The organism is Gulosibacter hominis, from assembly GCF_904842695.1.
Lineage (GTDB): Bacteria > Actinomycetota > Actinomycetes > Actinomycetales > Microbacteriaceae > Gulosibacter > Gulosibacter hominis.
Genome location: NZ_CAJGWQ010000011.1, coordinates 1 through 56,786, shown reverse-complemented (window position 1 = coordinate 56,786; position 56,786 = coordinate 1). Strand labels below are relative to the sequence as shown.

The window sequence follows — 56,786 nt, the reverse complement described above, 5'->3', positions numbered from 1 at the left end:
GGCCGGTGATAGCATCGGGAAGCCAGAAGCCAATAAATCCGTTGTCGAAGGTGGTTGTCGCCTCGTCCACCAGCACCTCACTGGTCGCCTCATCGGTGATCGTGACCTGGATATCCTCATTGCTGAGTTCCCCCAGGCAGGTCGTGAGGCTGTGGTAGAAGCAGTCGTGGGTGGAGGTGAGATAGGGTGCGATCGAGACATACGTCTGATTGTCGGGAAGATCGACCACGACTTCCTGGTCACCGCTCGAGAGCAGCAGTTCATCGGCACGCACTGAGGCGATCAGATCCGTGGGACGCTCAGTGACCTTCTGCCGGTCGAGGTGATCAATGATCTCCACCGCGTCCATGTCGGCCAGGCCATGGGCAGTCAGGAATGTATCCTGGGACACCGTCCCGTCGGCCGTGGGTTCCGGGTCGGCGGCCGAACACCCCGTGAGGGCGAGGGCAAGGGCGGCGGCTGCGATCGCTGCTCGTTTCACGTCAATCTCCTTGGATCGTGGCAACACTGTGAGAAGACACCGCCTCAAGGTCGATGCCATACCTTTATCTAGCACGGGTGCCGGACGGACTAGAAATCAAAAACCCTGCTCACAGCCTTATAACAGGGCGAAAAGGGGGTGAATTCGGTGGGCTGGGTCACCACCGGAACACCACCCCACAGCCGTGGGCGATGTCCTTCCACCCGCCCCGGGTATGCGGTGTAGGCAGTGAAATCCCTGGTGGCGCCTGCTGAACCGACCAGGGAAGGCGATGCCGCCGGCCCGGGGTGGGGCACAGGGGTGACGGCGGTCGAAGGGCGATATTTGAAGATTTGATGAAGACTTCCCCGCCGGGCACTGAGCGAGGGTGGTATTCCCCCTGCCCGGAGCGATACTGGGGTCTATGGCTGACCACACACCGACCACCGCCACGCCCCCGGGGCGGGTGCTGGTCGTCGATGATGAACAACCCCTGGCTCAGATGGTGGCCTCCTACCTCATCCGGGCAGGCTTCGACACCCGCCAGGCGCACACCGGCACCCAGGCCGTGGACGAGGCCCGTCGCTTTTCCCCCGATGTTGTGGTGCTGGATCTGGGGCTGCCCGAACTCGACGGTCTGGAGGTCTGCCGACGGATCCGCACCTTCTCGGACTGCTACATCCTCATTCTCACCGCGCGTGGCAGCGAGGACGACAAGATCAGCGGTTTGACCCTGGGGGCGGATGACTACATCACCAAACCTTTTAGCATCCGGGAACTGGTGACCCGGGTGCATGCAGTGCTGCGCCGCCCGCGCACCAGCACCACCCCACCGCAGGTGACCACCCCCTTGATCGTTGGTGACCTCATCCTTGACCCCGTCGCCCATCAGGTGCGGGTGGGGGAGACGACCGTGGAGCTCACCCGCACGGAGTTCGAGCTGCTGGTTGCCCTGGCCCTGCGCCCCGGTCAGGCGCTGACCCGCCACGACCTGGTCACCGAGGTCTGGGACACCACCTGGGTCGGTGATGAACGCATCGTCGATGTCCACATAGGCAACTTGCGTCGCAAGCTCGGCACCGACACCCGAGGCCGGGGGTTTATCGACACCGTGCGTGGCGTGGGCTACCGGGTGGGGCAGCCATGAATCACGGACCCGGCCTGACCTTCCGCTTCCTGGCCGCCCAGGTGTTGGTCGTGGTGATTAGCCTGCTGGTGGCCGCGGCCGTGGCCACGACGGTGGGCCCGACCCTGTTCCATGATCATATGTTGATGGCCGGCCGGAAGGACCCCTCGCTAGAGCTGTTCCATGCCGAGCAGGCCTACCGGGACGCCAACCTGATCACCCTGGCCGTCGCCCTGCCCACTGCCTTGATCAGCGCCCTACTGGCCAGCCTGTGGTTATCGCGTCGCCTGCGCACCCCCCTGCAGGATCTCACCCGCGCCGCTACCAGCCTGGCGGCCGGTAACTCCCGTATCCGCGTGCCCGCCGGAGAAGCAGGCCCCGAGGTCGCCACCCTGGCGCATGCCTTCAACACCATGGCCGACCGGCTGGAACACACCGAACAGGTACGCCGCCAGATGCTCTCTGATCTGGCCCACGAAATGGGCACCCCCTTATCGGTGCTCACGGTCTACCTCGATGGTCTCCAGGACGGGGTCGTGGACTGGAATAATGCCAACCACACGATCATGGCTGACCAACTCACCCGCCTGACCCGGTTGATGGGAGACATTGACGATGTCTCCCGGGCCCAGGAACACCGGATCGATTTGGACCTGGCAGAGGAAGGGCTCGGGGATCTGCTCCATACCGCCGCTGCTGCCACGGGGGAAGCTTATGCTGACAAAGGCGTCGATTTACAGGTCGAGACCATTACGGACACCGCCCGGGTGGTCGTGGACCGGCAACGCTTCGGCCAGGTGATGAGCAATCTCCTGTCGAACGCGCTACGGCACACCCCGGCCGGCGGGCAGGTCCGGATCAGCGTCCACCGACAGGGGGCGTCCACCGCGCTCATCCACGTCGCCGATGACGGCGAGGGCATCCCACCTGGCCAGCTCGGACACATCTTCGAACGCTTCTACCGGGGGGATGCCGCCCGCAGCCGGGACAACGGCGGGTCCGGTATCGGTCTGACCATCTCCAAGGCATTGATCGAGGCCCACGGCGGCACTCTCACCGCCACCTCCCCCGGACCCGGTCGCGGAGCGGTGTTTGTCCTCCGCCTCCCGCTGTCCCCTCCCGACAGTGAGGAGGCTGCTCAGTGACCACACCCTGCCCCGCGTGAGAGCCGTGCCGTCCACTCCTTGAAAGGGGTATATGCCAAAGAGCGGCATCGCCGCACCCCACCGAACCGAAGGAGCTTTCCCATGATCACCTCCCCGCCCCGCCTCTTGCCGATGGCCTCCCACGGCTGCAGCTGTTGCGGACCTGCCTCACGTGCCGACACCGCCTCCATCCCTGCCGCCAGCGACTCGTCAGCAGGAGGGGCCTCCCCTAGCTACCAGGTCACCGGCCTGACCTGCGGCCACTGCGCGAAAAGCGTGACCCAGGCCCTTCAGGCCCTCCCCCAGGTCGACGACGTCCAGGTTGATCTCGCTGCTGGTGGTGTTTCCACCGTCACGGTCACCGGTGTCGTACCTCCGGAGATGGTTCGCCGGGCCATCGAGGAGGCCGGCTACACCGTCTTATCCTGATCAGTTTTACCCATCATCTCGACCCCGACCGGGTTGAGCGAAAGGAACGTCATGAGCACTCCCCACCATTCCAGCAAGCACCATGGTGATCACCCCGCTCCGGAAACAGGCCACACCCACCACCCGGATCATGCCAGCCACGAACACCACGCAGATGCCGACACCCACGGCCAGGCGATGCCCCACGATCACCCGCACTCCGCCATGGACGAAGACCACCAAGTTCATAGTCACGGCGAACACGCCGGACACAGCACCGCAATGTTTCGGGACCGCTTCTGGTGGTCGCTGATTCTGTCCATTCCCGTCATTATTTTCAGCCCCATGGTCGCCCAGCTGCTCGGCTACCACCTCCCGGCATTCCCCGGATCCACCTGGATCCCCCCGGTGCTGGGCACGATCATCTTCGTCTACGGCGGAACGCCTTTCCTCAAGGGCGGATGGAAAGAATTGAAATCCCGCCAACCCGGGATGATGCTCCTGATCGCCATGGCCATCACCGTGGCGTTTGTCGCCTCCTGGGTCACCACTCTGGGGCTGGGCGGTTTTGAGCTGGACTTCTGGTGGGAGCTGGCTCTGCTGGTGACCATCATGCTGCTGGGCCACTGGCTGGAGATGCGCGCTCTCGGGGCCGCGTCCTCCGCGCTTGACGCGCTGGCTGCCCTGCTGCCGGATGAGGCCGAGAAAGTCATCGACGGGACCACCCGCACCGTGGCCATCTCCGAGCTGGTCGTCGACGACGTCGTGCTGGTGAGGGCCGGTGCCCGGGTGCCGGCCGACGGTACCATCCTCGACGGAGCCGCCGAATTCGATGAGGCGATGATCACCGGCGAATCCCGTCCCGTCTTCCGCGACACTGGTGACAAGGTGGTCGCCGGTACCGTGGCCACCGACAACACCGTCCGCATCCGGGTGGAGGCTACCGGCAGGGACACCGCCCTGGCCGGGATCCAACGCATGGTTGCCGACGCTCAGGAGTCCTCCTCCCGGGCCCAGGCCCTGGCGGATCGGGCGGCGGCGTTGTTGTTCTGGTTCGCGCTGATCTCCGCTCTGATCACCGCGGTGGTGTGGACCATCATCGGCAGCCCGGACGATGCCGTGGTGCGCACGGTCACGGTGCTGGTCATCGCCTGCCCGCACGCCCTGGGCCTGGCGATTCCGCTGGTCATTGCGATCTCCACCGAGCGGGCCGCGAAATCCGGGGTGCTCATCAAGGACCGGATGGCGCTCGAGCGGATGCGCACCATCGACGTGGTGCTCTTCGACAAAACCGGCACCCTGACCGCGGGTGCGCACGCGGTCACCGATGTCGCGGCAGCTGTCGGCGTCACCGAGGGCGAGCTGCTGGCCCTGGCTGCCGCTGCGGAGGCCGACAGCGAGCACCCCGTGGCCCGCGCCATCGTGGCGGCCGCGGCCGCCCATCCCGAGGCCTCCCGTCGGCAAATCCGTGCAACTGGTTTCAGCGCCGCCTCCGGCAGGGGAGTCCGGGCCACTGTCGATGGCGCTGAGATCCTCGTGGGCGGGCCGAACATGCTGCGCGAGTTCAACCTCACCACCCCGGCCGAGCTCACCGACACCACCAGCGCCTGGACCGGGCGTGGGGCCGGTGTGCTCCATATTGTCCGCGACGGTCAGATCATCGGTGCGGTGGCCGTCGAGGACAAGATCCGCCCCGAATCCCGCGCCGCCGTGAAAGCCCTGCAGGACCGCGGGGTGAAGGTCGCGATGATCACCGGTGACGCGCAGCAGGTGGCCCAGGCAGTTGGCCAGGACCTGGGGATCGATGAGGTCTTCGCCGAGGTCCTGCCCCAGGACAAGGACACCAAGGTCACCCAGTTACAGGAGCGTGGCCTGAGCGTGGCCATGGTCGGCGACGGTGTCAACGACGCCCCTGCTCTGACCCGCGCGGAGGTCGGTATCGCCATCGGGGCCGGCACGGATGTGGCCATGGAATCCGCCGGAGTGGTCCTGGCCAGTGATGACCCGCGGGCGGTGCTGTCGATGATTGAGCTCTCGCAGGCCAGCTACCGCAAGATGATCCAGAACCTCATCTGGGCCTCTGGCTACAACATCCTCGCCGTGCCGCTGGCCGCCGGCGTGCTCGCCTCGATCGGGTTCGTGCTGTCCCCGGCCGTGGGCGCGATCTTGATGTCTGTTTCGACCATCGTGGTGGCCCTGAACGCCCAGCTGTTGCGCCGCATTGATCTGGATCCGGCTCACCTGGCTCCGGCCGAGTCGAAGGCTGAACACACCACGCCTACTCCGGCATCCACCGCTGTCCACTGATCCACCACTTCTCTCCACTGCCCCCATATGACCCTGAACGGCTCGACCATGAAGCGCACCCTTGTTCTTTCCGCTATCGCCGTGGCCTCCACCCTGGCGCTGGCCGCCTGCGGTGAGGCCACCGAGTCAGGCAACACCGACGCCACCACCTCGACCACCAGCACTGCGACGACTAACGCTGAGACGACCGAGACCACCACGGCGAAGACTGAGGCGGACGGGGAGATCTCCGACGATCACAACGACGCGGACATCATGTTTGCCCAGATGATGATCCCTCATCACCAGCAGGCCGTGGAGATGAGTGAGATGCTCCTGGCCAAGGAAGGTATCCCCGCCCAGGCCGTGGAGTTTGCCCAGGGGGTTACTGACGCCCAGGGACCGGAGATTGACCGGATGAACGCCATGCTCGAGGCCTGGGGCCAGCAGCCGGTCACCGACTCTGGGGCATGGGCACCATGGACGAGATGGGTGGAATGGATCACAGCGAGATTGGTGGCATGAGCGGGATGATGAGCCAGGAGGATATGACAGCCCTTGAGGAGGCCCAGGGCACCGAGGCTGCCCGTCTATACCTGGAGCAGATGACCGCCCACCACGAAGGTGCGGTCGACATGGCCCGTGACGAGGTTGCTGACGGCCAGAATCCCCATGCGATCACCCTGGCCGAACAAATTATCAACGACCAGGAGGCCGAGATCGCCCAGATGCAGCAGATGCTCACCGCCCTATGACAGGTCCCCGTCTTCTTCTGATCCCGAGGACAGGCATCTGAAAAAGAGGGATAAGCGTGACGATTGCCACCTGCTGTGGGCGATGGGTCGTTGTCACCGCAGCGGGTGCACCGGGGTGGATGTTTTTTCTCCCTCTGGTCGCACCACTGAGGAAGGGAAAGCTCCTGTGTCCAGACCCTTGGAGGACTACGCATTATTGTCCGATACTCACACGGCCGCCCTGGTCTGCCGGCAGGGCAGCATTGATTGTTGGGGGTGTCCCCCGAGTAGTGGACACGGCGTTGGTGTGGAGTTCCGCTTCAACGTGTAGCGCGTCATGTCGACGTACTGTCAGGTCCGGTACCCTGGAAGCATGTTTGAGACCGTCATGACGCCCGAGTCGCTCGCGCTGCGCGAGCTCCTCGCCGCGCGTCGTGACGAGTTCCAGATGCTCCTCGACCGCTACGGCGCGACTAACCCGAAGCTGTTGGGGTCCGTCGCCCGCGGCACCGCGACTGCAGGATCGGACATCGACATCCTCGTCGAGATGGACCCTGCCGACGGGAACGTTCTGATGCGTGCATCCGGTCTGCTCGAGGAGACGCGCGCGTTGTTCGGGCGCGATGACATCGACGTGTTTCCTGCCCAACTGCTCAAACGTCCGGTCTCTGCCTCGGCGCTCGCCGAGGCAGTGCCACTGTGAGTCGCAGTCCGGAGCAGCCTATCGCTGATGCGCTAGAGGCAGTCGAGCGGTGCCAGAGGTACGTCGCTGCGCTGGACCGTGAGAGTGACATCGCGGAGATGGCAGAGGATGCGATCGAGCGGAATCTGCAGATCATCGGCGAAGCGGTGAACCACCTTCCCGATGAGATCACCGGGTCACACCCTGAGATCGCCTGGCCTCAGATTCGGGGTTTTCGCAACATCCTGGTGCACCAGTACTTCGGAGTCGACATCGACGTGGTCCGCGATGTCGTCGAGACTCATCTGCCGCCTCTGGCCGAGGCGTTGCGTGGGCACATTGCCACCGATTGAAAGCGCGGACCCAAAGGTTTTTCGGCTACCGAACGTGGTCGAGTTCCGGTTCAACGTGTAGCCGAGTGCGTCGTTCAGCCTCTGGCTGATCGGCTGAATGGCCGCTTGAGGGCGGCCCCGGAGTTCTCCGGCACCGCCCTTGTTATACTGCCGGGCGACGATGCCATCCATCTTTGGAACCACTAACTCACTGGGGCTCAGCCCGTCGAACTGGTTTTCGACGACCAGTCTCCGGTCACGGATGAGTAGGGGAAAAATCATGAGGTTGATTGATCCGAACGAGCTTTTCAGTTCTCTTGAGCAGCTTGATCCCGCCATCAAAAACAAAGCCAAGATCCCTGACATCGATGCAACGTACACCGAGTTCATTCATCGTTATGACGGGGTAAGTATCACGCCGGACATTGTTCTGTATGGCTATCAGAAGGTGCTCGAGTGGAATCGGCGAGCATGTGGCGACGGTTTGCCCGAAAATCTGTGGCTTATCGGGCAGTCGGGGCAGGGCGATGAGTGGTTCTTGAGTGCACTGCACAAGACAGTGTTCTTTTTCGACCACGACCAGGGGGAGTACGGAGGGCCAGAGAGCTTCCTCGATCTGAAAATCGACTTCACTGGTTTTCTCAGGATGGGGTTCTTGTTGTCGGAGCTGGAAGAGAAGCTTGATGAGGGGCAGGAGATCAATGAATACGAGCAGGAAGTTTCGGACCTTCTGAACAGCATCCATTCGCAACTGAGTGAGAGGTATCCCTTCAACTATTTTGAATGATTGCACCTTGGTCTCAGTTCACGGTCGTTAGCGGAGACACGATGTCGACGCCTGTGGCAAGTGCGCGGGTGTGGGCGTCCTTGACGGCATCGACCAAAACAGAAGTATCGCGGTGCTCGGGATCTGTGGCGCCGAAAAGACGTTAATCAGCTTGGGAACGTCGTCGAGCTCCGGTTTAACGTTTAGCGATCTTGGAGCGTCTCGTCGGCGACCGGCGCGGGCAGTGCAACATCCGCGTGCACGCACAATGGTGTATGTGCTTCGCCGGGAGGGATGGAGGTGCAGACGATGCCGAACTCGTCGAAGGCCGACCTGATCGAGCCGGTCCACCCGGGAGAGATCCTGATGGAGGACTTCATCGAGGGGCTCGGCATCACCCAGCACAAGCTCGCCGTTTCGATCGGGGTGCCGCCCCGTCGGGTCAACGAGATCGTGCATGGCAAGCGCGCCATCACTGCTGGCGGCGTCACCAACCGCGCAGTTCTTTGCCCCGACGGTGTATTGATCTCGGTCGATGCGAGACATCGGTCGGACTTGACAGTAAACCTGTCGTGACCGAGCCTGGCTCACCGTTCTGCTGGTAGGTGACGTTCGTATACTGGCCCCATGACTGTCACTGCAGGCATGGATCTCGACGCCATCCGTCGCGCCGCTGAGCGCCACGGCGTGGCAGAATTAGCACTGTTTGGATCCGTCGTCACCGGAGACTTTGGCACCGACAGCGACATCGACTTCCTCGTCGACTTCCTTCCCGGACGGCCGGATCCGTTTGAAGACTTCTGCGCGCTGCATGACGATCTTCGTGCCATCGTTAAGCGCGATGTCGATCTGGTTGTGAAGCGAGCAATCCGCAATCCCTACTTTCGTGAGTCGGCCCTCGGCCAGGCAGAGACTGTCTATGTTGCCGACGTCTAAGGCCCACTTATGGGATGCCCATCCGGCATGCTTGGCTGCGCTATCCTTCGTCGAGGGGATCGTCATTATGTAGCGCAAGCTCGCTGTATGCATTGTGTCGAGTCGCTAATGGGCAACTTTTAATTATTCTTCAACTGTTGCTCTGCCGCTTGCAAAGCTTGTTTCAGAATGGTTATGTCACTTTCCGGAACTTTCCAAGTGTTCGTCATCTTTGGATGATCTAAGCAGCGATTCAAGGACTCGATGATCAGTTCAAGTCGTTGATTGTAATCACCATCGAGGAAAGACTGATAATCGATTTTCAGTCGAAACTCAAGATCCTGTTGTTTATTGTTGCGTCGTGCAATCTCGGGGAGTTTCATCGTCTTCATAACTGGCCCCTCAAGCATTGCGATGTATGACCAGTACCAATCTTTATATGCATCAGAAAATTGTTTGCCCTCAATATATGAGTTAACTATTCTCTCAATCTCATTTGCGATCTTGCTATATACGTGCCCTGCGGTATGCTCTGCTTCAGCGGAATTCCACAATCTCATTTAGCGTTGCCTCTGGTGTCTTTGTGTCATGCTGACGTGAATTGTTTAATATTGGTCGAAAACGATGGGTATTCGTTTTGATTAGGTGTTGCGTTATGTTGCCATTGATATGTTCGTTACACTTGAAAACTTCACAAGCATCCCTGGCGTGCGTCATATGGTTGTCACGCGTAGCAGCGTAGGGGTATTTACTCCACGTGCGTAGTAGTGTCCTATAAGTGTTCCAAGCAGCGTTGCCGTCAGTTGATTGGTGGCAATGTAGCAAATGAATTTGCGGTGAAACTTTGTGGAGTCTTGCTGTAGTATGCAGCTGGTGCTCACCGCTCGTCCTTGAAGATGAGCCTGCTAAGTGAAGGAATCGCCATGCTCGACATCGAACGCCTCATCGCCGTCGACGATCCGGCCTGGCCCCATCTTCAGCAGGCGTTAGCCGAATCCGACGTCATCGCGCTTCCCGTCGACCCGGAGCGAGGGCAGCGTTCGCTGTGGGGGTTGCAGGTCAGTGCCGCGTCGACGATGGGGGCCGTCGCGCTGCACACCGGGGGCATCGTCGCCGACCACGGTTGGGTTCGTTTGTACGGCGGCGGCAGCGAGCATCTGCTGAGCATCGCTGAAGCGAACGGGCTGAGCGGCCCCGTTCCAGAACCGCCCGGTGCGCTCGTTGTCGGGCATGACGTCTTGGGTGGCCTGTTCGCCATCGACGGCGGTGCGCTGGGTGTTGCGCCCGGTGAAGTGTGTTACTTCGGTCCGGACACCCTCGCATGGGATGGACTCGGTGGCGGTTACTCGGCATTCCTACAGGCTGCGCTGAGCGGTGCGCTCGACGTGGTGTTCGAGGGGCTGCGCTGGCCCGGTTGGCAAGGCGAGGTGGCGCCGTTGGCGTTGTCACAGGGCATTGCCCTCTATCCTCCGCCCTCCACCGTTGAGGGCAGTGACGTGAGCAAGGCGTCAAGGTCGGTTGTCAGCATCCAGGAGTTGCTGGGTACTGCGTGACACGAGGGGCGGCGCTTCGTGTTCGAACTTAAGTACGTCACCCCGCGTGCTGGAACAGGGCACGATCGACCGGGCAAACCGGGTGGCATAACCGCGTGCCATGATTAGGTGACGGCCCTGATCTGAGGAACACACATGAGGCCCATTGACCGCTCGGTACAGATTTTTAAAGACCTCGGCTGGGACACAGCCGCTCGCGAAGATGCCCCCATCCTTTCGCTGGGGACAAATGACCAACAGCGTGCCGCGCTCGCGGGCCTGCAAAAGGGAGCTCCAAGCGTGGACGTTGACCCTGGGATGCTCGGCATGTTCGCCATTCGGTTGGGAGTGAACGGGCGGCGGGCAGCAGAACTGGCTAAGGGGTCAGACCAAGCGCTCTTGGACTGCCTTCTACAACGTGATGAGGACTTTGCGCTCGCATTTGCTGAACGCGCGTGCTGGCTGTGGGCGAATGCGGATGCAATGAGCGAAAACGTGGCCGTGGGTCTGATCCTCAAACACGGCTTGGAGATGCCCTACACACTTCCGTGCCTCGAAGCCTGGACCGTGACGGCTCACCAAGGACTCACAGGTCAAACACCTGGGCGCGGCTCATGGATTCCGTCCCTCGACGACCTGCGCCCATCATTTGCCACTCACCTGCGCGCCGCACTGGAGCTGGGCGGCTCCGTGGATGGCCCGTTGGGCGCAGTGCTCCTCATGGGGGTTCAACAGGGCCTCATCAGCCGTGATGACGCCCTGCAACTCGCCATCACCGGACTGGACACCGCCCCCAAGCCCGGGGACCGCAAGGAACTGGTGCGGATTATCAAGGAGGAGTTGAGCGTCCGCGATTCCGAGCTGTTGGACCGGGTGGCGGTGTTGGTTCCCGCGATCAGCGTGGGTGAGGGGCCGGTGGTGGAGGCGCTCGCACCTCGGCTCATTTCATTCGCCCCTCCCGAGGTGGTTGCTGAAGTGGCTCTACCTGCTCTGTACGCCAAAACAGTGAAGGCAAAGCGCGCGGTAGTTGAGGCGCTGGCAGGCAGGAAAGACTTGGAGTCTGAACAGATTCACCTGCTGGCAGACCGGGTGGGCGAGCTAGCCGTGGAGAAGAATGCGGCGCTAGCGAAGCAGGCACAACGGGTACTAGACGCCTGGGGAGTAGCGGCCCCCGAACCCGCTGCTGAAGAACTCCCCACGCGCAAGGCTTCGGATTCTAAATCCGAAGAGTTCAACGCCGAAGAACTTGACGCAGAGGAATTTCACCGCGTGTGGCCACCTGATGCGGGAACCGCTTCCCGCATCGATGACGGCGCCCAGATCAGTGCACACTGGGACGATCCTCATGCGAGTCACCGCAGGTTGATGTGCCACCTCACACTCCCCACGGGCCAGACAGTGAAACTCAGCACCTTCACGGGTGCATTCCTGAGTGAAGGATGGGTGCTGTCTACCGAGAATGAGCGAGTGTTCTTTGACGGCAAACAGATGGTTGCTGAACCGTTCGGCAATAAGGAACGCAATGCGTGGCAACGCCGGAAGAACAAGCGAATTACCGAGCAAAAAACGCGTTCAGACTCATTGTTTGGTGTGTGCTTGACCGATCTTGCGACCGACGGTGACGTGACTATCCCGCGCAACGACGTAGAGCAGTTGGTCGTCTCGGGAAAGCTCGGATGGGCCACCGTCCGAGCCGTGGTACCCCAACTGATACCGGGTGGGGCGTGGAGCCCCGCACGCGCCATTCACGATCTTGAGACGAAACCGGAACTCCTGCCCGCGTTGTGGCCGATGGTCACCGAACCGCTGGTTTTTGCTGCCGAGCACACGCCTGTGCCCAGGTGGGTTAACCGGGTGCTCGACGTGGTAACTGTGCACCACCAAATCCTTGCTGAAGCTACCCGCCGTGGTTACATTCCCGCGGACGCGTGGGATGGTCTGCACGCCTTTGCCTCGCAGAAAGGTTCGAGTGCTGCACTCAAAAAAGCGAGAACTCTCAGCGATGCACTCCACTCGCACTTGTGACGTTCTTATAGGTCACCCACTGGAAATTAGCCGCAATCCCAGTAAAAAACAGCACCATCCGTCGTGCCAGTATTTTCGGAGCGGTACACCACGGCCTCGCCCTCGTGCATTTTCTGCAATGCGTCCGGGTGCAGAAATACGTGGGCCACACCTAGATCGCCCCACATCGCTTCGAAGGGAAGCTCTTCTTCTTCCAGATATGTGGAATCAATCTCCAGGAAGTGAACGTACCCATCAGGCTGCGTAGGGTCTTGTGCGAAGGCTGGGAAACCGCCAAGCATAATGTTGCTTTGGTTACTGGCTGCGGCTCGCAACTCAACTAGCTCGTCAAAGTAGTCATCGTTATCAAAAAAGTCATCGTCCTTTTCGGACTCCCAAGCCTCGTACACTGCTTGGTCAGTGGGAGGGATCATTGCCACTGCGCTCGACAAAGAAATCGGCGAGTTCATAACCTCCCCAAGATCCTTGCTAAACGGGGAGCAATAATCCTCGTCCTGTTCATCGAATGCGGCAGGCTCCGCGGTATGAGGTCCAGGAAAGCTGTGGTTGCCAAACCCTTCCGCAGGCTCAGGGATGTAGCGAATTTCCATGCCGTCGCCAGACGAATTCGAATCAAATCCGCCATAGAGCGGATCAGCACCGACAAAGAGTTGAAAAATTCCTGACCCCGGAATCAATCCGCCGAGAGTTGCTTCGCTTTCCGATGCTCCCTCCGCACGCACATGACGGACAATATCGGCAAAATTTAGCTGAATGACATGGAGCAATGGCTGACCGCTCTTTGCGACGGGCCAGGCCGAACCTTCCGGAAGATACGGCCTGCCACCGAAGTACGAACCATGCTCGGTAGGAGTGCTGTTGGAGTAGGGAAGGGTTACGGCTGGTTTAGCAAGTTGGATTAGGCCATCAGCGTCTTCGGAGATGAGCTCTCCCGACTCGATCAGTGACCGTAGCGCTTGAACCTGTGCTGAGAACTCTGGCATGGTGGCTGGTTCTTCCTCTAGGGAAACAAGGTGGTTGATCAGGGATTGTACTTAAAAGAAAGAACGCTGCAGTAGATAGCCAGGGTTGTAAGTGGGATGCGGTGGATGAGCTACTGGAATGTCCCTATCCACCCCGTCGTGGTGCCTGTCCTGAGTCTGTTAGAGGCGGCGTTCTTTGCTCTGGGCGGGCTGTGTCTGGGGTGGTCGGATGGTTATAATCCGCACCGTTCGGGCCGGGGCACTCGTGGCAGTGCCGCATCCAGGTCGGGCAATTGCTTGACGACGGCCTTGGCCGCGACATCCGCGGGCTACGTGACTATTTTGCTACCGGTGGAAGCTACCTCGGAATCTGCATGGGCGCATATCTCGCGGGGAGCTCGCGCGAGCTGCTGCCAACGGCGCAAGCGTTACCGGGATATCGGGTGCTACTCGTGGACCAGCGGGGGCACGGTGCGAGTACACGGCTTCCCAATGACTTGTCGCGCGATGCCTTCGTCGGAGACGTCGTCGCAGTGCTCGAGGAGCTCGTCCCTCGGCAGCGCGCGGTGCTCGTCGGGCAGTCGATGGGAGCCCATACCGCGTTCCTCGTCGCGGTGGCACGACCAGACCTGGTCAAATGGCTCGTGATGCTGGAAGGGCATGTGAAAGGCAGCGGTGATCGGGAAGCTTTGATTCGGCGCAGGTCCCAGACCGACAGGATTGATCTCGATGGCGGTAGCCATGACGCGCACCTCGACGCCTTCGACATGTGGATCGACGCGCTCAGTCGCTGGCTGGACCGCCAGCGAACCGATGCCACGCACGACCACGGGCGCTGATGGTTCCCAGCCGGAGCTCGGTCGAGTTCCGCGTTAACGTGTGAGTCCCTGCCCCTGAGGGCTTCTCGACGATGGCCGACTCAGTCCTCATCGTGTCGCGTGTACCCGTAGGTGTCGGTCTGAGTCTCGTTGATCCAGATCTCAGCCTCCTGGCGGGGATCGTCCGGATGCTCCACGTGCAGGGTCCGGCCGTAGGCCTCATCCACCAGGGCCACGCGGAACCCGGCCCCTTCCAGCGGCTCCTTCAAGGCCTCCACATCCGCGGCCTCAAAGGCTATCACCGTGGACTCCTCCCGGCCGATATGCACACCCACGATCCCGTCGCCGACCAGATCTGCCCAGTCGCCGCTGTCCGAGGTTAGCCGCCTCTGCAGCCCCTGGCCCGCGAGCATCTGCGCGGTCTTCTCGACCTGCGGTGTGCACAGCAGCGGGGCCACCTGCACGGCACCGCTTTTCACCGGTAGCTCGCCTCGGACCTCTTCGAGGCCGAACTCCACGCCGGGGGAGTCTCCGGAGGTGACCGAGAGCCGACCGCCGGCGAACTCGGCCAGGTGAGTGCCGTCGTCGTGAGTGGACACCGAGGCGCCGAGCGCCTTCAGCAGTGCGATCCACCGCTCCGGGTTCGGGGTGGTGATGACGGGGTGCACGATCATGACTGCTCCTTCTGCAGGTACTCGGTCAGTGCCTTCTCGACGAGCGCGGACAGGCTGGTGTTCTCATCTACGGCGCGGTGCTTCACCTGTGTGACGAGCTCGCGCGGCAGATAGACGTTGAACTGGGACTTCTCGGTCATGGATAGGATGCTAGCACACTAGGTTTTGGGGTGGGCGCTGCACTGAAGTGGCGCCTCGGCTGCTGGGCTAACGCTCGCCACGGGGTCGCAGGCTCTTCGGACCCGCGACGCCATCCTCGTGGTGCCCGGCCACCGAGGTCCGGTCCGAACCATGCTCGGTGGGAGTGCTGTTGGAGTGGGGAAGGGTTACGCCTGGTTTAGTAAATAGGATGTGGTGCATGAGCTACAGGAATGTCCACATCAGCTCTGCTGCGGCGCTTGTCCTGAGTCTGTTAGGGACGGCGTTCTTTGCCATGGGGCGGATTATGTTCGGGGCGGGCGGCTGGATGGTGCTCTTCTCACTTCCAGTAGGGCTAATCGTTGCAGTTTCGCTTATTGGTCTGTGGTGTATCCCCGTGCGCAGCGTAAAGGAAAGGCCGTATAAGACCTTCGGGTGGCGCGAGTCCTGGGCCTTCATCGCGATGACCGTGTTTCTCTTCCTTGCTGGATTCTTCATCGTTGATGGCGGTGACACCCAGGAGAGCGTGAAATCCGCCTTCACTGTGTTTGTGGGGCGGGAGGCGCTAGAGCTTTCCTCAATATTGTTTTTGCTGTGTGGCCTTGGGGTGATTGTGTCCTACATCGTGGGCGTTGTTGTCGCGGTGATAGGACGCAGGGATGCCGCTAAAGAACGGACGTCGCTTTCTGGGTCTGCCGATTAACGCTGCTTGGCGTGGATTCGCTACGTGCGGTCTGGTGAAGCGTACTCGCTATGCTGTTGAGCATTCAATTAGGAGGATCGTGAAGCGCTTTGGATTCCTGAGTTTTGGTCATCACGGTCCGGAAGGTGACTCGTTTGACGCTCGAGCGTCGTTGCACAGCGCCATTGAGTTGTCCGTCGCCGCCGATGAGCTGGGTGTCAACGGCGCCTACTTCCGCGTGCACCACTTCGCCAGGCAGGCGGCCTCGCCGATGCCACTGCTCTCGGCGATCGCGGCGCGCACCACGCACATCGAGGTCGGCACCGGCGTGATCGACCTGCGCTACGAGAATCCGCTCTACTTGGCCGAGGAGGCTGCCGCACTCGATCTCATCGCCGACGGCCGCGTCGCCCTGGGCGTGAGTCGCGGGTCGCCGGAGCCCGCCGATCGTGGTTGGGAGGCATTCGGCTACACCGGCTCGACCGACCCGCGCGGGGCGGACATTGCGCGCGAGAAGTTCCCGCTGTTCATGGCGGCGATCCGCGGCGAGAAGGTGGTCGATGCCGATCCGAAGCAGTTCCCCGTCGGTAGCCGGCTCGGCATCCAGCCGCATTCGCCGGGCTTGGATCGTCGCATCTGGTGGGGTGCCGGAAGCCGGGACACCGCCGTGTGGAGTGCGCAGCAGGGGGTCAACCTCATGAGCTCGACGCTGCTTACCGAGGCGACCGGCGCGAGCCTGGGCGACCTGCAGGCTGAGCAGATCCAGCAGTACCGCGACGCTTGGGCCGAGGCCGGGCACGGGTGGGAGCCGCGCGTGTCGGTCAGCCGTTCGGTGTTCCCGATCGTGAGCGACCTTGACCGTCGTTACTTCGGCAGGGGCGGCCAAGGCCGTGACCAGGTGGGTGTCATTGACGGCTACACGTCGACGTTTGGCCGTACCTACGCGGACGAGCCGGACAAGCTCGTCGAACAGTTGCGGGCGGACGCAGCGGTGATGTCGGCGGACACACTCATGTTGACGATTCCCAACCAGGTCGGCACCCAGTACAACCTGCACGTGCTCGAATCGTTCGCGAAGTACGTTGCGCCCGAACTCGGCTGGGAGCCGGCGAACGCGTCGTCGAATCCTTGACGCCGCCCGCGTTTGACCTCCTCGATGGTCGCCTCGTGGACGTCTTCAGTCAGCTCCGCGACTTGGCTGTGCCAAAGTCTGCGGCCAGCGCCCGGGCCTTCTTCAACGCCGCGGACGAACCCTTCTTAGCTGCCAGCACGCCGATTCCGTCCCACGCGTCAGCCGGGACGTAACCTCGGCGGGTGGCTTCGAGCAGGAACTCGGCGTGCAGCGTCACAACGTCGAGGACACGGTTCACCCACTTCGGTACCGCCTCCTGGTTCCCGGCGAACCGCAGGGGTTCGCTCAACGTTGGCCACAGGAACGGCAGCAGTTCAGGCTGCTTCTCCAGGATGTACACCACTCGCGCCGGGCTCCACACCTCGTGGTACGTCAGCAAACCGATCGTGGCGGCTTTTACTGCTGCGGAGCCGTAGGCCCCTTTCTCGGCCAATTCTTGCAGTCGTTCCGCCGGCCATTCCCGCTTCTGGTGTGCGTCGTCGGCGCGCACCGCCAGGTAAGCGATCAATACCGCAACCAGCGCGTCGGAAAGCTCGGGTGTAGCCCCGCTCTGTCGGTTCTTCGTGCCCACGCTCCGGTTCTTGAAATCGTTGGTCACCCAGGCTTTGCCGTCCCAGTGCAGCCAGCATTTCGTGCCTTCCGGCTCGTCCTGGCTCACGCGCTTGGCAATGGGCTGCCTCTTCTCCGCGATGTCGTGGAACAGTCTGGTCGGGCTTTCAATTTCGAATACGGACGCCGGGTAGCTGGGAACAACCATGTCGAGTTGCAGGTGGGGCTGCTTTGTGTTCGAACTCGACTCGCGCAGCGAGTACGTCGCCCCATCTGGGATGTTCGGTTTGGTCCCGGCCGTCGCCGGCCAGATCCGTTCGAACCGCGCTACGTCGAACGTAGGCGTAGCAGGCTGCGGAGGTTCCACCTGCCGGTCGGGCAATTGCTCGACGACGGCCTTGGCAGCGACAACCGCCTTCGACGACCCGCTCCGAGCCGCCAACGCACGTACCCCCGGCACCTCCAACGCTGACGCCGGTGCAACACCCGAGGTGACCGCAGCCAGCACCTCGCCAACATAGTCTTGCATCGCCTGCGCTGCCTCGGCGGTGCCTGCCAACATCCGCGGGGCTTTGAGAGAGGCGAAGAGCACGTCGTCCAACACCGGCCAGACAACCGACAACATGCCACGATCCGCTGCGTCGCGCAACGACTCAACAAATGATGCGATGTTGCTCAGCTGAGCATCCCAGTCGAGGTAGTCGATGTCAGCAACGCCGGGCACTAAAAGCCCGCGCTCCCAGGCTTCTTGTAGCGCTAACGCTGACTCGGTGGCATACTGCGGGCGTCCGTGACGTTGCACGGCCAGCAAATTCACCGCCCCGCCCGGCCCAAGCGGCTTGGCGCTGCGAGCTAACTGCCGAGCCATGACCGATGCATAGTCCGGGTAGAGTCGTCGATCAAGGTCGATATTCAGGGCATCACCCCAGTTGGGGAATACCCCGAAGCAGTTCTTGATCCGGTTATTGACGATCATATTGCAGTCCAACCCAACCAACGACTTGGGCCAGGCCAAGTTGCCATTGCGGTCTGACAAGGCAAAAGGCGCCTCCATATCGACGAATGGTCTCTTCAGGTAGGACATGATTACTTGGGCTGTGTTTCGAAGTAGCAGCCTGCCGTTTGCCAGCTTCACCGGAACCTCGGGCAGGCTGGCTTTAGCGTCCGCCTTCGTCACGTCGAGGCGAGCCAGCGCCATAACCAGGTCAGCCTGCAGCACCGGGACGTTTGCGGCGGCGTACTTTTCCAAGGACGCAACCAGATCGTCGAACTCGACACTCAGATCAACCCGCGATGGTTGCGATAACAGACAGGGGATCTGCCCGAGGTGGTCAAACGTGCTTTCAACACGCATGTACCACAAGAAACTTCCCGCTTGCCAACGGGGACGCGCCGGGTCCCCCGCCAACCAGTTACGGACGACCTGTGCCCAGAGCGCCGACGAGATCCCACTGAGCGCCCTTCGGGTGTCGTCCAGGCTGTGGTTAGCCAGTGCGACCGCCAGCGCCAGGAATCGTTCTGCGTCCAAGTCGAGCACAGCAATGTCACCGCGAGATGTCAACACTCGAAGCGCTTCGGTCAACGCCTCCGGGGTGACCTCACCCAGCTCAAACCTCGGGACGCTCCACAGCTCTGGAGTTGGCTGCCACAGCCCGGTGACCTCGGGCTCTTCGCTTGCGACCGCGGGGGTCACGTTCCAATTCGCCAGCACCGCCTCGGCCAGCTTCGCCGTGGCTTTGTCGCGGGACTGGGCAAGTTCACTCAGTCTGTCGTATAGCAGTTCTGCACTCGCCTGCCCCGGAAAGTCGCGCTGCTTCAAAGCAGTCAACACTTGTCGCACTGCCTTCTGTGTCTTCACGTACAGGCAAGCCAGAGCCACTTCTCCCACCAGGTCGTCGGCTACGTTCGCGATCAGTCGAGGGCCGAAGCTCTCGACGATCGGCCCTTCGCCGTGACTCAGGACGGGGATCAGCGCATCGACGCGGGTCACCAGTTCATCGTCGGTCACCGCGATGTCGTTCACGATCAACGACGTGAGTGCTTTACGATCACCAGGACGCACCGCCGCATCCAAAGACGCAAAGAGCTGCTCCATCCCCGCGCTGCGCTCGATTAGCCCTGCTTTGACCGCAGCGGAAAGAAGCTTGCCCAAAGGCCCCGTCATGGGTACACCTGAATGCAGTGCTGCCCGCCAGTGCTCGTCAAATGAAGGGCGCAGTTCTTCAAAGGTCGGGAGCGCATGTTTTTCAGGCCATGGGATTTCGGCGACGTCACCGGTAAGCGCCGCAAGCGCCACCACTGCCCAGTCTTTGAGGTAGTCGATTTTTTCCGGGACGGCTAGCCCGAGGTCGCACACCAACCGGACGGCCGCCTCCCCATGGGCGGACAGGGAGTGCTCAGACGCCCTCAGGAGCGGCAGGCACACTTCATCAATGAACTCGGCGGCGTAAGCCTCGCCGCGTTGGGCGACACACCTGGCCAAAACAACATCGTCGGCATGCTGCAGCAGCCACAATGCCCTGTGCGGGATCACACCGAGCCGCAACTCAAACAGCGCCAGCATGGTTTCATCGACGTCCACCGCGCTGATCCAGCCGTAAGTGTCCGGCCCGACCTTCCCGTACTCGCCCCAGTCGCCGGTTCTCAGACCGGCTAAGGCCACCTTCTGTTGTTCTTTCGTGCCGAGCGGCAGCGTTGGCGCATCGGCAACATCAGCCGTGTCCCAACCTAATTCACGGAAGATTTCAACGGCCTCATTCAGCCTCGGATTCACTGCCATTCGAGTCCCTGTCGTTCGGTGGGGCTGGTCGCTTCTTTTGCCTACGCATTCACTGACTGCTGGTTCGTCGCCGATTGGCTGCGGGTCAGCATAACTGCGAGAACGTGCTTGCACGGCCCACGGTCGCCGCCGTGTGAGAGGTACCAGGTGCAGCTGCAGGTGGCGCCCTTCTCTGGGATGGCAGCATCGGAGCCGAGCCGCACGCCATATTCGGCGTCGCCTGATGTGACGATCCAGGCATCCGAACCGGCGTTCCGCACGGCGCCGGCGGACACGAGCTTCTGCGCTGCAGTCAACCGTGGGTTGTCCTTTTCGACCCGTTCGGGCGAGTCAGGCAGTTCGCGATGGAAGTAGGCCTGGTCGTTGACGTCCCAACCCACACGGCCCGAGGCCGCGAGCAGCGCCAGCGCGGACTTTACCCGGGCCTCGGGTAGCGCGGTGTCATTGGAAAGGCGGTGCACATCGATAACCGGCTCAAAGGCCAACATGGCGCTCACCAAGTTGGCGTCCTCCGTGACGTTCGGTTCTGCCAGCGAGGCCAGTAGGGAGCCTTCGCCGGAGTAGCCGCGCCATTCCTTATCGGTGAGCCCGAGGGTGAGCCGGGCGTCCGGAAGCAGCAGAGTGATCATCGCGCCAACGATGTGCTCGTCGGCGGGACCGTGGACAATGAGTCCTTGCACGTGCGGCATCAGCCGTTTCAGTGCGCTCAGCCGCTGCAGACCACTGACCAGTACCGCCCCTGGCGTCGCCACCGCACTGGCGTTGACCGCGCCGCGAGACGAGGACAGCCAGGCAGAATGCCCGGACGCGCTCGCAGGAGGTAATCCGGCAAGGAACCGGCGCGCACCCGAGGCCGGCACCCGGAACGCCTCGACGAAACCTTGCTGCGACTGCGCCGCGTTGCCCAGCGCGGGCAGCCAGCGTGACGGCATCGTCACGGGACGCTCAACCGTGGACGTCGTCAGCGTCGCCGCCCGCAGACCCTCTGCGCCGACGTCGAGATGCAGGAGTTCATGGCGCGGCAGATTGGACAGCATCGCCCTGGACGCGGGGCCGATGTCGACGTTGGTGGTGCCGCGTCCGATGTCGCCGCCGTCAAGGCCCGAGCCCATCAACTCGAAGCATGCGTAGACGGCGTTGCATCCCGAAAAACACTCGGCTCGCAGTCGATCGCCGTGTGCGGAAAGGATCGGGTCGCGCTCCGACATCGGAGTGAAGTTGTAATAGCGGGTGGCGGTGATGTCGGCCAGTGTCACGAGCCCGCGGGCGAGCACCTGCGGGTGGGTTGCGAAGCCGTGGAAAAAACTGGGGGATGCGTTGAGTCCATCAGGATCCAGCCCGGGCGCGAGTGCGAGCCTGAGCCGGTTGTCCACGAGAGTGGTTTCTGCGGAGAAGATCCTTTCCATCTACGCCTCCAAGCCGGTGCCTTTCGTCGCTAGCAAGCCGTATTTGACGCTCAGCCTACTTGACCTCGCGTGGGTTGCCGGAAGGTGGCAAGGAGACCGCTTAGCGGTGAGGTATGTGGAGCGGCGTGCTGTTGTGTCCGGCATCTGAGTATTGATAATTGTCGCCAAGGGACAGGGGCTTCGAGTAGCCTGGGCGTGTGGCTTTTCCTGTTGATGAATCACGCATCCTCGCTGCTGAGGAAGCATTGGGGCGCACCTTCCCGGACGTTTTGCGTCAGCGCCTGATGTCAGAGAACGGCGGTGAAATCGACGACGCCGAGGAGGGATACTGGTTCCTCTACCCGGTGTATGACGATTCCGACCGGCGCCGGCTTGGCCGCTCGGCGAATCACGTGGTGAAAGAAACCGAAACGTGGCGCACCCAGGCCGACGGATTCCCGCAGGATGCCGTTGCTGTCGCCGAGGACCAGGAAGGCAACGCTATCGTTCTGCTGCCCGGCGACGACCGCTTCTATGTTTGGGACCACGAGCTGCGGGAAACGGAACCAATCGAGCTGCTTTTTGACGAGTGATGCTCGTCGGCCCTAGCCCTGGCGCCTGGTGCTTCGATTTTTTGGTGAGCAAAGCTCCCGCTATTGAGCATCCGCTCAGCTGAAGTGCACAAAAACGCGCACCTGTTCGCTGAGATCGCCGAGGTCGCGGGTTTCGGTGAAGCCCATGGCTTCGTAAAACGACCGCGTGGCCTGCCCGCAGTCGGTCATGAGCACTTTTTGGCGCACCTTGGCGTAGGGCTCGAATGCGCGTGAAAATAGCTCGCGGCCAATCCCGCGGCGATGGTGGCTCGGTCGCACGAGGATGTCCTGCAAATAGGCGATCGTGAGCCCATCGCCGACGATGCGGGCAAGCCCCACGAGTTCGCGGCCAGCTCGCGCGGTGACGACCCGAAGCGAGGCGCCAATTGCTGCTTCGAGTCGTTCGGGGGTGCGGGTGTAGACCGTCCAACCGACGGAATCGTAGAGCGAAACCAGTTCTTCTCGCGTGGGCACGTCATCGTGCATGTAAGTCACGAGTTCCATGTCCGCGAGCCTAATGCAGAAATCAATGAAGACCCCGGCTGGTCGCACACACGGGAGCTTTTAGAGTCTTAGCTCTGCACAGCGGCTCAGACGGCGTCGCCCCTGCTGATGCCCTCAGTTCCAACGCCGTTCGCAGTGATTGCATGTGTGCAATCGTTTCTGGAGGTGGGCACTATGGCATCGATTGTCGTCAGGGGTCTTGACGAGTCGGTCAAGGCTCGGCTTGCTGCTCAGGCAAAAAAGCGTGGGTGCTCCATGGAAGCTGAAGTTCGAGAGATTCTGACCCGGGCTGCGACGCAGCCGAACATTGGTTTGGCGCTGTTGCGTGCAGGCCAGTCGGTTGGTGGGGTTGAGGAGCTGCCGGTTACTGAGCGATCCGACCGCGCCCGCGCAGTGGAGTTCTCGTGATTGTCCTCGACGCCAGCGTGGTCTCAGAGGTGCTCCGACCTCATCCAAGTGCCCAGGTCGTAGCTTGGCTGGAATCGGTAACCGATGACGTGGCCATCACTGCCATCACTCTTGCGGAGCTGCTGGCCGGACTTCGCCGGCTCCCGAGTGGCAAACGCAAGGCTGTCCTCACTGAACAGGTCGAAGGTGTCCTGCGGCTGTATCGCGATACGGATGCGATCCTCGCCTTTGATGACTTGGCGGCATCGCACTATGCCAGCATCTTTGCCGAACGAGGATCTGCCGGGCTGCCGATTTCGATGAGAGATGCGCAAGTAGCAGCGATCTGTCGCGCCCGAGGCGCAGTCTGTGCGACTCGTAATATCAAGGATTTTCTGGGAACTGGTGTCTCGCTAGTTGACCCCTGGACAGGGGCTTCGCATCCCGCTTCCTAGTCGACACGACTGCACCTGACGAGGAACTACAACTAGGTGTGGTTGGTCATGATTGCAGTGCATGTGAAAAGCGGGTTGCATGATTTGTATGTCCAGCCCGCTGGGGATCCGCGCCGCGTTCGTATCTGATCGAGGGCCCACGATAGATCGTCCAGCGTCCACATCATGACTTCAGACTGCAACTCACACTTCAAATTTTGGAGTCTGAGTTGCAGTCTGCGTCCTGGTTGGGGGCCTAGGGTCACACTCCGCTCCCGGCAGCCTGAGCATCGGATGACTCCAATGAAGGTCACCGCGAGGCCGGTGAGAGTCTCTCGCCCAGACTGCAAATGGCCTGGTGGCGCGTCCGTTGCACGACACACTCGCTGCTGCGCTCAAATATGAAGTGCAGCGCGGTGGCCCGACGCAAGCCGGGCTCAGTGACAGCAAAGAGCGTGAGATTCGGGTCAGTCTCGTTTCATCCCGTGGTTAGGGTCTAGAGGTGCAGTCCACGGGGCTTGCCCCCTGCCGACGTACTGCCGGTGCTTGTTTGTGCGGCCTGAGTAGGCCGTGGCATTCTGATGTGATGAATTTGACGCTCAGGCCGATGGTGCCCGCCGATCTTGATTTCTTGTGGACTTGGATGCACGGCACCCCGGATGCGGAATGGAAGCGCTGGGATGGCCCCTATTTTGAGGCATCCGCAAGCCCCAGCAGGGATGAGTTCGACCGGCAAGAATCGGCCAGTTTCGAAAGCCAAGACCGTCGCATCATCGAGGTTGACGGTGAGCCTGTTGGTGTGGTCACGCGTTTCGAAGGGGCACCTGCTGGCGGCGGTTGGTGGGAGATCGGCATTACCATTTTCGATCCGCGCTGGTGGGGTAGGGGAGTCGGTCGGACGGCGCTGACACAGTGGCTGGCGGCGACGTTCGATGAGACGGATGCGCATGTTGTCACGTTGCAGACGTGGTCGGGTAATGAGCGGATGATCGCGTCGGCGAAGCGCTGCGGTTTTGTTGAGTGTGGCCGGGTTCCTGAGGCACGCGCCTGGGATGGTCGCCGCTGGGATAGCGTCAAAATGTGTGCGTTGCGGCCGCAACCTTCCCACTGACAGCACCGTCGAGATTCGCGTGTCGCAAGAGAGGACGCGCGCATGCTCGAAACAGATTCCGAACACGAGTGAGCTTCGGAATAACGCCCTCTTGAGCTGCTTGCGTGCTCGCGCGGCGAGCTCAACGCGGTAGCTGCCGGACCGGGGTGACATTAGTCGAGCTCGGCGAACACTTCGTCGATGCTGAAGCGTTCGCCGGAGTCGCGTGCGATTGCTTCGCGTAGTTCTTGGAGGTCGTAGGAATCTTCGATCTTTTCCAGGATGGCGGTGCGAGCGAAATCAGAGATCGTGACGCCCTCGAACTGTGCGAATTTGCGCACGAGCGCAGCGTCTTCTTCGCTCATGCGCACTGTCACTGTGCTCATCGTTTCTCCGTTTCACCGCGCTGAATACAAGGTATTCACGGTCGTGGGCTGCCGGCAAGCGCCCCTCCCCCGGGCCAGCCAATTTCGGTAGCGTACCGGCATGGCAACGATTCTCGTGACCGCATTTGAACCCTTCGGTGGCGAAGACCGAAACCCAGCGCTCGACGCAATGCGGGCCCTGCCCGAAACTATCGCCGGCGCCCGCATCGCCACCTGCGTCGTGCCAACCGAATTCAACCGGTCAATCCGGGTCGTCACCGAAGCGATCGAAAAAACACGGCCGGTCGCCGTGCTTGCGATCGGCCAGGCTGGCGGGCGGGCAGCGGTGACCCCAGAACGTGTCGCGATCAACCTTGATGATGCGCGCATCCCCGACAATGCCGGAGCCCAACCGCTCGATCAGCCGATCGTTGCCGATGGGCCCGCCGCATATTTCTCGACCCTGCCGGTCAAAGCGATGGTGCAGGCAATCCGAGCCGCGGGTGTTCCCGCCGAACTTTCACACACCGCCGGCACCTACGTCTGCAACCACCTCATGTACGGCATCCTCCACCACCTTCGTGATTCGCACACGCGCGGCGGATTTGTGCACGTGCCATATGCATCCGAGCAAGTTGTCGGTCGCACAGATACCCCGTCGCTACCGCTCGAGAGCATCGCTACCGCACTCACAGCGGCCATCGAAGCGATCGTCGAAAACGACGAGGATATTGCGCTTATCGCCGGCACCACGCATTAGGTCTGCGGCGGCGCTATCGGGCGCCAGCGCCCCCGAAGGTGCAACCGGCACCGAAAGCGCATCAGCGGCTACTCGACGGCGAGCTCTGCCATCGGGCCCCAGCCCTCATCGCCCTCAACCTGGCGCGACACGATCTGCGGGGTTGCCGCGAGATACTGCGGAAACTCCCGCTGCATCTGGCGGAAATGCTCCGACTGCACGTGCGGGGCGGCACCGTCATCATCGAACGCCTCGATGAGCACGAACGTCGACGGCTCTTCCAGGCTGCGCGACCACTCAAACCAACGGTTGCCGGGTTCTGCCCGGGTCGCCTCGGTGAAGGGGCGGACGATTTCTGGCCAGCGGTCAACGAACTCGGGTTTGACGTTGCATTTCACGTTGATGATGATCATGGAACTGTCCTTTCACGAGGCGTGTGCTGAGCGTAACCCGCGCCGCTGATGAGCGCACTCATGGCAGCTGCAAATCGATGTGTGCCCCGTCCCATTTTTCGATCAACCAGCGGTCGTGAGTGGCGACCACCAGAGTTCCGTTCCACTCGAACAAGGCAGCTTCCAGGGCCTCGATAGTGTCGAGATCGAGATAGTTGGTTGGTTCATCAACGACGAGAACCTCTGGTTGTTGCGCGATCGCAACGGCGAGTTGGGCGCGGCGCTGATTCCCCTCCGAAAGGCTGGAGATCGGGGTGTGCCACATTGACGGATGCAGCACGCCGGCCCCAAGTTCACCGATTCCGATTCGCCACACGGTGCGGTCGAAGCCTGCGTCTCCCAGCTGAGGGAGCCGCTGTGGCACAGCCGCCAGATGCCCGGCCACGGTGAGTGTGCCACTGGCTTCGCCGGGGGCTGTGCCCTGCACCAGCCACGTGAGCAGGGTCGATTTCCCCGAACCGTTCGCGCCAGTCACGAGCAGGCTCTCACCGTGTGCCAGGTCGAATGTCGTCGAAGACAATCTGCCGCGCACTTCGGCAGCTCGCGCCATCACCGCCAGCCCGGTTCGGGATCTTACGGGATGCAGTGAGAGTTGAAGTTCGTATTCCCGGGGCCGCCTCACCTCGTGTGCTTCGAGTTCGCGGAGCCGGTGATCATCACTGCGGGTGCGGCGAGTGGCGGTGGTCGCTGCTCGATCAGCGAAGAACTTGCGTTCCTTGCCCTCGGCTTCCGCAAGTCGAACCCCACCGTGGGCGATTGACGAGCTCTCGCTACGGTGCAACTTCAGGTTTCGTTTTGTGGCCTGCTGTTCGCCGTGTAGCTGTTGGTGGGTGGCTCGGGCTTGCTGTTTCGCGACCAAATAGTCGCTATAGGTTCCCGAGCATCGATATATCCCGGGGAGCGCACCGGTGCCCGTCGCGGTCGCGATGGCCTGCCAGGGTGCGATATCGAGGTCGTAGATGACGGTCGCCACCGCGTCGACGAACTTGCGGTCATGGCTCGCCATCAACAGCGGGCCGGGATGCGCCAGGAGCAGTTCGGTGAGGAACTCGACGGCTTCCTGGTCGAGATGGTTTGTTGGTTCGTCGAGGATCAGCACCTCGGGGTTCGCGAGCAGTGCTGCGGCAAGCTCGATGCGTCCAACCTGACCGGGAGAGAGCGTTGACAGTGACCGGTTCTGCCCGTCTCCGGTGAGCTGGTCGATACCGAGCCCAGCAAGGGTTTCATTGATGCGTGCATCCAGCGACCAAATATCGTGCGTGGTCATCGCGGCAAGAAGGGCATCATACTCAACCGCAAGCTGTGGCGAATCGGTTGTCTCGGCGAGTGCGGCAGTTACCGTGGAGAATCGCGACTCGATTTTGCGCAGATTATGCAGAGCGATATCGAGATAGCTGCCGACAGTCTGGTTGCTATTGACCGGTGGCGAGAGTGTCGCGAGCTGAGCCCCTCGAATTTGGACGCTGCCCGACTCTGGATCGAGTGTGCCGCGCACGAGATCGAGCAGGGTTGATTTGCCGCAGCCGTTTGGGCCGATGAGACAGGCACGTTCACCGTCGTCGACGCTGAACGTAATGCTTTCAAGTAGCGGTGCAGAAGTGTGGGAAAAACACAGGTCGTTGATTTCGATGGCAGACAAAATGATCTCCAGATGTGTCGAGCAGATACGACGTCTCGGCACGGCCGAGTAGAGATCACAGGCTCATCGGAACAGCACATCCTTGGTATTGAATAACAACGAACTCATGCGACCCTAGCATGTTCGCGGTTTCAACAACGACCTACAGACTCGGGAAAACGAAGCAGCAGCCATGACCATCCAGCCCGCGCCGAAGGTATTGCCAGCGGCAGACCCGCAGGTGGCGCAGCTGTGCGCTCGCGGCTGGAAAATCACCGAAGAATCGTTTGGTGCCGAGCTGCAAATTACGCCCGGGGTGCGGCAACAACTGGCGCGTATCGATACATCGGATCTCGGTATCCGGCCGCTTGTTGTCGACGATTTGTCGTGCATCCTGGCGCTCGATGCGCTGACGCTCGGCGACTATCCGGGCGGTGTTGCCACCGCGCACGCGCCGCTCACGAGAGAAACCGCCTGCCCGACGCTGGCCCGGCGAGCCTGGGGCGCTTTTTACGACAGTGAACTTGTGGCGATGACGTGGTTCGACATGGATGCATCGGGCACTTTCGCCGAGATTGACTTCACCGTTGTTGCGCCGCACTGGCGCGGGCGGGGTGTTGCTACCGCACTCAAAGCTGCTGCCATTGTTGCGTTCGCAAATGCCGGCGTCGAACGGGTGCGCACGGGCGGGTCGATGCGCAACACCGCGATCATTCGCACTAACGAGGCGCTCGGGTTTGTGATCGACGAGCGCTGGGTGACGCTGGAGGCGTGAAATGTCTGGCCAGAACCGCTCTCGCTGAGTGAGAGCGAACGGCACATTCGGGCCGGGCCGTCGCGATCACATCTGCATCTGGCACATTGCGCTCGAACGAAATGCCCAGCTCGGCTTTGGCGGTGACAATGTTGACGCTGCTTTCCCGTTAGCACCGGGCTCACAGCGCGCCCAACTAGCGTCGGTGAGATGAAGATTGTCAGCGCACGAGTACGTGACGAGGATGCTCCGGTGGGAACCCGAATTCTCGTCGATCGGTTGTGGCCGCGCGGCGTCAGCAAAGAACGCGCGAGGATTGATTACTGGGCCAAGAGTTTGACCCCGTCAACGGAGTTGCGGCGCTGGTTTCACGCCGATCGGGATGCGCGATACGACGAGTTCGCGGCACGCTACCGAGCCGAGCTTGACGATTCCGACAGCGCTGAAGCCGTCAGCGTAATTCGAAAACTCGCCGCAGACACGCAAATCGTGTTGCTCACTGACGCTAAACAACCGGCCAAGAGTCATGTGCCGATCTTGACGGAATGGCTGCGGGAGCAGCTAGATTCCCAGCACCGCCTTGGCGATGAGGAAATACACAATCAGGCCTGATGCATCCACGAGGGTGGTGATGAAGGGGTTGGCGAATACTGCCGGGTCGATGCCGAGCTTCTTAGCGACCATTGGCATCCCGCCACCGACCGTGGCCGCTAGTGTGCAGATTGCGGTGAGGGTGAGCCCGATCACCGCGCCCACATCCCAGCCGTAAAACAGCCCCGCGACAACAAAACCGAGGGTGCCGAGCAAAACTCCCAGGAGCGCGCCCACCCGCACTTCGCGCAGCAGCACCTTGCCAACGTCTCGATTGTGCACATCACCCACGGCGAGGGCGCGGGTTACGGTGGTTGCGGCCTGATTACCGGTGTTCCCACCCGTGCCGATCAGCAGCGGCACAAACATCGAGAGCACCACCATCTGCGAAATCGTGTCTTCAAACGCCTGCAGCACCTGAACGGTGAGCGTCGCGCCGATAGCGAGCACGAGCAGCCACACCACTCGCGAGCGCACAATCTCCACAATCGGGGTGGCGAGGTAGGGGCGACGCAGCGGCTCAGCACCACCCATGCGGGCCTGGTCTTCGGCGTTGGCGTCTTCGAGAATTTGCAGCGCATCGTCGACGGTGAGGAGCCCCACCAGGCGGTGCTCGCGGTCGACAATCGGCAGCGCCAGGTGTTTGCGGTCGGCGCAGCGTCGAGCGGCTTCTTCGGCCGACTCGTGAGCAACCGCGAGGTCGGCTGGCTGCATGAGATTTTCCAGCAGCTCATTGGCCGGTGCGCGCATGAGATCGCGCAGGCTGAGCACCCCCGCCAAGCGACGATCAAATTCGACAACCGGCAGCGTATAGATGGATTCGGCATTGTCGAGGTGTTTCGTCACCGCTTCGAGTGCCGCCTGGACGGTCATATTTGGGTGGAGCGTAATCAGCTCGGGGCTCATCCGGCGACCGATCGACCCCTCTGGATAGCCGAGCACGATACCGGTGAGCTCGCGCTCGTCCTCCGATAGTCCCGCCAGCAGCCGCGTTGCCACCGATGCGGGCAGCTCGTCGAGCAGCTCGGCCCGGTCGTCGGGATCCATCTCTTCAAACACCGCGGTGACTTCGGGGGCGAGTAGCCCGCCGAGTAGGTCGGCTTTTAGCGTGGCATCGAGGTCGTCGAATGTTTCCACGGCGGTGTCTTTGGGAAGCGTGCGATACAGCAGGGCGCGGTGCTCGCGGTGGAGTCGCCCCATAAGCGCGGATGCGGTCTTGGCGGGGCAGTCGCTCAGTATCGCCGAGAGTTTTGGTACGTCGCCCTCGCGCAGGGCCGCATACAGCTCTTTTTCGTTAATTAGCGTGTGGGGTGTCGAAGACATCGACAGCTCCTTCCTGCGCGGCGCCAAGACCCGGTTGGGGCTGAACTGAACACAGCCAGGCTCGAATATAGCCCGGTCAGTGAACTAATACCGCAGTTTGCGCTGGCGACCGTAAATTAGTGCTCGGTGCCGCGCATAGTGCGTTCCCAGTGTTCGACGGCTTCGGCGGTGCGGGCCACGCTATAGGCATAGATGAGTTCGGCGGCACCTGGATGCGACTCGCGCAATTGGGCAACGATGGCGAGCCACTCGGCGGCGTCTGCGGTGGCGCGAAACACATCCTGCATCTCTCGCACCGATACCTGGCTGTCGCGCGTGGCCGAGCGCATGGTCTGGGTGGTGGTGTCTTGGATATCAAAATTGGTTTCGGCAATAACCGCGACCCGGGCATCCACCTCACCCGGCGTCACTGCGCCATCGGCAACTTGCTGGGCCAGCAGATGCAGTTGCTGCAGGCGTGCCAGTGCGCTGGGGTTGCCAATTTTTGCTCGTCTGGCCGCTACCAGATGCGAAAGCATCGGCACCGAGAGCCCGATGGTGCGGGCCACCTGCGACTGATTGATCCCCAAATATCGGGTGATGTGCGCGACGATTTCGGCAACGCTCGCGCCGTAGAGTTCCCGCTGCCGAGAGCTGTTTTCCGATTCGATGGGACCTGTGTTCACACCAAAAGAATACGCTGCAAACACTTGACATGCATCCATCAGTAGCCCAGACTTTCCATGTGTAAACACAAGGAGGGGAAATGAAACACCTGCGAACACTGCTGGCAGCAGCAGCAATCTCAGCGCTGAGCTTCACGCCGACACTCGCGGTCGGTGCTGCGACCGCCGCGTCACCCGCGCCGCAAATCGAACAACAGAAGGTGCAAAAGGTGCACCTCGTCATGGACTCGTCGGGTTCAATGGCCGAACCCACCGGCGGCGGCAAAAGCCGTATCGACGCGGCAAAAGACGCCCTGAACTCGCTGGTCGACAACGCCCCCGAAGACACCCAGCTGGGCCTGCGCGTTTATGGCAGCTCCGCAACTGCCGAGGGCAGCGACGAGTCGTGCCGCGACTCAAAACTGGTCGTACCGATCGGCACCGGCAACCGGGATGCACTGCGAAAAGAAATCGACAAATACACGCCGGTTGGCTGGACCCCAATCTCGTACGCCCTCGAACAGGCCGGTGAAGATATCGGCAGCCCAGGGGAGAACGAGGAGCACACCATCGTGCTCGTATCAGACGGCGAAGAAACCTGCGTTCCCGATCCCTGCCCGGTTGCCGACAAACTTGCCGCAAAGGGCATCAACCTAAAAATTAATGTGGTCGGCCTCAACGTCGACGGCAAGGCCCGTGAACAGCTGCAGTGCATCGCCGATCACGGTAACGGCACCTACTTCGACGCCGAAAACGCCGACGAACTCGAAAACGCGATCAACGATGCGGCGATGCGCACCGGCCAGCACTTCGCGCAGGACGGCAAACCCATCACCGGCGGCGACCAGGAGGGAAGCGCGCCCGAGGCAAAGCCTGATGTCTACACCGACACCCTGCAGGACGGCAAAGACCGCTGGTACCGCATCCCAAAATCCGCTGACGACTCAACCATCTGGGCGGGCGCGCTGATTCAGGCCGAACGCGCCGTCGCGAGCATTAATTCTTTGCGGCTGACCTTTGTCGACCCAGCCACCGGCGAAAAATGTGCCACCGAAGCCGACTCGACCACCGGCATCAGCCCGGTAAGGCTGCACGCCGTGAGCCTCGCCAGCACCGAGTGTGAATCGGCATCTGAACTGCTGTTGAGTGTCAATCTCGAGCTTGAGAGCGCGAAAGAACTGCCATTCCGGCTCACGCTGATCGAAGAAGCCCCCGCACTCAACGCCGACAGCCTGCCCGAGCCGGCCGAAGACCCCAAGTGGGAAGAAATGCCGCCCGCCTCGGCAACGGGCGAGGTAGAGTACGGCGCCGCCAATTTCGGCGATGCCCCGGTGCTCGAGCCGGGTAGCCACTCGGTGGCGCTCACCGAGGGTGAAGCGCAAATCTATGCGGTCGACCTCGACTGGGGGCAGCGCCTGCAGGTGCAAACCGACCTCAAACTGGGCGACCGCAGCAGCGTCTACTGGAGCACCGAGCTGATTTCGCCCCTGGGCGTCGAAGCCGCCACCCTCGAAACCGACAGCTACGGCTCGTCGAATCAGGGATCGGTTTCGATGAAAGCCACCACGACGGATATTCGCTACAACAACCGCGGCAAGATCGGCGCGGCGGGTGAAAACGCGCTGCCCGGCCGCTACTACATCCTCGTGTCGGGTGGCGATCCAGATGCGATCGACACCAAGCAGGAAGAGTGGAAGGGTACGATGCAGATCAATGTCGTCGGCGAGGCCGGCGACGGCGCTCCCGAATATGCCGAAATGACCGCGCCGACCACCGCCGCTCCCACCGAGACCTCGGCAGCAGCGGACACCCAAAAGCACGACAAAACAACTCAGGCGTCCGAAGACGGGCCGAACTGGCCGCTTATCGGCGGGCTCGGCGGCGGTGCCCTGCTGTGCGCGGCAGTGGGTGTGACCGCAATCGTCCTGCTGCGCAAAAAGAACGCCGGAATTTAGCGGCCAGCCCGGCAACGAACCGAGAACTACAACAGCGCCACGACCGCGGACGCAGCTGCCAAAAGCGTCGCCATCGTGATCGAAACGATTGCGACCACGCGCAGCTTGCGTTCGCGGTCGGTGGTTGTGGATGCATCGGCAACGGGCCCATCGTTGGCCTCGGCATCGGTTGCGGCCGGTTCGGCTGCGGCCGGCTCTACAGACGTGAACGCCACGGTTTGCGCATCCGGCGCACCAAAACGCTTGGTCATTTCATGCCCGGTCATACGGACTTCGCCTGCCCGTGCATCCAAGCCTGCCCGTGCATCCAAGCCTGCCGGTGCATCCAAACCTGCCGGTGCCGCGCCGCTGTCGAACTGATCGAACACGAATGGCGCGTCTTCCTCGCCCTGCCAAGGAGTCCCATCGGGAACCAACTGTTCGGCGGCGAGCCGCTGCAGCACCTGGTGAGCGGTGTGGGGGCGCCGCTGCGGATCGGCCTCGGTGAGCCACTCCAATATCGGCCACAGCCGCGAAGCATGTTCGGCAGGGAACTCGCTCGGCCGCATCCCAGTGACCAGCCGCTTACCCACCACCCCGGCCGCGTAAAGATCGTGATGCGGGGCGGGTTCGGCGCCGGTCGCCGCATCCGGGGCAAGATATCCGGGAGTGCCGATGCTCATCCGGGTTTCAGTGAGTCGCGGCTCATCGCGCACCACGGCGATTCCGAAATCAGCCACCCGCAGCACGGGGCGCCCCGATCCGGTCGCCTCGAGCAGCAGGTTCGCGGGTTTGATATCGCGATGCACCACTCCGTGATCGTGAATTTCAGCCAGCGCCAGCAGCAGCTGCTGCAGCAGCACCGCGGCGAACGAATCGGGGAGGGCGCCGTGGTCGCGCACCAGCGTTTCAACCGAACCGCCCCGCACCAAATCCATTCTCAACACCACGATGTCATCGTCGGCCGCCCAGCCGCTGGGCGCGGCGATATGCGGGTGGCGAAAACGCAGCGCCTGTTCGCGCACAAAGCGCAACAGCATCCCCGCATCGTGAGCGCGCAGCTGTTTAACCGCCACCTCGCGCCCGGTTTTGCGATCGAACGCCCGCCACACTGAACTGGCGCCGCCCGAACCGATCTGTTCGCGCAGTTCAAATCGCGAAGCAAGCACGCGCGGCCCGGATAGGCGCGCGTCGGCCGAGTGGGATGCGGCGGGATCGGTGGGAAACATCGGGGGACAGTCTAGATGGCTTTAAAAACGTTGAAATATACGGCGCCAGGGCCATAAACACTCGCATAACACCTTGGTTTCGCTTCGGCGCCGCTCACGCTCGATGGGGCCGGGTGCAAGCAGACTGGCTATGCGCTCAAATGTCACACCACACCGCAATAAGGATTCGTTCAATATGACTTCGGCATGCCACCAGGAAGGCCGCACCCAGCGCTCCCGACATAACCGCAGCTACGCGATCGCGGCGGTGCTGGCAGTGGTCGCCCTCGTCGCCGGCGGCGCCTACGCGCTATGGAGCGGCAAATTCGGCGGAATCATCGCGCTTGCGCCAAAGTCAGCACAAGACACGCTGACCGAAGCCATGACCGCCGACCCCGCCGCGATCGTGAAAACCGTGTTTGACCAGATTGGTGCATCCCCGAGCGATGGCGAGCTCGCGGCTGCCGGGTCACTGCGCCGCGAACAGGGTGTCGAGGCCGATCTCAACGGCGATGACCGAGGCGACTATCTCGGCATTTATTCGGTGCAGGATGCCGATTCGCGCGACTTTTTTGCGGTGGCGGCGCTGACACAGCCTGAAGGCGACGCGCGCATAACCGGCGGTGCGTTTATTGGCACCGACCTGCAACTGGACGCACCCAAAGCTAGCGGCGATCAGGTGCGGATCACCGGCGCTGTCACCACCGCAAATTCGGTGGCTGCCGCCGGAGATAACCCCGGCGAAGCGCGGTTGTTCGAAGAAACGATTTTGACCAACGAAGCCGGCGAGCTGCGGGTGCAGCTGGAAAAACTCGGCGAGCGCGCCACCGGAAAGCCCGCCGTTCGCGCAGCCGAGATCGGCCAGGCTCGCGCCGAAAGCCGCACCGATGCGCCCACGTTTCATGCCACCGGCCCGCTGCGTTTTGGGCAGCCGGTGGAAATCAGCGTGCACGTGCCCGAAACCCACAGCCTCAGCATCACCAATGAATCGGGCGAACCCATTAGCGATCTCGCGATCACCGTAGTTGACGAGCAGGGGCAGCTACAGCACCCCGATGAGTTTGGTGAAGTGCCGGCGGTGGGGGATGCGCGGGTACGGCTTGGCAGCGACCATGCGCCGGTCACCATGATGGATGTTCTTGTTTCGGTTATTCCCGACTCGCTGCCGTCGATGCCGAGCGCGCTCGACAATCTTGCGAGCTACGACGACAGCGGCCGGCCGGTTGTGTATCTGACTTTTGATGATGGCCCGAGCGAGTACACCCCGCAGGTGCTCGAGGTGCTGGCCAAACACAATGCCCACGCGACGTTTTTTATGATCGGCGCGCAGGCTGCCAACCAGCCGGCCATGGTGCAGCGCGTGCGAGATGCCGGGCACACGGTTGGCAATCACAGCTGGTCGCATCCCGATTTCACCGAGCTGAAAGATAAAGAGCTGCGCGCGCAGATTACGCAGACCGATGAGGCAGTTGGCGGCGCTCGGTGTGTGCGTCCGCCCTACGGTGCCACCGATGGGCGCGTTCGTGATGTGCTGAGCTCAATGGAAAAATCGCAGGCGCTGTGGACGGTCGATTCCGAAGACTGGCGACGGCCCGGCGTCGACAGAATTGTCGACCGTGTGCTGGGCGATGTGGGTCCCGGCTCGGTGGTGCTCATGCATGATGGCGGCGGTTCACGCGAACAGTCGGTGGCCGCGCTCGACAAAATTCTCAACCGGCTCGACTCAGAGGGATACGTGGTGCTGGCGCTGCCAAGTTGTTAGCCAGCACTCCCTTGACCAGCCCCATTGGCGCTGCCGGTTCGCGCTATCGGTGCCCGGCCCGATACGCTTCAGCAATGCCATTCAACGTTGAACAGCTGCGCCGCTACCCGGTTAAATCCATGGGAGGCGAGGCGCTCACGAGCATCGAACTCACCGCCCGTGGTTTGGTCGGCGACCGTCGCTACGCGGTTCGCGACGCGGGCGACCACCTGGTGTCGGGAAAAAATTCGAAACGTTTTCGACGGCACGATGAAATTTTTGAATTTCGAGCCTCAACGGTCGGCGGCGAGGTGCTGGTGCAGCACGGGGATGCATCCTGGCCTGCCACCAGCCCCGAACTGGCTGGTTGGCTAACCGAGCTGATGGGCGAACCGATGCGTGTGGTCGAGGATGCGGATGCATCCCACTTCGATGAGGGATCGGTTTCGCTGATCGGCACGGCGACGCTTGAGTGGTGGCGGCAGCGGGGGATCGATGCCGATCCGCGACGGCTGCGGGTCAATATCGTGGTCGAGACCGATGAACCGTTCGAAGAAGAAAGCTGGGTTGGGTCAGAACTGGTGGCTGGCGGGGTTCGACTGCGGGCGGTGAAACGCGTGCCCCGCTGTCGCACGGTCGATGTGCCGCAGGACGGTGCGGCTGCCGAACAAAAATGGTTAAAGTCGCTGGCTCAAGAACGTGACATGTGCGCCGCGATCTATGCTGATGTGGTTGCGCCGGGATTGGTGACTATTGGCGACCGCTTGTCGCCCGGACACAAACGCACGTGAATGGTTGTGTGAGCTGCTAGAACTCTTCAATCTCGACATCGGCAGCCTCGAGGCGTTCGCGCACCTCGGGCTCGATGTCACCGACATAGACCAGTTCATTCAGGTTTGGGAAACGTTCGGGTGTGACATCAACCCAGGTTTCCGGGATGAATAGATCATCCTCACCGCTCCACGACGGGGCAAGCAAGCCATAGATCTCGTTGCCGCCATCGAATCCCAAATATTCAATGGTGTTGAGCTGTTCCTGTGTGAGTTCGATGTTGCGTGCCCATTCGGCGGCTTCCGGGATCAACTTTTCGAAAAGATCGTCATACAGCAGCTCTTCTGCCGCATCCCAATCAATATTGCGTGCCGCCATAAGCCAATCGTGACCGGTGGCGTGAGGTGGGTCGATGATGTCTTCAGCAATGAGTTCTTCGAGGACCAAGAGCTTGACGTTGAAGTCAACAAATTCCATGGTGATTCCCTTCGCGTTTCAGTAGCAAGCTAGTACGTATTCCAATGAACGCGTCGTGAATAATTCGTTGCACTGAGCGCTTGCTCAACACCCTGCTCTCGACCTGCCCCGACTGTTCACGAAAGGGATACCTCCATTGTCGCCCGGAAACTCCGGGAACCCCTAAGCTGTCGGCTATGTGTATTTCGGTGCCGCGAATCATCGACTCGTTCCTTGTCGTCGACGGCCGCGCAACCGGGATTTTGACGCATCAACAGCGTTTTGTTACCGCCGTGCGTGATTCCTATGGCGAGACACGTGCCGGGGAAGCCGAAGAGCTGTACGCCCAGCTCGGCTCACGAGTGACCGCGGGCCGTCGTTTTCCCAGACTTGAAGCGACCGTAAGCGGTGTGACCATGGTCGATCGCCCAGCTCCCGCGCAGGGAACGGTGCTTGAAGTGCAAGACGAACCGGTTGTTGACGAGCGGCAATGGCCTGAACTCAAGGGACCCGAGCTCAACTGGCTGCAGGATGCGGCCCGCGACGGTGAAGTGGTGCTTTTGCGCGGAGGCGCGGTGGCCGAAACCACAACCGCAGCGATCGTGCTGCTCACCGAAACCGGCTTCGTTGGCCCGGATGCTCCGGCACTGAGATCGACCACCCGCCACTGGTTTTCGCAGGCGATCGGGCCAGTTCATTCGCGCCGCATTGAAGCGGCCGAGCTCTACCGGGCAATGGCCGAGGGACGCGCGTTTGCGCTCAATGCGTTGCACGGGGTACGACCTATAGTGGCCGCCGGCAGTGCCCGGAACCGAGCCGCAGTGCAGCAGGCAGCACAATGGCGAGCACGGTGGTTGACGGACGCGGAGCCACTTCTGTGACCCGCATTTTGCTCATCGATTTTCACGACTCATTCACCTACAACCTGCGCGACTTGGTATTTCGTGCGATCGGGGTGTTGCCGGATGTTGTTCGCTACGACGACCCCGATGTGGGGGACAAGCTCATCGCAGCATATGACGCGCTCATCCTGTCGCCAGGCCCCGGTAACCCGAACCGTGCGAGCGATGTGGGGGCCGTGCCTGAGCTTGTAGCCCGATCATCGCAACCGGTGCTCGGCGTCTGTCTCGGGCATGAGATTTTGGCGCTGCTGAGCGGCGCCACGGTGGCTCGAGTTAAGCCGTGTCACGGACAGCTGTCGACACTGGCGCTGCAGCATGGCGACCCCGCACTGGTGACAAACGGAATGCGGGTGGTGCGCTACCACTCGCTGGCGATTCACGAGCCCGGTGATCGGTTGATCATCGATGCGGTTTCGGAAGACGGGGTGATTCAGGCCATCCATGCCAGCGACCGGCCCTGGTGGGGTGTGCAGTTCCATCCCGAATCGGTGCGTACCGATAACGGTGCCGCGATCATCCGGTCGTGGGCGCAGCTGGTTGGTTTGCCGATTGTTTCGGCACCTGAACCGATTCGTGACGCATCCGAACCTCCGCGCCTCGAAAAACCCCGCGTGCAATTGCGTGCCGTCGAAATTGCAGTGCCGGATGCGGCCGGCGCATTCCGGCTGCTCAGTGATGGGGCTCCGTTTGCGTTCTGGCTCGACAGCGTGGTGGGCACCGCCGGCGAGCGCCAGTGGTCATTCCTTGGTGCTGGCACTGAAGCGCTGATCGCGGACGCGCGTGAAGTGCGCCGATACGACCACTGCGGAAATATCCAGGAGCATCTTCCGGGTGGCATGCTCGCTGCGCTGCGTTCCCACTCGTTCACCACCGAAGTGATCGACCCGGGCGCAGAGTCGCTGCCATTGCAGGGCGGCTGGATTGGTGTGCACGGCTATGAAGCGCGCCACGAACTGGGTTTTGAAGTGCCGTGGGAAGCCGCCGAACCAGAGGCAATGTGGATGCGCGCGGGACGCTATCTTGCCATCGATCATCACGCCGACCGTGCCTGGCTGGTTGCTGAAATCGACGGTCATGAATCTCACTGGCTGCGGGAAACCCCTGCGCTGCTGGCTCAGGCAAGCCCATATGAACGCACGCCGTTGTCGACCGAACTTGAGACCGCGCTCGCGTCGCTGCCCGACCATCGCCGCAGCAGCGACAGCGACTACCGCGCCCGGGTGCGTAAAGTGCACGAATATTTGCGGGCTGGCGAAACCTATGAGGTGTGCCTGACAACCCGTGCCGAGATCGGGATCAAGCTCGACGCAGATGAACTCACCGAGCTGTATCTGCGTCAACGCGAGGCAAATCCTGCGCCGTATGCGGCCTATGTTCGGGTGTTTGATACCGCCGTACTGAGCTCTTCACCAGAGCGTTTTTTGCGGGTGGAGGCCGGTCGGGTCGAGACCAAACCCATCAAGGGCACAACGGCACGAGCTTCGGATGCGGCAATGGATGCACAACAGCGAGCGCTGCTACTCAGCGACGCCAAAACCGGTGCGGAACTGCTCATGATTACGGATCTGCTGCGCAACGACCTCGCGCGTGTTTGCGTTCCCGGCACTGTTGCCACTCCCGAGGTGATGCGAGTGGAATCATTCGCGACCGTGCATCAGCTCATGTCACGTATCACCGGCACACTCGCCGGTGAAGTTGACGGCATCGACCTGCTTGCGGCTACGTTCCCGGGCGGTTCGATGACCGGCGCGCCGAAAGAACGCACCATGAGTCTGATTTCGCAGCTCGAAGGGCATCCGCGGGGTCTCTATTCGGGAGTGCTTGGCTTTTTCAGCGGTAACGGCAATGTCGATCTCAGTATTGTGATCCGCTCGCTCATCTTCAGCGCGGGCACGCTGTCGGTGAGTGCTGGGGGAGCGGTCGTTCTCGATTCAACGCCGCAGGGTGAGCTTGACGAAATGCTGCTCAAGCTGGCAGCGCCGATTCCTGTTTCGCACCAAGGCAATGCACAGCCAGCAATTGATGAGAATGGATATCGCTAAGCTATTGGCTGGTCAAAACAGGGGGTCGCATGGCGTCGAGCGAAATCGAAGAGGTGTGGACGAGTAGCGAGTACGCACCGACCGCCAATCGGCTGGCCCCCATCGCTGTCGACATTGCGCGACGTGCCCTGAACGCGACCGCATCGGGCGACACCGTTGTTGATCTCGGTGCCGGACACGGACACCTCGCTGCCGAGTTGCGACCCGATTCTCGCCATGTGGTGGCCATCGAACCGGTTGCCCGGATGCGAGACATCGGGATCAAACGATTCGGCAACCGCATCCAGTGGGTTGCCGCTACGGGTGAGTCGACGTCACTTCCCGACCAGAGCGTCGGCGCTATTGCGAGCAATTTCGGGTCGATGTTTTGCGACCCGGAAGCGGGCCCGCGCGAGTGGTGGCGGATTCTGCGGCCCGGCGGCTCACTCATCATGAGTGCCTGGGGAGTGACCGGGTTTTTGGCAGAGATGACACTCGTGGCACAGCGGGTGTTTATGCCTGGATCTGCACTCCCTTCCCATATGCGTTGGGGTGACGAAGCCGTGGCACGAGATCGCTTGCAATCGGTCGGGTTCGCCGACATCGCATTTGAGCGGCACACGACAACTTGGAATTTCGGCTCGGTGGCACAGGGGATGCGCTACTACCTCGAGGGCAGTCCACCGACGGCCTATCTGGTGAAACTTGCCGGCGACCGTCAAATGGCGCTGCTGGAAGCACTCGAGCAGCACTTGCGTGAATATGCCAGCCCGGAAACCGGCGAAGTCGTAACCGAAACTGACTATGTGATCATCACCGCACGCAGGTGATCTTGCACCGGGTTCAAGTAGTCTCGAAGTATGGTCGCGATTGCATCTCAACAGGTGGGCAGCGGCCCGCAGCGGGTCGTCTTTTTGCACGGTCTGATGGGGCGTGGGCGAAATTTTTATACGATCGCGAATCGACTCGGTGACGACTATTCGAGCCTGTTGATCGACGTGCCCAACCACGGTGAATCGGGATGGACTGACCACTTCAGCTATATCGAACTTGCCGATACGATCGCCGAATACCTCGCCCGCGATTTTGCTTACGGCGGCCCGGTACACTTGGTGGGGCACTCGATGGGCGGAAAAATTGCGATGGTGCTGGCGCTGCGGCACCCGCAGCTCGTGCGAGGGCTGGTTATTGAAGACATCGCCCCGGTTAACTCGGCAACCACCGGCAACCAGTTCAATCACCTGATTGGCAGCGTGGCCGCAATCGACCCGACGGCAGCGAGCGGTCGCGCTGAAGTGGATGCCGAACTCGGCAAATCGGTACCCGACCCGCAGATGCGCGGCTTTTTGATGCAAAATCTGCGTCGGCGCGCCGACGGTGGTTATTACTGGCAAGCAAATGTGCACGTGCTGCTGCGGGATCTCAGCGCGGTGGTTGGTTTTCCGATGCTGAGCGAACCGCCCTTCCCGAACCCCACGCTTTGGGTCGCGGGCGGTAATTCACACTATGTGCGCCGCGAAGATCTTCCCCTGATGCGCGAATTGTTTCCGGCGGTGCGCCGCTTGACGTTTCACGATGCCGGGCACTGGGTGCACGCCGATCAGCCCGAGCGCTTCGTCTCGATTTTGCGACAATTCCTCATCCTTGCCGGCTAGCAGGCGGCCGATCACCGTTCGAAAAAGGAGATGCCATGGTTCAGAAAATGAAACTTCGCGACTATATCGACAAGCTGCGCACCGAGGGATACAGCGTCTCCGGCGCCGAAGAAGAAGACCCGGTGCTGATCGCGCCCGATGGCAGCGCGGTCGAAACCTGGCGTGAAAACTATCCCTACGATGAGCTGCTCGACCGCGAAACCTACGAGCGCGAAAAATACCAGCTACAGGTGGAGCTGCTGAAGTTTCAGTACTGGAGCCAGGATGTGGGCGCCAAGCACATCATCATCTTCGAGGGCCGCGACGCCGCCGGTAAGGGTGGCACGATCAAACGCTTCACCGAACACCTCAACCCGCGTGCGGCACGGGTGGTGGCACTTAACAAACCCTCGGATGTCGAACGGGGCCAGTGGTATTTCCAGCGCTATGTTGAACACCTGCCCACCGCCGGTGAAATCGTCATGTTCGACCGCAGCTGGTACAACCGCTCGGGCGTTGAGCGCGTGATGGGGTTCTGCAGCGAAGACGAATACCGGCAGTTCATCCGCCAGGCACCACGCTTTGAACAGATGCTCGTTGAGTCGGGGATTACGCTCACCAAGTTCTGGTTCTCGGTCACCCAGCAGGAACAGCGCACCCGGTTCGCGCTGCGGCAGATCGACCCGGTGCGCCAGTGGAAGCTCTCACCGATGGATCTTGAGAGCATCGACCGCTGGGAGGACTACACCGAGGCAAAAGAAGCGCAGTTCGAATACACCGATAAGCGCTACGCGCCCTGGACCATCGTCAAATCAAACGACAAAAAGCGCGCCCGCATCAACGCCATGCGTGCCTACCTCAACCAGTTCGACTACGAGGGCAAGGATGAATCGGTCGTGTACGCACCCGACCCGCTGATCGTGTCGCGTGCAAAGCACACCGCCGACCGCGACTAGCAGTACCGACAGGCGCGCGCCGACACTTCCGGTCATCAATTTGCCGATGGTGAGGTTCACCAGGCACGATAGCTTGCTATGAGTCCATCGAGCGCACCATCTCGCAATCTGTTGCCGGCTATCGGCGCGCTCCTGCTCGCCGCATCCACCCTGCAATTTGGGTCGACGCTCGCGGCGATGACCTTCGACCGCGTCGACCCGCTGGGCATCAGTGCCTGGCGACTGTGGATCGCCGCGATCGTGCTGCTGGTGATTACCCGACCGAAAGTTCACCGCTGGAGCCGCGATCAGTGGCTCGCATCGGTGTGGCTGGGGCTGAGTCTCGGCGCGATGAACGTCACGTTCTATCAGGCGATTGAGCGGCTGCCGATCGGTATTGCGGTGTCGATCGAGTTTCTCGGGCCACTGACGCTTTCGGCAGTGCTGTCAAAACGCGCCCGCGACTTCATTTGGATCGGGCTCGCGTTTGTCGCGATGGTGCTGCTGGCCGTGGAGTCGTTTGTGGGGGTGAGCTCGCTCGATCCGTGGGGAGTGGTGTTTGCGCTCGCGGCGGGCGCCTGTTGGGCGCTGTACATCATCGCCGGCACCAACGCGGGCGCAAAGATCGAGGGCACAGGCGGCCTTGCCATGGCATTCGCAGTGTCGGCTGTGGCTGCGGTGCCGTTCGGTGGGGTAGCGGCGCTCGCGGCATTCGGCAGCGGCGAACTGGTGGCCATCATGGTGGCAGTTGCGATGCTCGCCTCGGTGATTCCCTTCACCCTCGAGTACTACGCGATGCGGCGAGTGCCGAAACCGGTTTACGGGGTGCTGACCAGTCTCGAACCGGCGGTGGCGACGGCGTTTGGTTGGCTCATCCTGCACCAGGTGGCGGGGCCGCTGCGGCTGCTGTCGATGCTGCTGGTGATCGGTGCGAGCGTGGGGATCACGCTCGGTGCCCGCAAGGTGGTTGAGGTCGATCTTGATCCCGGCCCCGGAACCGATACCGCACCGATCACGCTGCCGATTCTGCCGAGCCGCCTGCAGGCAAACGCCCGCGAAACGCATCGCCTGGTGAAACAGCGCACCGCCTATAAGCGGCGCGTGGGCGGTATTGCTGGGGCTCGTGCGCGTGCCTCGCGGGCGATGTTCCTTGAGCCGGGGATGACCACCGAGGCGATCCCGATCATTCAACAGCGGGCCGCAGCGGAACAGCGCTCGGCAAAACAACGCCCCGCTGCGGCGGCTTCGGGCGAACACACAAGTTCACCTGTGACGATGAACCACATGGCAAATGTGACTCTTGAAGGTTCCACCACCATCAACCTCGCCCACGACCTGCCCGCAGTCGGCAGCAAGGCACCCGATTTCACTCTCGTTGGCACCGACCTCGAACCGGTAAAGCTGAGCGACTTCGCAGGTAAGCGCGTTGTGCTCAACATCTTCCCGTCGATCGACACCGGCGTGTGCGCCGCATCGGTGCGCCGCTTCAACGAGCTGGCAGCAGGCTTCGACAACACTGTCGTGGTTTGCGTTTCAGCCGACCTGCCCTTCGCACAAGAACGCTTCTGCGGTGCCGAGGGCATCGAGAACGTGGTCAGCGCCTCGACGTTCCGCTCGAGCTTTGGTAACGACTACGGCGTGCTCATGGTCGACGGCCCGCTCGAAGGGCTCCTGGCCCGAGCCGTCGTAGTGATCGACACCGACGGCACCGTGCGTCGCGTTGAGCTCGTGCCCGAAATCGGTCAGGAACCCGACTACGACGCCGCCAAGGCTGCGCTGAGTGCCTGAGCGCCTAGAGCTTAGGTCTCGCTAAGTGATCCTTAGCGCGGTGTGCTCCTTCGAGTTGTGGAGCACACCGCGTTTTGTTGCCGTATCTCGACTTGGAATGCTGCTTGTTGCTGCGCAGTGATTGCCGTGCGGGACATGGGAATCATGGCTCCCCCTATCGATTCAGGGGCGGGGGTAAAGTGGCTAACATCACCGGATAGATCAAAGCGGATAAACCGGCGTGGCAAGCGGGCCCTTGCTCGTGAACTAAGTGATGGGCCTGAGGGGAGTTCTGTCGTGGGGCATCGTCAATTGCGCCTGCTGCGCCGGGCACAAACATTCATGGTGCTCGGATTCATTGCCTCGTATATCGGTTCCGAGCTTATTGACGGTGCCGTGTCGGGGTCGGTGGCACTGGGCGCGCTCGCGGTGATTTGGGTGCCGTTCTACCAAACACTGACTCAGGCCGAAGACATGCTTGCGGTCGTGGTGACGCGGTGGTTGGAACGTTTTCCGCCGACCCGTGTACTGTTCGGCATCGAAGCGATCGACCTGCTCGTCACCGTTGCGGCACTTGTCATCGTGATGATTTTCCCCGAAACGGCACTGTGGGTGCTCATCGGATATCTGGTTGTCGTTTCGCCGCTGCCGCTTTTTGTGGATATTGCCGAGGAACTCTACCTCAACGACTTAGGACAATTTGATGAGAGCGTTGTGTTGCGTGGGAATGTGCTGATCTCAACAGCAACCGCAATTGCCGGCAGCATTATGGGGCGGCCACTGGGCGTCGTACTCGGCGCGCTCAGCGTGATGGTGTTGCTCGCCTTGAGCGCGCTCATGTCGATTACTGCACTGCTGCTGCGTCACTTTTCAGTGCGCCAATTCGACCCATCCAGCAGCGCTAAGAAATCAACTGATCAGGAATCCGATAGTGCCGAAGAATTCAGCTCAGCCAAGCGCGCACGAAAACAGTTGTCGTTTTGGCAGCGGGCACGCGTTTGGCGAGCAGAGCTCCTCAGCGGGGGATACCTATCTGCCACAGCAGCAGGCTTCTGCACACTCACGCTGGCGGTAACTGGCAGCTATCTCGGTATCTGGATTGCGCGCGGTGCTCAACAAACAGAAATTACGATACGGATGAGTGTGGTCATGCTGCTTCTGGGTATCACCGCCGTGGCGGTGCCATTGGTTAGCGGCTGGTTTATGAAGCGGTGGAGCGATGCAAAACACAGTCTCGCCTATTGGGTGCTCGTTGTCGCGACCGCGGGATTCATCCTGGCGTTTATCGGTGCACTTTGCAGTCAGCATTGGGGCTGGGACCGGATGCTCGTGGCGCCAGGATTCTTGGTAATTACGGGCGGCCTGATGGCGTTCTCGTTTATATCATCGACTGCTCGGCAGGCCGTCTTAAAAACTGCGCAATTTCGGCGCGTCATCGGTTGGGTTTTCACGCTCTCGGCACTTGGGTCATTCATCGGCGTCTGGCTCGGGTTTCTGTTTCAGGTTGTCGAGAACCCGATTCCAGGGCTGTTGCTGAGCGGCCTTATCTGCCTGGCACTCACCGCCGTGGCGCGCCCCCGAGCTGCCCACATCGAGACGTAATCAGTCCGCACTTTTGGGACATATGCTCGCGCAGCGCGGCCTCCACCGCCACCCACGCCAACATGGCGCACTTCACCCGCATCACGTATTTTGCGGCGCCCTCAAATGCGACCGCATCACCCAGCAGTTCAGCCTCGCGGGAATCTTCGTCATAGCTGAGCTTGCCGCGCGAACGCATCATCTCGCGCATTGTCGCAATCGCTTCGCCGGCCTCGGCAATGCTGCGGCCGCGCAGCTGCTCGACCGCAATCGACGTCGACGCCATCGAGATTGAGCAGCCATCACCCACCCAACCGATCGCATCAATTACCGCATCCTCGCCACTTCCCGACAAACGCAGCCGCACCCGCAGCTCATCCCCACACGACGGGTTTTTCTCGTAGTGTTCGCAGTCAAACGGGTCGAGTTCACCCTCACCGTGGCGCCGACGCGACGCATCCAAAATCACCTGCTGGTACAGCTCTGCAAGCTCGCTCATCAGCGCGCTCCAAACCAGTCAATTGCGCGGCCCACCGCGTCAACCAGGTGATCAATCTCATCACCCGAGGTAGTCAGATAGGTCGACGCGCGAGTCGATGCGGTGAGCCCCAGTCGGCGATGCAGCGGCTGGGCGCAGTGGTGCCCGCCACGCACCGCAATACCCTCCGCATCCAAAAACTGCGACAGGTCATGCGGATGAAGCTCCGCCACCGAGAACGCCGCCAGCCCAGAGCGCGGCACCGACGCATCATCGCCGAGCACCCGCACACCGGGCAGGGCCGAAAGCTCGGACACCAGCCGCGCACCGAGCGCTTCCTCATGCGCCGCAATCGCCGACATGCCAACCGCATCCAAATAGTCACATGCCGCAGCCAATGCCACCGCCTGCGAAACCGGTTGCGTGCCGGCCTCAAAGCGAGTGGGGGCGGGCAAAAAAGTCGACTGCTCCATCTCGACGATCTCAATCATTGAACCGCCGGTGCGTGCCGGCGGAAGCTCGGCAAACGCATCCCGGCGGCCATACAGCACGCCGATACCCGTCGGGCCGCACATTTTGTGGCCCGAGAACGCCGCAAAATCAACACCGAGCTCGTGCACATCCACCGGGCGGTGCGGCACCGACTGGCAGGCATCGAGCACCACGATCGCTCCCTTGGTGTGCGCGAGCTCAACCAGCTCGGCAACCGGTGCAATATGTCCGGTGACATTCGACACGTGCGCGAACGCAAACACGCGCGTGCGGGCCGAAAGCTGCGCCCGCGCATCCGCCACCGACCAGGTGCCGCGCTCATTCACCGGCACCCAGCGCAGCTTCGCGCCGGTGGCCTCGGCAAGCTGCTGCCAGGGCACGAGATTCGCGTGATGCTCGGCCTCGGTAATCAAGATCTCGTCGCCGTGCTGCAACGCAAACCGGCCGGTGCCTGCCAGCGACGCACGCAATAGTGCGAGCGTCACCGTGTTGAGCGCATCGGTTGCGTTTTGCTGCCAGGCAATTTCGTCGGCATCGGCGCCGATAAACGCCGCCACCGTCTCGCGCGCCGTTTCAAACCCATCGGTGGCCAGTGCCGCCAGCTCGTGTGCGCCACGATGCACCGCAGCATTGTGTTCGGTCAAAAACTCGAGTTCGGCATCGAGCACCGCCTGCGGGCGCTGCGCGGTGGCCCCAAAATCGAGGTAGGTGAGCGGTTTATCGTGCACTGTGCTCGCGAGAATCGGGAAGTCGCGACGCAGCTGGCGCGCCTGCTCATCGCTGAGGGCGGCCTCGGGGTGGTGAGAATCAGTCACGGTGCTCATATTTCGAGCGTACGTGAGCCGCCCGAAAACACGCGCCGCATTGCGAAGTGCTACGCGCCTGAGGCGCGAAATCGGGGTGTGCATTGGCCGCACTAGGATAGGTACATGACATTTACCGCAGCAGTAGCCGGCGCATCCGGATACGGCGGCGGCGAACTGCTCCGTCTGCTCGCTGCCCATCCCGAAATTGAGGTGCGCACCGTAACCGCCCACTCGCAGGCGGGGCAGCGGCTGCGAGAGGTGCATCCGCATCTGGCGAGCTACGGCGATATGCAGCTCGCGCCAACCAGCGCCGAAACCCTCGCCGAGCACGACATCGTGTTCCTGGCGCTACCGCACGGCGCTTCGGCCGAAATCATCAAGCAGCTCGATGAATCGGCACTGATTGTTGATGCCGGCGCCGATTTTCGACTCGAACGCGAACAAGACTGGCGCGACTACTATCCCGGCCCGTGGGCGGGAACGTTCACCTACGGGATGCCCGAACTGCCGCTTGCATCCGGCGGTAAACAGCGTCGCCAGCTGCGCGACGCGCGACGCATCGCGGTGCCCGGATGCAACGCCACCGCGGTATCGCTGGCGCTCGCCCCGGCAATTGCCGAGCGGCTCGTAGACCCCGAAGACCTCACCGCGGTGCTTGCCGTTGGCCCCTCGGGCGCCGGGAAAAAAGCATCAGTGGCAATGCTCGGCAGCGAACTGCTCGGCAACGCCGTGCCCTATAACGGCTATGGCAGCCACCGACACATTCCCGAAATCAAACAAAACCTGCGCCGGGCCTCGGATCTCGACAGCACCCTCGCGTTCACGCCGGTGCTCGTGCCGATGGCGCGCGGTATTCTGGCCACCTGCAGTGCTCGACTCGCACCAGGAGTCGACCTCGATCGGATCCGCGCGGCCTACGAAGCCGCCTACGCCGACGAAACTTTTATCGAACTGCTCGACGAGGGCGCCTATCCGCGCACCAGCGATGTTGTCGGCTCAAACCGGGTGGCCATCGGCTTCGGCATCGACGAACGGGCGGGGCGGCTCATCGTCATTTCGGCAATTGACAACCTCGTTAAGGGCACCGCCGGTGCCGCCATCCAATCGACCAATATTGCCCTGGGCCTGCCCGAACAGCTGGCCCTCCCAGTGAACGGAGTTGCACCGTGAGTGTTCTCGCAGCCAAAGGATTTCGCGCGGCCGGCGTTGTTGCCGGTATTAAATCGACGGGTAAGCGAGACGTCACGGTCGTCGTGAACGACGGCCCCTCGGCGGCAGCGGCAGCCGTGTTCACCAGCAACCGCTGCCAGGCCAACCCCGTGATCTGGTCGATTGAAGCGATCGCCGACGGCACCGCATCCGCCATCACCCTCAACTCGGGCGGCGCCAATTGCTACACCGGCCAGTTCGGCTACGAAACCACCGAACGCACCGCCCAGCGCACCGCCGAACTGCTCGACCTGCAGCCGAGCGATGTGCTCGTGTGCTCTACCGGGCTCATCGGAGCCGGTGACGAAATTTTCCGCGCCAAATCGCTCGCCGGTGTCGAAGCCGCCGTGAACGAGCTCGGCAGCGACGAAACTTCGGCACACAACGCGGCCGAAGGCATCCTCACCACCGATAGCCACGAAAAACTCTCGCAGCGCCAGGGTGCAGGCGGATACGTCATTGGCGGCATGGCCAAGGGCGCCGGGATGCTGGCACCGGGGCTTGCCACCATGCTCGTGGTGATCACCACCGATGCCGATCTTGAACATGCAGCGCTCGACCGCGCGCTGCGAGCCGCCACCGCCGTCACCTTCGACCGCGTCGATTCCGACGGTTGCATGTCAACCAACGACACCGTGGCACTCATGGCATCGGGCGCTTCGGGCATCACCCCCGACGAGGCCGAGTTCACCAGCCAACTCATCGAGGTGTGCGCCGAACTCGCCAAACAGCTGCAACAGGATGCCGAGGGCGCGAGCCACGACATCACCATCACCACCGTGGGCGCAGCCAGTGTTGAGGATGCGGTGGCAGTTTCGCGTGCCGTCAGCCGCTCAAACCTGTTCAAGGCAGCAATCTTCGGCAACGACCCCAACTGGGGGCGCGTGCTCGCCGCAGCCGGCACCACCGACGCGATCTTCGAACCGCAAGAACTCGATGTCACCATCAACGGCGTCATGGTCTGCAAAGCCGGAACGCCGTATGAACCCGTTGATCGCGTCGATCTCATACCCCGCGAAACCACCGTGCTGATTGACCTGCACGCGGGCGAGTGTGAAGGCACGATCCTCACCAACGACCTAACCCACGACTACGTCCACGAAAACAGCGCCTACAGTTCGTAGGCGCAGCAACGGCAGATATTGTGACCGATTTTTCGAACCTCACCGATAGCAAAATTCCGGCAACCACCGGCGCCATCCCGGCACTGACCGAACAGCGCGCAAGCGAGGCGCAATACCCCGATTTTGATCCCCGCTACCGACCCGCAGTCGCCAAAGTCGAAACCCTCATCGAGGCACTGCCCTGGATGCAGCGCTACCACCAGCAGATTGTCGTGGTGAAATTTGGCGGCAACGCCATGATCGACCCGTCGCTGCTCGACGCGTTCGCCGCCGACATCGCCTTCCTGCGCTACGCGGGCGTGCGGCCGGTTGTGGTGCACGGTGGCGGACCGCACATTAGCCGGATGCTTGAACGTGTCGGCATCGAATCCGAGTTTCGTGCCGGCTACCGCTACACCTCGCCCGAGGCGATGGAGATCGTGCGCATGGTGCTCGGTGGCCAGGTGGCGCGTGAACTCGTGGCCGCCATTAACGAGGTTGCCCCGGTTGCCACCGGCGTATCGGGTGAGGATGCGAGCCTCTTTCAGGCGCGCCGCAAGACCAACGACGCGATGGGCAACCCCATCGATCTCGGCCTGGTGGGGGAGATCGAACGGGTGAACCCGCAGGTGGTGCTCGCCGACATCGCCGCCGGACGCATCCCCGTGGTGTCGACCATCGCATCCGATATCGATCACCCGCGCAAAGCGCTCAACATTAATGCCGACCGGGCAGCGGCGGCGCTCGCGGTGGCGCTCGGCGCCAAAAAGCTGGTGATGCTGACCGATGTGGAGGGCATTTATCGCAACTGGCCCGACCGCTCTTCGCTCGCATCCTCGCTCACCCCCGAAGAGCTGCGCGATATGCTGCCAGGCCTTGCTTCGGGAATGATCCCGAAGGCCCAGGCCTGCCTCGAAGCGATCGATGGCGGCGTCAAACAGGCCACCATTATTGATGGGCGAGTGGCGCACTCGACACTCATGGAAATTTTTACCCACGACGGCTTCGGCACCGAAGTGAAGGCCGACTAGGCCACCCGAAACAATCGAACAGACCTCAACACCGAGCAGAAATTAGGTTCCAAATGATTCGCCACTTCCTCCGTGATGACGATGTCACGCCCGCCGAGCAGGGAGAAATTCTCGACCTGGCCGAAAAACTCAAGCGCAACCGTTTTGCCGCCCGCCCGCTCGAGGGCCCGAAATCGGTCGCGGTGATTTTTGACAAGTCGTCCACCCGCACCCGGGTGTCATTTCACGTGGGTATCTCAGAGCTCGGCGGTAGCCCGCTGATCTTCACCACCGCAACCAGCCAGCTCGGCGGGAAAGAAACGCCCGCCGACACCGCGCGGGTGCTCGAGCGCATGGTAGAAGCTGTCGTGTGGCGCACCTATGCCCAGGAGGGCCTCGAACAGATGGCCGCGGGCACGCGCATCCCGATCATCAACGGGCTCAGTGACGACTTTCACCCCTGCCAGCTGCTGGCCGATCTGCTGACTATTCGTGAACACAAGGGCGGCACCGCCGGACGCACCATGACGTTCATCGGCGATGGCCGCAGCAATATGGGGCACTCATATTTGCTCGGCGGTGTTACGGCCGGGATGCACGTGCGGGTCGTTTCGCCCGACGGTTACCTGCCGCGCGAGGATGTGGTTGCGGATGCACGCCGTATCGCCGCCGAAACCGGGGGATCGGTGCTGGTCGGTTCAGACATTGTCGAGCTCACCACGGGCGCAGATATTGTCGTCACTGACACCTGGGTGTCGATGGGATTTGAGGCCGAAAAACAGCGCCGCCTGGAAGCGTTTGCCGACTATCGCGTCACCCGCGAAGTTATGGCGTACGCCGCTGATGACGCGATTTTTATGCACTGCCTGCCTGCCGACCGCGGCTTTGAAGTTGACGCCGACGTCATCGACGGGCCGCAATCGGTGATTTTTGACGAGGCCGAAAACCGCCTGCACGCACAGAAGGCGCTATTGGCGTGGCTGCTGGCGAAGGCCAAGAACGAAACGGTGCTGCTGCGCGACTAGGCGCGAGCCATACCCAACGGTGTGCAACACGAGTGCACGCGGTGTGCAGCCAGCCGTAACTAGACTGGAACCAGTGGCAGACCGCGGCCAGTAGCACCGAATAATTTGGCGCTCGACTCGGCGCCCTGCTGGAACCGGTGCCCTGCTGGATTCCGGCGCATCTGCTGGAACGGTTTGTAAAACGCAACCGGACGATAACGAAGAGGAGCTGCAATGACCGATCGCATCGTGTTGGCATACTCGGGTGGTCTTGACACGACTGTCGCCATCCCGTGGATCAAGGAACGCACCGGTAAAGACGTGATCGCACTGGCGATCGACGTGGGTCAGGCCGGTGAAGACCTCGAGCAGGTGCGTGAGCGCGCACTCGGTTCGGGTGCTGTCGAATCGGTCGTGATCGACGCTCGCGACGAGTTTGCCGACGACTACCTGGTGCCCGCGCTCAAAGCCAATGCGCTGTACCAGCGCCGCTATCCGCTGGTGTCGGCGCTGTCGCGCCCGCTGATTTCGAAGCTGCTGGCCCGCACCGCCCGTGAACTCGGCGCCAACTCGATCGCGCACGGCTGCACCGGTATGGGTAACGACCAGGTGCGTTTCGAGGCGGCCGTGTATGCGCTTGCTCCCGAACTGAACTCGGTTGCCCCCATCCGTGACCTTTCGCTCACCCGCGATGTGGCCATCGAATATGCCGAGCAGCACAAACTGCCAATTCGCCAGTCGAAGAGCTCGCCCTATTCGATCGACCAGAACATGTGGGGTCGCGCGGTTGAAACGGGCTTCCTCGAAGACCCGTGGAACGCTCCGATTGAAGACCTGTACGAGTACACCCAAGACCCGACCGTCGACCGCGAACCCACTGAGGTGCTCATCACCTTCGAAACCGGTGTACCGGTTGCCCTCGATGGTGAGCGGCTCACCATGCGCCAGATGGTTGAAAAACTCAACAAGCTCGCCGGCGACCAGGGCGTTGGCCGCCTCGACATGGTGGAAGACCGCCTGGTCGGCATCAAGTCGCGTGAAATTTACGAGGCCCCGGCAGCCATCGCCCTGATCGAGGCGCACACTCACCTCGAAGACCTCACGCTCGAGCGTGACGTTGCCCGCTACAAGCGGCAGGTTGAGGTCGAATGGTCGAACCTCGTGTACGACGGCCTCTGGTACGGCGGTCTCAAGCGTTCGCTGGATGCATTCATCGACTACACCCAGCAGAAGGTTTCGGGCGATGTGCGTCTGAAGCTGCACCAGGGCCGCGCTGTTGTCACCGGCCGTCGCTCAGATGAGTCGCTCTACGACTACTCGCTGGCGACCTACGACACCGGCAACACCTTCAACCAAGACTCGGCTCGCGGCTTCATCGACATTTGGAGCCTGCCGTCGCGCATCGCTGCTCGTCGCGACAAGCCGGAGCTCTAAGCAGATGACGGGTCAGTCGAAAAACCGTGCCGGCGAAGACGGCGCCCTTTGGGGTGGCCGCTTCGCCGGCGGCCCGTCGCCGGAGCTCGCGCTGCTGTCGAAGTCGACGCACTACGACTGGAAGTTTGCGCACTACGATCTGGCAGGTTCGCGCGCGCACGCGAAGGCGCTCGCCGCAGCGGGTTATCTCAGTGACACCGAGCTCGACGGGATGCTCGCGGCTCTCGACGAGCTGGAGCGTCGCGTCACCGACGGCTCGTTCGTGGCAGCCGAGGCCGATGAAGACGTGCACTCGGCGCTTGAGCGAGGGCTGATGGAAATCGCCGGTCACGAACTCGGCGGCAAGCTGCGCGCCGGCCGCAGCCGTAACGACCAGATCGCCACGTTCATCCGCATGTACATTCGCGATAAGTCGGCGGGGCTCGCTGAACTCATCGGGCAGCTGATCGATGCGCTCGGCCGCCAGGCCGAAGCAAATCTCGACGTCATCATGCCGGGGCGCACACATCTGCAGCACGCGCAGCCGGTGGTGCTGGGGCACCAGCTGCTGGCTCACGCCTGGCCGCTGGTGCGCGACCTTGAACGCATCCGGGATCTTCGTGGCCGCGTTGACGAGTCGCCCTATGGAGGGGGCGCGCTGGCCGGGTCTACCCTCGGGCTTGACGCGCAGCTCGTGGCGCACGAGCTCGGATTCAGCCAGTCGTCGCCGAACTCGATCGATGGCACCGCCTCGCGTGATCTCGTTGCCGAATTTGCCTATGTGCTGGCGCAGATCGCGGTGGATGTGTCGCGCTTGAGTGAGGAAATCATCCTGTGGAACACGAAAGAATTCGGGTTCCTCACGCTCGACGACTCGTACTCCACCGGTTCGAGCATCATGCCGCAAAAAAAGAACCCGGATATTGCCGAACTCGCCCGCGGTAAGGCCGGGCGTCTGCTCGGTAATCTCACGGGGCTTTTGGCCACGTTCAAGGCGCTGCCGTTGGCCTACAACCGTGATCTGCAGGAAGACAAAGAGCCGCTTTTTGATTCGGTTGAGCAGCTCGAGGTGCTGCTGCCGGCTTTCATTGGCATGATTCGCACGGCCACCTTCCACGGTGACCGGATGCGTGAGCTTGCGCCGCAGGGCTTTTCGCTCGCTACCGATGTTGCCGAGTGGCTGGTGAAGCGTCACGTGCCGTTCCGGGATGCCCACGAAATTGCCGGTGGTTGCGTCAAGCTCGCCGAGTCGAAGGGTGTTGACCTTGACGGGCTGAGCGATGACGACTTCGTGAGCGTCTCGCCGCTGCTCACTCCCGAGGTGCGCGAGGTGCTCACCGTTGATGGCTCGGTTGCCACTCGTGACGGTCGCGGCGGCACCGCGCCGGTGCGGGTTCGCGGGCAGCTCGATGAACTGCGTGCCCGGCTCGACACACTCGCCACCGAATTGCGCAACTAATTCGTTGTCGCTGCCGTTCGCACTGAACTCGCAGCGCTTATCGCGTGAAGCCGCGCCCCGATTGCCGGGGGTGCGGCTTCACGCTTTTGTGTCTGTCGTGGGAGGTGCGAGCGTGCATCGGCCGCCGCTTGGCCGCGGCACGGCCGCGCGATGCGGGGGAGCGGGTCATCTGTTGATACGGTTGACAGCGTGACAGTACGTGATCTTTCTTGGCAGGCGAACGACAGCTCGTTCGACCACATTCTCGATGAACTGCAGTGGCGCGGATACATCCACGTGTCTACCGACCTGGATGCGCTGCGCAAGCGTCTCGACGAGGGCCCGATCACGTACTATTGCGGCTTCGACCCGACCGCCGCATCCCTGCACCTCGGACACCTGGTGCAGCTGTTGCTGCTGCGCCGACTGCAGCTTGCCGGCAATAACCCGATCGGCCTTGTTGGCGGTTCCACCGGTCTGATTGGCGACCCGCGCCCCACCGCTGAGCGCACGCTGCAATCGCGTGAAACTGTGGCCGGCTGGGTAGAGAAGCTGCGCGGTCAAATTGAGGGCTACCTCGACTTTGAGGGTGAGCACGCCGCGCGGATGGTCAACAACCTCGACTGGACTTCCGAGCTCACGGCTATCGACTTTTTGCGCGACCTCGGCAAGCACTTCCGTGTGGGCGCCATGCTCAAAAAGGATGCGGTTTCGGCGCGGTTGAACTCGGAGGCCGGTATTTCGTACGCCGAATTCAGCTACCAGATTTTGCAGGCCTACGACTTTTTGCAGCTGCACGAGCGCTATGGCCTCGAACTGCAGACCGGTGGTAGTGACCAGTGGGGCAACCTCGTTGGCGGTGTCGATCTCATCCGTCGAGTAACCGGGGATGCGGTGCACGCCCTGGGCTCGCCACTGATCACCAACTCGGACGGCACCAAGTTTGGTAAGTCGGAGGGGAACGCCATCTGGATTGATGGTGCGCTCACCTCGCCGTACACCTTCTACCAGTTCTGGCTCAACACCGACGACCGCGATGTGGTTGATCGGCTGAAAATCTTTACCTTCTTCACGCGCGCCGAAATTGAAGAGTTTGCCGCAAAGGTTGAAAACGAGCCCTTCAAACGTGAGGCACAGCGCGCGCTGGCACTTGCCGTGTGCAGCATCGTGCACGGCGAAGCGGCAGCGACCGCAGCCGAGGCAGCATCACAGGCGCTATTTGGCCGCGGTGAATTGCGGGCATTGGACGCGGATACGCTGCGGTCTGCCATTACCGAACTGCCGCATGTCGAGGCCAAGCTCGGTGACGATATTGCCCAGCTGCTGGTTGCCACGGGCGCAGTCGACTCATTGAGTGAGGCTCGTCGTGCGATCAAGCAGGGCGGCGTTTCGCTCAATAACGAGAAGGTCGATTCCGATCAGCGTGTGCTTGAGGCGGGGGACCTGCTTCCCGGCAACACGGTGGTGCTGCGTCGCGGTAAGAAGACGCTCGTTGGCGCGATTGTCGACTAGGGCTTAGGGATGCGCGACACGCCCGGGATTCAGCACGGGCTTGCAGTTCTGGTGAACAGTGCGTAAAGTTACATCTTGTCGCCGCACGGAACGCTGAAACAGCGGTCATCACCGCGAATCGCGGAGCAGCGACATCGACATCAGGGCGGAGCTTCTACAAGCACCAGCTCTGAACAACAGGGTGTTCAGGCGAGTGTGAACTCGCGTGATCATCTGAAATAGAACTACCACTCCCAGTGAAGCTGACATGGTTTGTTGTGTTGGTGGGTTTGGGGTGTGTTTGGTCCTTGAGAACTCAACAGCGTGCACTTTTTTGAATGCCAGTTTATTTTTTTGCCTCGGCATGA

55 protein-coding genes and 2 pseudogenes (1 of these 57 running past the window's edge) are annotated in these 56,786 nt (G+C 61.8%); 40 read left to right on the top strand and 17 right to left on the bottom strand.

The annotated features are described in order from the left end of the window. Positions 1–481: the 5' portion of a CueP family metal-binding protein gene (locus tag JMV54_RS08100; RefSeq protein WP_230972875.1), read on the bottom strand. It extends 95 nt beyond the left edge of the window; only the first 481 of its 576 coding nucleotides appear in the window; it begins with the start codon at positions 479–481; its stop codon lies off the left edge, out of view. Positions 482–884: 403 nt separating this feature from the next. Here JMV54_RS08100 and JMV54_RS08095 point away from each other — a divergent pair, with 403 nt between their 5' ends. The 10 genes and pseudogenes from JMV54_RS08095 (at position 885) to JMV54_RS08050 (ending at position 8,875) form a co-directional block, all read left to right on the top strand. Further along, complete coding sequence (locus JMV54_RS08095; protein ID WP_201518405.1) at positions 885–1,607, top strand: response regulator transcription factor; 723 nt, start codon at positions 885–887, stop codon at positions 1,605–1,607. After that, complete coding sequence (locus JMV54_RS08090; RefSeq protein ID WP_201518404.1) at positions 1,604–2,731, top strand: sensor histidine kinase; 1,128 nt, start codon at positions 1,604–1,606, stop codon at positions 2,729–2,731. The genes JMV54_RS08095 and JMV54_RS08090 overlap by 4 nt, the downstream gene beginning before the upstream one ends. A 102-nt stretch (positions 2,732–2,833) precedes the next feature. Beyond that, the gene (locus JMV54_RS08085; RefSeq protein WP_150387010.1) at positions 2,834–3,160 is read left to right on the top strand and encodes a heavy-metal-associated domain-containing protein; all 327 of its coding nucleotides are present in this window, start codon (positions 2,834–2,836) and stop codon (positions 3,158–3,160) included. Positions 3,161–3,211: 51 nt separating this feature from the next. Further along, complete coding sequence (locus JMV54_RS08080; RefSeq protein WP_414146393.1) at positions 3,212–5,446, top strand: copper-translocating P-type ATPase; 2,235 nt, start codon at positions 3,212–3,214, stop codon at positions 5,444–5,446. 48 nt (positions 5,447–5,494) lie between these two features. Continuing rightward, positions 5,495–6,180 (top strand): annotated as a pseudogene (locus tag JMV54_RS10770) (DUF305 domain-containing protein). Positions 6,181–6,532: 352 nt separating this feature from the next. Continuing rightward, positions 6,533–6,862, top strand: coding sequence for a nucleotidyltransferase family protein (locus tag JMV54_RS08070; RefSeq protein ID WP_201518403.1), 330 nt, complete (start codon positions 6,533–6,535; stop codon positions 6,860–6,862). After that, entirely contained in the window at positions 6,859–7,194 is a 336-nt protein-coding gene (locus JMV54_RS08065) for a HepT-like ribonuclease domain-containing protein (protein ID WP_201518402.1), read from the top strand. Before JMV54_RS08070 ends, JMV54_RS08065 begins: the two co-directional genes overlap by 4 nt. Before the next feature lie 265 nt (positions 7,195–7,459). Beyond that, a complete protein-coding gene (locus JMV54_RS08060) occupies positions 7,460–7,960 on the top strand; it encodes a hypothetical protein (RefSeq protein ID WP_201518401.1) in 501 nt (166 codons plus the stop codon). Positions 7,961–8,248: 288 nt separating this feature from the next. Beyond that, complete coding sequence (locus JMV54_RS08055; RefSeq protein WP_201518426.1) at positions 8,249–8,515, top strand: HigA family addiction module antitoxin; 267 nt, start codon at positions 8,249–8,251, stop codon at positions 8,513–8,515. Between the two features lie 51 nt (positions 8,516–8,566). Next, entirely contained in the window at positions 8,567–8,875 is a 309-nt protein-coding gene (locus JMV54_RS08050) for a nucleotidyltransferase family protein (protein WP_230972874.1), read from the top strand. Positions 8,876–8,994: 119 nt separating this feature from the next. Here JMV54_RS08050 and JMV54_RS08045 read toward each other — a convergent pair whose 3' ends face one another. After that, positions 8,995–9,414, bottom strand: coding sequence for a hypothetical protein (locus JMV54_RS08045; RefSeq protein ID WP_201518400.1), 420 nt, complete (start codon positions 9,412–9,414; stop codon positions 8,995–8,997). A 363-nt stretch (positions 9,415–9,777) separates the two neighbouring features. On the opposite strand from JMV54_RS08045, the gene JMV54_RS08040 reads away from it, so the two are divergent. Continuing rightward, positions 9,778–10,407, top strand: coding sequence for a DUF2625 family protein (locus JMV54_RS08040; RefSeq protein WP_201518399.1), 630 nt, complete (start codon positions 9,778–9,780; stop codon positions 10,405–10,407). A 306-nt stretch (positions 10,408–10,713) separates the two neighbouring features. After that, positions 10,714–12,411, top strand: coding sequence for a hypothetical protein (locus tag JMV54_RS08035; protein ID WP_201518398.1), 1,698 nt, complete (start codon positions 10,714–10,716; stop codon positions 12,409–12,411). A 26-nt stretch (positions 12,412–12,437) separates the two neighbouring features. On the opposite strand, the gene JMV54_RS08030 is transcribed toward JMV54_RS08035, so the two are convergent. Then, complete coding sequence (locus JMV54_RS08030; protein ID WP_201518397.1) at positions 12,438–13,394, bottom strand: DUF1963 domain-containing protein; 957 nt, start codon at positions 13,392–13,394, stop codon at positions 12,438–12,440. 272 nt (positions 13,395–13,666) lie between these two features. Between JMV54_RS08030 and JMV54_RS08025 the strand changes: the two genes are divergently transcribed. Further along, positions 13,667–14,212, top strand: a complete 546-nt coding sequence (locus tag JMV54_RS08025; protein ID WP_230972604.1) for an alpha/beta fold hydrolase — start codon at positions 13,667–13,669, stop codon at positions 14,210–14,212. An 80-nt stretch (positions 14,213–14,292) separates the two neighbouring features. On the opposite strand, the gene JMV54_RS08020 is transcribed toward JMV54_RS08025, so the two are convergent. Both JMV54_RS08020 and JMV54_RS08015 read right to left on the bottom strand, forming a co-directional pair. Continuing rightward, positions 14,293–14,865, bottom strand: a complete 573-nt coding sequence (locus JMV54_RS08020; protein ID WP_201518396.1) for a hypothetical protein — start codon at positions 14,863–14,865, stop codon at positions 14,293–14,295. Further along, positions 14,862–15,005, bottom strand: a complete 144-nt coding sequence (locus tag JMV54_RS08015; RefSeq protein ID WP_201518395.1) for a ribbon-helix-helix domain-containing protein — start codon at positions 15,003–15,005, stop codon at positions 14,862–14,864. Before JMV54_RS08015 ends, JMV54_RS08020 begins: the two co-directional genes overlap by 4 nt. Positions 15,006–15,223: 218 nt before the next feature. Here JMV54_RS08015 and JMV54_RS08010 point away from each other — a divergent pair, with 218 nt between their 5' ends. Then, entirely contained in the window at positions 15,224–15,706 is a 483-nt protein-coding gene (locus JMV54_RS08010; protein ID WP_201518394.1) for a hypothetical protein, read from the top strand. 79 nt (positions 15,707–15,785) lie between these two features. Continuing rightward, positions 15,786–16,817, top strand: coding sequence for an LLM class flavin-dependent oxidoreductase (locus JMV54_RS08005; protein ID WP_201518393.1), 1,032 nt, complete (start codon positions 15,786–15,788; stop codon positions 16,815–16,817). A 49-nt stretch (positions 16,818–16,866) separates the two neighbouring features. On the opposite strand, the gene JMV54_RS08000 is transcribed toward JMV54_RS08005, so the two are convergent. Then, positions 16,867–20,145: a hypothetical protein gene (locus tag JMV54_RS08000; RefSeq protein ID WP_201518392.1), complete on the bottom strand. Its 3,279-nt coding sequence runs from the start codon at positions 20,143–20,145 to the stop codon at positions 16,867–16,869. 41 nt (positions 20,146–20,186) lie between these two features. Then, positions 20,187–21,551, bottom strand: a complete 1,365-nt coding sequence (locus JMV54_RS07995) for an SWIM zinc finger family protein (RefSeq protein ID WP_201518391.1) — start codon at positions 21,549–21,551, stop codon at positions 20,187–20,189. Positions 21,552–21,748: 197 nt separating this feature from the next. Here JMV54_RS07995 and JMV54_RS07990 point away from each other — a divergent pair, with 197 nt between their 5' ends. Beyond that, on the top strand, positions 21,749–22,123 hold the full coding sequence (locus tag JMV54_RS07990) for an SMI1/KNR4 family protein (RefSeq protein ID WP_201518390.1): 375 nt from the start codon (positions 21,749–21,751) through the stop codon (positions 22,121–22,123). A 75-nt stretch (positions 22,124–22,198) separates the two neighbouring features. Here the strand turns inward: JMV54_RS07990 and JMV54_RS07985 are convergent, their stop codons facing one another. Next, positions 22,199–22,627, bottom strand: coding sequence for a GNAT family N-acetyltransferase (locus JMV54_RS07985; RefSeq protein ID WP_201518389.1), 429 nt, complete (start codon positions 22,625–22,627; stop codon positions 22,199–22,201). 174 nt (positions 22,628–22,801) lie between these two features. Between JMV54_RS07985 and JMV54_RS07980 the strand changes: the two genes are divergently transcribed. The 3 genes from JMV54_RS07980 to JMV54_RS07970 all read left to right on the top strand — a co-directional run bounded on the left by JMV54_RS07980 (position 22,802) and on the right by JMV54_RS07970 (position 24,559). Further along, positions 22,802–23,035 carry a FitA-like ribbon-helix-helix domain-containing protein gene (locus JMV54_RS07980; RefSeq protein WP_201518388.1) on the top strand — a complete coding sequence of 78 codons (234 nt, stop codon included), beginning with the start codon at positions 22,802–22,804 and terminating at the stop codon, positions 23,033–23,035. Further along, entirely contained in the window at positions 23,032–23,469 is a 438-nt protein-coding gene (locus JMV54_RS07975) for a type II toxin-antitoxin system VapC family toxin (protein WP_201518387.1), read from the top strand. Before JMV54_RS07980 ends, JMV54_RS07975 begins: the two co-directional genes overlap by 4 nt. 565 nt (positions 23,470–24,034) lie before the next feature. Then, positions 24,035–24,559 carry a GNAT family N-acetyltransferase gene (locus tag JMV54_RS07970; RefSeq protein WP_201518386.1) on the top strand — a complete coding sequence of 175 codons (525 nt, stop codon included), beginning with the start codon at positions 24,035–24,037 and terminating at the stop codon, positions 24,557–24,559. Positions 24,560–24,711: 152 nt separating this feature from the next. Here JMV54_RS07970 and relB read toward each other — a convergent pair whose 3' ends face one another. Next, on the bottom strand, positions 24,712–24,924 hold the full coding sequence (relB, locus tag JMV54_RS07965; protein ID WP_201518385.1) for a type II toxin-antitoxin system RelB family antitoxin: 213 nt from the start codon (positions 24,922–24,924) through the stop codon (positions 24,712–24,714). 100 nt (positions 24,925–25,024) lie between these two features. On the opposite strand from relB, the gene pcp reads away from it, so the two are divergent. Then, a complete protein-coding gene (gene pcp, locus JMV54_RS07960; protein WP_201518384.1) occupies positions 25,025–25,663 on the top strand; it encodes a pyroglutamyl-peptidase I in 639 nt (212 codons plus the stop codon). Between the two features lie 68 nt (positions 25,664–25,731). Here pcp and JMV54_RS07955 read toward each other — a convergent pair whose 3' ends face one another. Together JMV54_RS07955 and JMV54_RS07950 are read right to left on the bottom strand one after the other, a co-directional pair. Further along, a complete protein-coding gene (locus tag JMV54_RS07955) occupies positions 25,732–26,055 on the bottom strand; it encodes a putative quinol monooxygenase (RefSeq protein ID WP_201518383.1) in 324 nt (107 codons plus the stop codon). Positions 26,056–26,113: 58 nt separating this feature from the next. Beyond that, the gene (locus tag JMV54_RS07950; protein WP_201518382.1) at positions 26,114–27,733 is read right to left on the bottom strand and encodes an ABC-F family ATP-binding cassette domain-containing protein; all 1,620 of its coding nucleotides are present in this window, start codon (positions 27,731–27,733) and stop codon (positions 26,114–26,116) included. A 172-nt stretch (positions 27,734–27,905) separates the two neighbouring features. Between JMV54_RS07950 and JMV54_RS07945 the strand changes: the two genes are divergently transcribed. Beyond that, positions 27,906–28,487, top strand: a complete 582-nt coding sequence (locus tag JMV54_RS07945) for a GNAT family N-acetyltransferase (protein ID WP_201518381.1) — start codon at positions 27,906–27,908, stop codon at positions 28,485–28,487. A 189-nt stretch (positions 28,488–28,676) separates the two neighbouring features. Continuing rightward, a complete protein-coding gene (locus JMV54_RS07940; RefSeq protein WP_201518380.1) occupies positions 28,677–29,078 on the top strand; it encodes a DUF488 domain-containing protein in 402 nt (133 codons plus the stop codon). Here JMV54_RS07940 and mgtE read toward each other — a convergent pair. Then, complete coding sequence (gene mgtE, locus JMV54_RS07935; RefSeq protein WP_201518379.1) at positions 29,028–30,380, bottom strand: magnesium transporter; 1,353 nt, start codon at positions 30,378–30,380, stop codon at positions 29,028–29,030. The genes JMV54_RS07940 and mgtE overlap by 51 nt on opposite strands. Positions 30,381–30,496: 116 nt before the next feature. Next, the gene (locus tag JMV54_RS07930; RefSeq protein ID WP_201518378.1) at positions 30,497–31,045 is read right to left on the bottom strand and encodes a hypothetical protein; all 549 of its coding nucleotides are present in this window, start codon (positions 31,043–31,045) and stop codon (positions 30,497–30,499) included. 80 nt (positions 31,046–31,125) lie between these two features. Here JMV54_RS07930 and JMV54_RS07925 point away from each other — a divergent pair, with 80 nt between their 5' ends. After that, positions 31,126–32,979 carry a vWA domain-containing protein gene (locus JMV54_RS07925; protein WP_201518377.1) on the top strand — a complete coding sequence of 618 codons (1,854 nt, stop codon included), beginning with the start codon at positions 31,126–31,128 and terminating at the stop codon, positions 32,977–32,979. Positions 32,980–33,005: 26 nt separating this feature from the next. On the opposite strand, the gene JMV54_RS07920 is transcribed toward JMV54_RS07925, so the two are convergent. Beyond that, positions 33,006–34,187 (bottom strand): serine/threonine-protein kinase, encoded by a 1,182-nt coding sequence (locus tag JMV54_RS07920; protein WP_201518376.1) that lies wholly within the window; start codon positions 34,185–34,187, stop codon positions 33,006–33,008. A 130-nt stretch (positions 34,188–34,317) separates the two neighbouring features. Here JMV54_RS07920 and JMV54_RS10735 point away from each other — a divergent pair, with 130 nt between their 5' ends. Next, the gene (locus JMV54_RS10735) at positions 34,318–35,928 is read left to right on the top strand and encodes a polysaccharide deacetylase family protein (RefSeq protein WP_230972872.1); all 1,611 of its coding nucleotides are present in this window, start codon (positions 34,318–34,320) and stop codon (positions 35,926–35,928) included. A gap of 74 nt (positions 35,929–36,002) precedes the next feature. Then, entirely contained in the window at positions 36,003–36,698 is a 696-nt protein-coding gene (locus JMV54_RS07910) for an MOSC domain-containing protein (protein ID WP_201518375.1), read from the top strand. Positions 36,699–36,714: 16 nt separating this feature from the next. On the opposite strand, the gene JMV54_RS07905 is transcribed toward JMV54_RS07910, so the two are convergent. Beyond that, positions 36,715–37,155, bottom strand: coding sequence for a DUF6892 domain-containing protein (locus JMV54_RS07905; protein ID WP_201518374.1), 441 nt, complete (start codon positions 37,153–37,155; stop codon positions 36,715–36,717). 176 nt (positions 37,156–37,331) lie between these two features. Between JMV54_RS07905 and JMV54_RS07900 the strand changes: the two genes are divergently transcribed. The 8 genes and pseudogenes from JMV54_RS07900 to JMV54_RS07870 all read left to right on the top strand — a co-directional run bounded on the left by JMV54_RS07900 (position 37,332) and on the right by JMV54_RS07870 (position 45,995). After that, positions 37,332–38,015 carry an aminotransferase class IV gene (locus JMV54_RS07900; protein WP_201518373.1) on the top strand — a complete coding sequence of 228 codons (684 nt, stop codon included), beginning with the start codon at positions 37,332–37,334 and terminating at the stop codon, positions 38,013–38,015. Then, positions 38,012–40,078, top strand: coding sequence for a chorismate-binding protein (locus JMV54_RS07895; RefSeq protein ID WP_201518372.1), 2,067 nt, complete (start codon positions 38,012–38,014; stop codon positions 40,076–40,078). Before JMV54_RS07900 ends, JMV54_RS07895 begins: the two co-directional genes overlap by 4 nt. 29 nt (positions 40,079–40,107) lie before the next feature. Further along, positions 40,108–40,887 carry a class I SAM-dependent methyltransferase gene (locus tag JMV54_RS07890; RefSeq protein WP_201518371.1) on the top strand — a complete coding sequence of 260 codons (780 nt, stop codon included), beginning with the start codon at positions 40,108–40,110 and terminating at the stop codon, positions 40,885–40,887. Between the two features lie 30 nt (positions 40,888–40,917). After that, on the top strand, positions 40,918–41,712 hold the full coding sequence (locus JMV54_RS07885; RefSeq protein ID WP_201518370.1) for an alpha/beta fold hydrolase: 795 nt from the start codon (positions 40,918–40,920) through the stop codon (positions 41,710–41,712). A gap of 35 nt (positions 41,713–41,747) precedes the next feature. After that, a complete protein-coding gene (gene ppk2, locus JMV54_RS07880) occupies positions 41,748–42,647 on the top strand; it encodes a polyphosphate kinase 2 (protein WP_201518369.1) in 900 nt (299 codons plus the stop codon). A 78-nt stretch (positions 42,648–42,725) separates the two neighbouring features. Further along, a pseudogene (locus JMV54_RS10730) lies at positions 42,726–43,562 on the top strand (EamA family transporter); the annotation flags it as partial. A gap of 348 nt (positions 43,563–43,910) precedes the next feature. Then, positions 43,911–44,414, top strand: coding sequence for a thiol peroxidase (gene tpx, locus JMV54_RS10725; RefSeq protein WP_230972878.1), 504 nt, complete (start codon positions 43,911–43,913; stop codon positions 44,412–44,414). A 57-nt stretch (positions 44,415–44,471) separates the two neighbouring features. Next, complete coding sequence (locus JMV54_RS07870) at positions 44,472–45,995, top strand: MFS transporter (protein ID WP_201518367.1); 1,524 nt, start codon at positions 44,472–44,474, stop codon at positions 45,993–45,995. On the opposite strand, the gene sufU is transcribed toward JMV54_RS07870, so the two are convergent. Both sufU and JMV54_RS07860 read right to left on the bottom strand, forming a co-directional pair. Continuing rightward, entirely contained in the window at positions 45,952–46,473 is a 522-nt protein-coding gene (gene sufU / locus JMV54_RS07865) for a Fe-S cluster assembly sulfur transfer protein SufU (RefSeq protein ID WP_201518366.1), read from the bottom strand. The two genes, JMV54_RS07870 and sufU, sit on opposite strands and share 44 nt — an antisense overlap. Continuing rightward, positions 46,473–47,768: an aminotransferase class V-fold PLP-dependent enzyme gene (locus tag JMV54_RS07860; protein WP_201518365.1), complete on the bottom strand. Its 1,296-nt coding sequence runs from the start codon at positions 47,766–47,768 to the stop codon at positions 46,473–46,475. Before JMV54_RS07860 ends, sufU begins: the two co-directional genes overlap by 1 nt. Before the next feature lie 105 nt (positions 47,769–47,873). Here JMV54_RS07860 and argC point away from each other — a divergent pair, with 105 nt between their 5' ends. From argC to tyrS, 7 genes are all read left to right on the top strand, one after another. After that, a complete protein-coding gene (gene argC, locus JMV54_RS07855) occupies positions 47,874–48,920 on the top strand; it encodes an N-acetyl-gamma-glutamyl-phosphate reductase (protein WP_201518364.1) in 1,047 nt (348 codons plus the stop codon). Further along, positions 48,917–50,083: a bifunctional glutamate N-acetyltransferase/amino-acid acetyltransferase ArgJ gene (gene argJ, locus JMV54_RS07850; protein WP_201518363.1), complete on the top strand. Its 1,167-nt coding sequence runs from the start codon at positions 48,917–48,919 to the stop codon at positions 50,081–50,083. The genes argC and argJ overlap by 4 nt, the downstream gene beginning before the upstream one ends. Positions 50,084–50,157: 74 nt before the next feature. Next, a complete protein-coding gene (gene argB, locus JMV54_RS07845) occupies positions 50,158–51,093 on the top strand; it encodes an acetylglutamate kinase (protein ID WP_420842088.1) in 936 nt (311 codons plus the stop codon). Between the two features lie 53 nt (positions 51,094–51,146). After that, entirely contained in the window at positions 51,147–52,097 is a 951-nt protein-coding gene (gene argF, locus JMV54_RS07840; RefSeq protein WP_201518362.1) for an ornithine carbamoyltransferase, read from the top strand. Positions 52,098–52,310: 213 nt separating this feature from the next. After that, a complete protein-coding gene (locus tag JMV54_RS07835; protein WP_201518361.1) occupies positions 52,311–53,510 on the top strand; it encodes an argininosuccinate synthase in 1,200 nt (399 codons plus the stop codon). A gap of 4 nt (positions 53,511–53,514) precedes the next feature. After that, on the top strand, positions 53,515–54,948 hold the full coding sequence (argH, locus tag JMV54_RS07830; protein WP_201518360.1) for an argininosuccinate lyase: 1,434 nt from the start codon (positions 53,515–53,517) through the stop codon (positions 54,946–54,948). Positions 54,949–55,098: 150 nt separating this feature from the next. Then, complete coding sequence (gene tyrS, locus JMV54_RS07825) at positions 55,099–56,439, top strand: tyrosine--tRNA ligase (protein WP_201518359.1); 1,341 nt, start codon at positions 55,099–55,101, stop codon at positions 56,437–56,439. Positions 56,440–56,786 lie beyond the last annotated feature (347 nt).

Bases quoted from the DNA above. Each gene is read 5' to 3' on its own strand.
- JMV54_RS08095 (WP_201518405.1), top strand. From the start codon at position 885: ATGGCTGACCACACACCGACCACCGCCACGCCCCCGGGGCGGGTGCTG.
- JMV54_RS08090 (WP_201518404.1), top strand. From the start codon at position 1,604: ATGAATCACGGACCCGGCCTGACCTTCCGCTTCCTGGCCGCCCAGGTG.
- JMV54_RS08085 (WP_150387010.1), top strand. From the start codon at position 2,834: ATGATCACCTCCCCGCCCCGCCTCTTGCCGATGGCCTCCCACGGCTGC.
- JMV54_RS08080 (WP_414146393.1), top strand. From the start codon at position 3,212: ATGAGCACTCCCCACCATTCCAGCAAGCACCATGGTGATCACCCCGCT.
- JMV54_RS08070 (WP_201518403.1), top strand. From the start codon at position 6,533: ATGTTTGAGACCGTCATGACGCCCGAGTCGCTCGCGCTGCGCGAGCTC.
- JMV54_RS08055 (WP_201518426.1), top strand. From the start codon at position 8,249: ATGCCGAACTCGTCGAAGGCCGACCTGATCGAGCCGGTCCACCCGGGA.
- JMV54_RS08050 (WP_230972874.1), top strand. From the start codon at position 8,567: ATGACTGTCACTGCAGGCATGGATCTCGACGCCATCCGTCGCGCCGCT.
- JMV54_RS08045 (WP_201518400.1), bottom strand. From the start codon at position 9,414: ATGAGATTGTGGAATTCCGCTGAAGCAGAGCATACCGCAGGGCACGTA.
- JMV54_RS08040 (WP_201518399.1), top strand. From the start codon at position 9,778: ATGCTCGACATCGAACGCCTCATCGCCGTCGACGATCCGGCCTGGCCC.
- JMV54_RS08035 (WP_201518398.1), top strand. From the start codon at position 10,714: ATGTTCGCCATTCGGTTGGGAGTGAACGGGCGGCGGGCAGCAGAACTG.
- JMV54_RS08030 (WP_201518397.1), bottom strand. From the start codon at position 13,394: ATGCCAGAGTTCTCAGCACAGGTTCAAGCGCTACGGTCACTGATCGAG.
- JMV54_RS08020 (WP_201518396.1), bottom strand. From the start codon at position 14,865: ATGATCGTGCACCCCGTCATCACCACCCCGAACCCGGAGCGGTGGATC.
- JMV54_RS08015 (WP_201518395.1), bottom strand. From the start codon at position 15,005: ATGACCGAGAAGTCCCAGTTCAACGTCTATCTGCCGCGCGAGCTCGTC.
- JMV54_RS08010 (WP_201518394.1), top strand. From the start codon at position 15,224: ATGAGCTACAGGAATGTCCACATCAGCTCTGCTGCGGCGCTTGTCCTG.
- JMV54_RS08000 (WP_201518392.1), bottom strand. From the start codon at position 20,145: ATGGCAGTGAATCCGAGGCTGAATGAGGCCGTTGAAATCTTCCGTGAA.
- JMV54_RS07995 (WP_201518391.1), bottom strand. From the start codon at position 21,551: ATGGAAAGGATCTTCTCCGCAGAAACCACTCTCGTGGACAACCGGCTC.
- JMV54_RS07985 (WP_201518389.1), bottom strand. From the start codon at position 22,627: ATGGAACTCGTGACTTACATGCACGATGACGTGCCCACGCGAGAAGAA.
- JMV54_RS07980 (WP_201518388.1), top strand. From the start codon at position 22,802: ATGGCATCGATTGTCGTCAGGGGTCTTGACGAGTCGGTCAAGGCTCGG.
- JMV54_RS07970 (WP_201518386.1), top strand. From the start codon at position 24,035: ATGAATTTGACGCTCAGGCCGATGGTGCCCGCCGATCTTGATTTCTTG.
- relB (WP_201518385.1), bottom strand. From the start codon at position 24,924: ATGAGCACAGTGACAGTGCGCATGAGCGAAGAAGACGCTGCGCTCGTG.
- pcp (WP_201518384.1), top strand. From the start codon at position 25,025: ATGGCAACGATTCTCGTGACCGCATTTGAACCCTTCGGTGGCGAAGAC.
- JMV54_RS07955 (WP_201518383.1), bottom strand. From the start codon at position 26,055: ATGATCATCATCAACGTGAAATGCAACGTCAAACCCGAGTTCGTTGAC.
- JMV54_RS07945 (WP_201518381.1), top strand. From the start codon at position 27,906: ATGACCATCCAGCCCGCGCCGAAGGTATTGCCAGCGGCAGACCCGCAG.
- JMV54_RS07940 (WP_201518380.1), top strand. From the start codon at position 28,677: ATGAAGATTGTCAGCGCACGAGTACGTGACGAGGATGCTCCGGTGGGA.
- mgtE (WP_201518379.1), bottom strand. From the start codon at position 30,380: ATGTCTTCGACACCCCACACGCTAATTAACGAAAAAGAGCTGTATGCG.
- JMV54_RS07925 (WP_201518377.1), top strand. From the start codon at position 31,126: ATGAAACACCTGCGAACACTGCTGGCAGCAGCAGCAATCTCAGCGCTG.
- JMV54_RS07920 (WP_201518376.1), bottom strand. From the start codon at position 34,187: ATGTTTCCCACCGATCCCGCCGCATCCCACTCGGCCGACGCGCGCCTA.
- JMV54_RS10735 (WP_230972872.1), top strand. From the start codon at position 34,318: ATGCGCTCAAATGTCACACCACACCGCAATAAGGATTCGTTCAATATG.
- JMV54_RS07910 (WP_201518375.1), top strand. From the start codon at position 36,003: ATGCCATTCAACGTTGAACAGCTGCGCCGCTACCCGGTTAAATCCATG.
- JMV54_RS07905 (WP_201518374.1), bottom strand. From the start codon at position 37,155: ATGGAATTTGTTGACTTCAACGTCAAGCTCTTGGTCCTCGAAGAACTC.
- JMV54_RS07900 (WP_201518373.1), top strand. From the start codon at position 37,332: ATGTGTATTTCGGTGCCGCGAATCATCGACTCGTTCCTTGTCGTCGAC.
- JMV54_RS07890 (WP_201518371.1), top strand. From the start codon at position 40,108: ATGGCGTCGAGCGAAATCGAAGAGGTGTGGACGAGTAGCGAGTACGCA.
- JMV54_RS07885 (WP_201518370.1), top strand. From the start codon at position 40,918: ATGGTCGCGATTGCATCTCAACAGGTGGGCAGCGGCCCGCAGCGGGTC.
- ppk2 (WP_201518369.1), top strand. From the start codon at position 41,748: ATGGTTCAGAAAATGAAACTTCGCGACTATATCGACAAGCTGCGCACC.
- tpx (WP_230972878.1), top strand. From the start codon at position 43,911: ATGGCAAATGTGACTCTTGAAGGTTCCACCACCATCAACCTCGCCCAC.
- sufU (WP_201518366.1), bottom strand. From the start codon at position 46,473: ATGAGCGAGCTTGCAGAGCTGTACCAGCAGGTGATTTTGGATGCGTCG.
- JMV54_RS07860 (WP_201518365.1), bottom strand. From the start codon at position 47,768: ATGAGCACCGTGACTGATTCTCACCACCCCGAGGCCGCCCTCAGCGAT.
- argC (WP_201518364.1), top strand. From the start codon at position 47,874: ATGACATTTACCGCAGCAGTAGCCGGCGCATCCGGATACGGCGGCGGC.
- argF (WP_201518362.1), top strand. From the start codon at position 51,147: ATGATTCGCCACTTCCTCCGTGATGACGATGTCACGCCCGCCGAGCAG.
- JMV54_RS07835 (WP_201518361.1), top strand. From the start codon at position 52,311: ATGACCGATCGCATCGTGTTGGCATACTCGGGTGGTCTTGACACGACT.
- argH (WP_201518360.1), top strand. From the start codon at position 53,515: ATGACGGGTCAGTCGAAAAACCGTGCCGGCGAAGACGGCGCCCTTTGG.
- tyrS (WP_201518359.1), top strand. From the start codon at position 55,099: ATGCGGGGGAGCGGGTCATCTGTTGATACGGTTGACAGCGTGACAGTA.